Origin of the sequence: Bacillus sp. FJAT-27231, assembly GCF_001183975.1 — a bacterium.
In the GTDB taxonomy this organism is placed as follows: Bacteria; Bacillota; Bacilli; order Bacillales; family Domibacillaceae; genus Pseudobacillus; species Pseudobacillus wudalianchiensis.
Genome location: NZ_LFZU01000001.1, coordinates 3,430,866 through 3,488,536 on the forward strand (window position 1 = coordinate 3,430,866; position 57,671 = coordinate 3,488,536).

General features: G+C 40.8%; 50 protein-coding genes and 2 pseudogenes (1 of these 52 only partly in view). 16 read left to right on the forward strand and 36 right to left on the reverse strand.

Annotated elements, in window-relative coordinates; genetic code table 11:
- Nucleotides 1–869 carry the end of an MMPL family transporter gene (locus tag AC623_RS16580; RefSeq protein WP_049664557.1) on the forward strand. The gene continues 1,288 nt to the left of window position 1, outside the view, so only the last 869 of its 2,157 coding nucleotides appear in the window; its start codon lies off the left edge, out of view; its stop codon occupies nucleotides 867–869.
- Between the two features lie 122 nt (nucleotides 870–991).
- Here the strand turns inward: AC623_RS16580 and AC623_RS16585 are convergent, their stop codons facing one another.
- Entirely contained in the window at nucleotides 992–2,221 is a 1,230-nt protein-coding gene (locus AC623_RS16585) for a DEAD/DEAH box helicase (protein ID WP_231603535.1), read from the reverse strand.
- A gap of 59 nt (nucleotides 2,222–2,280) precedes the next feature.
- The gene (locus AC623_RS16590) at nucleotides 2,281–2,910 is read right to left on the reverse strand and encodes a spore coat protein (RefSeq protein WP_082174459.1); all 630 of its coding nucleotides are present in this window, start codon (nucleotides 2,908–2,910) and stop codon (nucleotides 2,281–2,283) included.
- 131 nt (nucleotides 2,911–3,041) lie between these two features.
- Here AC623_RS16590 and AC623_RS16595 point away from each other — a divergent pair, with 131 nt between their 5' ends.
- The 5 genes from AC623_RS16595 (at nucleotide 3,042) to AC623_RS16615 (ending at nucleotide 6,362) form a co-directional block, all read left to right on the forward strand.
- Nucleotides 3,042–3,530, forward strand: a complete 489-nt coding sequence (locus AC623_RS16595) for a spore coat protein (RefSeq protein WP_049664560.1) — start codon at nucleotides 3,042–3,044, stop codon at nucleotides 3,528–3,530.
- A 130-nt stretch (nucleotides 3,531–3,660) separates the two neighbouring features.
- Nucleotides 3,661–4,116, forward strand: a complete 456-nt coding sequence (locus AC623_RS16600; RefSeq protein ID WP_049664562.1) for a YndM family protein — start codon at nucleotides 3,661–3,663, stop codon at nucleotides 4,114–4,116.
- Between the two features lie 252 nt (nucleotides 4,117–4,368).
- Nucleotides 4,369–5,118, forward strand: coding sequence for an SDR family NAD(P)-dependent oxidoreductase (locus AC623_RS16605; RefSeq protein WP_049664566.1), 750 nt, complete (start codon nucleotides 4,369–4,371; stop codon nucleotides 5,116–5,118).
- 14 nt (nucleotides 5,119–5,132) lie between these two features.
- Nucleotides 5,133–5,867 carry an SDR family NAD(P)-dependent oxidoreductase gene (locus AC623_RS16610; RefSeq protein ID WP_049664569.1) on the forward strand — a complete coding sequence of 245 codons (735 nt, stop codon included), beginning with the start codon at nucleotides 5,133–5,135 and terminating at the stop codon, nucleotides 5,865–5,867.
- Between the two features lie 81 nt (nucleotides 5,868–5,948).
- Nucleotides 5,949–6,362 (forward strand): MarR family winged helix-turn-helix transcriptional regulator, encoded by a 414-nt coding sequence (locus AC623_RS16615; protein ID WP_049664571.1) that lies wholly within the window; start codon nucleotides 5,949–5,951, stop codon nucleotides 6,360–6,362.
- Nucleotides 6,363–6,427: 65 nt separating this feature from the next.
- On the opposite strand, the gene AC623_RS16620 is transcribed toward AC623_RS16615, so the two are convergent.
- The 5 genes from AC623_RS16620 to AC623_RS16640 form a co-directional block, all read right to left on the reverse strand.
- A complete protein-coding gene (locus tag AC623_RS16620; RefSeq protein ID WP_049664574.1) occupies nucleotides 6,428–7,135 on the reverse strand; it encodes an ABC transporter ATP-binding protein in 708 nt (235 codons plus the stop codon).
- Nucleotides 7,128–7,916 (reverse strand): ABC transporter ATP-binding protein, encoded by a 789-nt coding sequence (locus AC623_RS16625; protein ID WP_049664577.1) that lies wholly within the window; start codon nucleotides 7,914–7,916, stop codon nucleotides 7,128–7,130. Before AC623_RS16625 ends, AC623_RS16620 begins: the two co-directional genes overlap by 8 nt.
- Nucleotides 7,906–8,856, reverse strand: coding sequence for a branched-chain amino acid ABC transporter permease (locus AC623_RS16630; protein WP_049664580.1), 951 nt, complete (start codon nucleotides 8,854–8,856; stop codon nucleotides 7,906–7,908). Before AC623_RS16630 ends, AC623_RS16625 begins: the two co-directional genes overlap by 11 nt.
- A gap of 13 nt (nucleotides 8,857–8,869) precedes the next feature.
- Nucleotides 8,870–9,745 carry a branched-chain amino acid ABC transporter permease gene (locus AC623_RS16635; RefSeq protein ID WP_049664583.1) on the reverse strand — a complete coding sequence of 292 codons (876 nt, stop codon included), beginning with the start codon at nucleotides 9,743–9,745 and terminating at the stop codon, nucleotides 8,870–8,872.
- A gap of 115 nt (nucleotides 9,746–9,860) precedes the next feature.
- Complete coding sequence (locus tag AC623_RS16640) at nucleotides 9,861–11,057, reverse strand: ABC transporter substrate-binding protein (RefSeq protein ID WP_197091022.1); 1,197 nt, start codon at nucleotides 11,055–11,057, stop codon at nucleotides 9,861–9,863.
- Nucleotides 11,058–11,562: 505 nt separating this feature from the next.
- Between AC623_RS16640 and AC623_RS16645 the strand changes: the two genes are divergently transcribed.
- Nucleotides 11,563–12,168 carry a DedA family protein gene (locus AC623_RS16645; protein ID WP_049664585.1) on the forward strand — a complete coding sequence of 202 codons (606 nt, stop codon included), beginning with the start codon at nucleotides 11,563–11,565 and terminating at the stop codon, nucleotides 12,166–12,168.
- Between the two features lie 118 nt (nucleotides 12,169–12,286).
- Here the strand turns inward: AC623_RS16645 and AC623_RS16650 are convergent, their stop codons facing one another.
- The 9 genes from AC623_RS16650 to AC623_RS16690 all read right to left on the reverse strand — a co-directional run bounded on the left by AC623_RS16650 (nucleotide 12,287) and on the right by AC623_RS16690 (nucleotide 22,055).
- Nucleotides 12,287–14,170, reverse strand: a complete 1,884-nt coding sequence (locus AC623_RS16650) for a XylR N-terminal domain-containing protein (protein ID WP_049664589.1) — start codon at nucleotides 14,168–14,170, stop codon at nucleotides 12,287–12,289.
- A 20-nt stretch (nucleotides 14,171–14,190) separates the two neighbouring features.
- Nucleotides 14,191–15,702 carry a 4-hydroxyphenylacetate 3-hydroxylase family protein gene (locus tag AC623_RS16655; protein ID WP_049664591.1) on the reverse strand — a complete coding sequence of 504 codons (1,512 nt, stop codon included), beginning with the start codon at nucleotides 15,700–15,702 and terminating at the stop codon, nucleotides 14,191–14,193.
- A 242-nt stretch (nucleotides 15,703–15,944) separates the two neighbouring features.
- Nucleotides 15,945–16,637, reverse strand: coding sequence for an ABC transporter ATP-binding protein (locus AC623_RS16660; RefSeq protein WP_049664594.1), 693 nt, complete (start codon nucleotides 16,635–16,637; stop codon nucleotides 15,945–15,947).
- Nucleotides 16,631–17,401, reverse strand: coding sequence for an ABC transporter ATP-binding protein (locus AC623_RS16665; RefSeq protein WP_049664596.1), 771 nt, complete (start codon nucleotides 17,399–17,401; stop codon nucleotides 16,631–16,633). Before AC623_RS16665 ends, AC623_RS16660 begins: the two co-directional genes overlap by 7 nt.
- A 19-nt stretch (nucleotides 17,402–17,420) precedes the next feature.
- Nucleotides 17,421–18,392, reverse strand: a complete 972-nt coding sequence (locus AC623_RS16670) for a branched-chain amino acid ABC transporter permease (RefSeq protein WP_049664599.1) — start codon at nucleotides 18,390–18,392, stop codon at nucleotides 17,421–17,423.
- Nucleotides 18,389–19,261 (reverse strand): branched-chain amino acid ABC transporter permease, encoded by an 873-nt coding sequence (locus AC623_RS16675; RefSeq protein WP_049664602.1) that lies wholly within the window; start codon nucleotides 19,259–19,261, stop codon nucleotides 18,389–18,391. The genes AC623_RS16670 and AC623_RS16675 overlap by 4 nt, the downstream gene beginning before the upstream one ends.
- Nucleotides 19,262–19,284: 23 nt before the next feature.
- Nucleotides 19,285–20,514, reverse strand: a complete 1,230-nt coding sequence (locus AC623_RS16680; RefSeq protein WP_049664605.1) for an ABC transporter substrate-binding protein — start codon at nucleotides 20,512–20,514, stop codon at nucleotides 19,285–19,287.
- A gap of 416 nt (nucleotides 20,515–20,930) precedes the next feature.
- The gene (locus AC623_RS16685) at nucleotides 20,931–21,287 is read right to left on the reverse strand and encodes a GIY-YIG nuclease family protein (protein ID WP_049664608.1); all 357 of its coding nucleotides are present in this window, start codon (nucleotides 21,285–21,287) and stop codon (nucleotides 20,931–20,933) included.
- A 21-nt stretch (nucleotides 21,288–21,308) separates the two neighbouring features.
- Complete coding sequence (locus AC623_RS16690) at nucleotides 21,309–22,055, reverse strand: DUF2087 domain-containing protein (RefSeq protein WP_049664611.1); 747 nt, start codon at nucleotides 22,053–22,055, stop codon at nucleotides 21,309–21,311.
- Between the two features lie 461 nt (nucleotides 22,056–22,516).
- Here AC623_RS16690 and mprF point away from each other — a divergent pair, with 461 nt between their 5' ends.
- Complete coding sequence (gene mprF / locus AC623_RS16695) at nucleotides 22,517–25,054, forward strand: bifunctional lysylphosphatidylglycerol flippase/synthetase MprF (protein WP_049664613.1); 2,538 nt, start codon at nucleotides 22,517–22,519, stop codon at nucleotides 25,052–25,054.
- Nucleotides 25,055–25,082: 28 nt separating this feature from the next.
- On the opposite strand, the gene AC623_RS16700 is transcribed toward mprF, so the two are convergent.
- Genes AC623_RS16700 through AC623_RS16710 form a run of 3 tightly spaced genes read right to left on the reverse strand, consistent with a single transcriptional unit; the run spans nucleotide 25,083 to nucleotide 27,451 of the window.
- Nucleotides 25,083–25,739, reverse strand: coding sequence for a TetR/AcrR family transcriptional regulator (locus AC623_RS16700; protein WP_049664616.1), 657 nt, complete (start codon nucleotides 25,737–25,739; stop codon nucleotides 25,083–25,085).
- 24 nt (nucleotides 25,740–25,763) lie between these two features.
- Nucleotides 25,764–26,561 (reverse strand): ABC transporter permease subunit, encoded by a 798-nt coding sequence (locus AC623_RS16705; protein WP_049664618.1) that lies wholly within the window; start codon nucleotides 26,559–26,561, stop codon nucleotides 25,764–25,766.
- Between the two features lie 14 nt (nucleotides 26,562–26,575).
- Complete coding sequence (locus AC623_RS16710; protein WP_049664620.1) at nucleotides 26,576–27,451, reverse strand: ABC transporter ATP-binding protein; 876 nt, start codon at nucleotides 27,449–27,451, stop codon at nucleotides 26,576–26,578.
- A gap of 223 nt (nucleotides 27,452–27,674) precedes the next feature.
- Here AC623_RS16710 and AC623_RS16715 point away from each other — a divergent pair, with 223 nt between their 5' ends.
- The 4 genes from AC623_RS16715 (at nucleotide 27,675) to AC623_RS16730 (ending at nucleotide 31,256) form a co-directional block, all read left to right on the forward strand.
- A complete protein-coding gene (locus tag AC623_RS16715) occupies nucleotides 27,675–28,337 on the forward strand; it encodes a response regulator transcription factor (RefSeq protein ID WP_197091023.1) in 663 nt (220 codons plus the stop codon).
- Nucleotides 28,337–29,746: a sensor histidine kinase gene (locus AC623_RS16720; protein ID WP_049664625.1), complete on the forward strand. Its 1,410-nt coding sequence runs from the start codon at nucleotides 28,337–28,339 to the stop codon at nucleotides 29,744–29,746. Before AC623_RS16715 ends, AC623_RS16720 begins: the two co-directional genes overlap by 1 nt.
- A 107-nt stretch (nucleotides 29,747–29,853) precedes the next feature.
- A complete protein-coding gene (locus AC623_RS16725; RefSeq protein ID WP_049664628.1) occupies nucleotides 29,854–30,423 on the forward strand; it encodes an SCO family protein in 570 nt (189 codons plus the stop codon).
- A gap of 44 nt (nucleotides 30,424–30,467) precedes the next feature.
- On the forward strand, nucleotides 30,468–31,256 hold the full coding sequence (locus AC623_RS16730; protein ID WP_049664630.1) for a FixH family protein: 789 nt from the start codon (nucleotides 30,468–30,470) through the stop codon (nucleotides 31,254–31,256).
- A gap of 58 nt (nucleotides 31,257–31,314) precedes the next feature.
- Here AC623_RS16730 and AC623_RS16735 read toward each other — a convergent pair whose 3' ends face one another.
- The 4 genes from AC623_RS16735 to AC623_RS16750 all read right to left on the reverse strand — a co-directional run bounded on the left by AC623_RS16735 (nucleotide 31,315) and on the right by AC623_RS16750 (nucleotide 35,538).
- Complete coding sequence (locus tag AC623_RS16735; protein ID WP_049664633.1) at nucleotides 31,315–31,971, reverse strand: ABC transporter ATP-binding protein; 657 nt, start codon at nucleotides 31,969–31,971, stop codon at nucleotides 31,315–31,317.
- Complete coding sequence (locus AC623_RS16740; protein WP_231603537.1) at nucleotides 31,968–33,614, reverse strand: ABC transporter permease; 1,647 nt, start codon at nucleotides 33,612–33,614, stop codon at nucleotides 31,968–31,970. Before AC623_RS16740 ends, AC623_RS16735 begins: the two co-directional genes overlap by 4 nt.
- A gap of 2 nt (nucleotides 33,615–33,616) precedes the next feature.
- A complete protein-coding gene (locus tag AC623_RS16745; RefSeq protein ID WP_049664637.1) occupies nucleotides 33,617–34,699 on the reverse strand; it encodes a Fe(3+) ABC transporter substrate-binding protein in 1,083 nt (360 codons plus the stop codon).
- 224 nt (nucleotides 34,700–34,923) lie between these two features.
- On the reverse strand, nucleotides 34,924–35,538 hold the full coding sequence (locus AC623_RS16750) for a PH domain-containing protein (RefSeq protein ID WP_049664639.1): 615 nt from the start codon (nucleotides 35,536–35,538) through the stop codon (nucleotides 34,924–34,926).
- A gap of 152 nt (nucleotides 35,539–35,690) precedes the next feature.
- Between AC623_RS16750 and AC623_RS22015 the strand changes: the two genes are divergently transcribed.
- Nucleotides 35,691–35,891, forward strand: a complete 201-nt coding sequence (locus AC623_RS22015; RefSeq protein WP_269429940.1) for a monooxygenase family protein — start codon at nucleotides 35,691–35,693, stop codon at nucleotides 35,889–35,891.
- Between the two features lie 143 nt (nucleotides 35,892–36,034).
- Here AC623_RS22015 and AC623_RS16755 read toward each other — a convergent pair whose 3' ends face one another.
- The gene (locus tag AC623_RS16755; RefSeq protein WP_049664642.1) at nucleotides 36,035–36,274 is read right to left on the reverse strand and encodes a hypothetical protein; all 240 of its coding nucleotides are present in this window, start codon (nucleotides 36,272–36,274) and stop codon (nucleotides 36,035–36,037) included.
- Between the two features lie 240 nt (nucleotides 36,275–36,514).
- Between AC623_RS16755 and AC623_RS16760 the strand changes: the two genes are divergently transcribed.
- On the forward strand, nucleotides 36,515–37,177 hold the full coding sequence (locus AC623_RS16760) for a GntR family transcriptional regulator (RefSeq protein ID WP_049664647.1): 663 nt from the start codon (nucleotides 36,515–36,517) through the stop codon (nucleotides 37,175–37,177).
- A 157-nt stretch (nucleotides 37,178–37,334) separates the two neighbouring features.
- Here the strand turns inward: AC623_RS16760 and brnQ are convergent, their stop codons facing one another.
- Entirely contained in the window at nucleotides 37,335–38,690 is a 1,356-nt protein-coding gene (gene brnQ, locus AC623_RS16765; protein ID WP_049664651.1) for a branched-chain amino acid transport system II carrier protein, read from the reverse strand.
- 383 nt (nucleotides 38,691–39,073) lie between these two features.
- On the reverse strand, nucleotides 39,074–39,562 hold the full coding sequence (locus AC623_RS16770) for a CarD family transcriptional regulator (RefSeq protein ID WP_156187067.1): 489 nt from the start codon (nucleotides 39,560–39,562) through the stop codon (nucleotides 39,074–39,076).
- Nucleotides 39,563–39,895: 333 nt separating this feature from the next.
- Here AC623_RS16770 and AC623_RS16775 point away from each other — a divergent pair, with 333 nt between their 5' ends.
- Nucleotides 39,896–40,453, forward strand: coding sequence for a cysteine hydrolase family protein (locus tag AC623_RS16775; RefSeq protein WP_049664656.1), 558 nt, complete (start codon nucleotides 39,896–39,898; stop codon nucleotides 40,451–40,453).
- Nucleotides 40,454–40,726: 273 nt separating this feature from the next.
- On the opposite strand, the gene AC623_RS16780 is transcribed toward AC623_RS16775, so the two are convergent.
- From AC623_RS16780 to AC623_RS16815, 7 genes and pseudogenes are all read right to left on the reverse strand, one after another.
- Complete coding sequence (locus tag AC623_RS16780; RefSeq protein ID WP_049664659.1) at nucleotides 40,727–41,830, reverse strand: GerAB/ArcD/ProY family transporter; 1,104 nt, start codon at nucleotides 41,828–41,830, stop codon at nucleotides 40,727–40,729.
- A gap of 557 nt (nucleotides 41,831–42,387) precedes the next feature.
- Complete coding sequence (locus AC623_RS16785; RefSeq protein WP_049664661.1) at nucleotides 42,388–42,876, reverse strand: cytosine permease; 489 nt, start codon at nucleotides 42,874–42,876, stop codon at nucleotides 42,388–42,390.
- A 344-nt stretch (nucleotides 42,877–43,220) separates the two neighbouring features.
- Nucleotides 43,221–43,400 (reverse strand): aspartyl-phosphate phosphatase Spo0E family protein, encoded by a 180-nt coding sequence (locus tag AC623_RS16790; protein ID WP_049664664.1) that lies wholly within the window; start codon nucleotides 43,398–43,400, stop codon nucleotides 43,221–43,223.
- A 309-nt stretch (nucleotides 43,401–43,709) separates the two neighbouring features.
- On the reverse strand, nucleotides 43,710–44,006 hold the full coding sequence (locus tag AC623_RS16800; RefSeq protein ID WP_197090986.1) for a hypothetical protein: 297 nt from the start codon (nucleotides 44,004–44,006) through the stop codon (nucleotides 43,710–43,712).
- A gap of 26 nt (nucleotides 44,007–44,032) precedes the next feature.
- Nucleotides 44,033–45,619 carry an amidohydrolase gene (locus tag AC623_RS16805; RefSeq protein ID WP_197090987.1) on the reverse strand — a complete coding sequence of 529 codons (1,587 nt, stop codon included), beginning with the start codon at nucleotides 45,617–45,619 and terminating at the stop codon, nucleotides 44,033–44,035.
- 87 nt (nucleotides 45,620–45,706) lie between these two features.
- Nucleotides 45,707–47,339: pseudogene (locus AC623_RS16810) on the reverse strand (BCCT family transporter).
- 123 nt (nucleotides 47,340–47,462) lie between these two features.
- The gene (locus tag AC623_RS16815; RefSeq protein ID WP_049664676.1) at nucleotides 47,463–49,100 is read right to left on the reverse strand and encodes an amidohydrolase; all 1,638 of its coding nucleotides are present in this window, start codon (nucleotides 49,098–49,100) and stop codon (nucleotides 47,463–47,465) included.
- Between the two features lie 291 nt (nucleotides 49,101–49,391).
- Between AC623_RS16815 and AC623_RS16820 the strand changes: the two genes are divergently transcribed.
- Entirely contained in the window at nucleotides 49,392–50,771 is a 1,380-nt protein-coding gene (locus tag AC623_RS16820) for a sigma-54 interaction domain-containing protein (RefSeq protein WP_049664679.1), read from the forward strand.
- Nucleotides 50,772–51,536: 765 nt separating this feature from the next.
- On the opposite strand, the pseudogene pyc reads toward AC623_RS16820, so the two are convergent.
- The 3 genes and pseudogenes from pyc to lipA all read right to left on the reverse strand — a co-directional run.
- Nucleotides 51,537–54,968, reverse strand: a pseudogene (gene pyc, locus AC623_RS16825) (pyruvate carboxylase); the annotation flags it as partial.
- 183 nt (nucleotides 54,969–55,151) lie between these two features.
- A complete protein-coding gene (gene lpdA / locus AC623_RS16830; RefSeq protein WP_049664683.1) occupies nucleotides 55,152–56,549 on the reverse strand; it encodes a dihydrolipoyl dehydrogenase in 1,398 nt (465 codons plus the stop codon).
- A gap of 28 nt (nucleotides 56,550–56,577) precedes the next feature.
- Complete coding sequence (gene lipA / locus AC623_RS16835; RefSeq protein WP_049664686.1) at nucleotides 56,578–57,456, reverse strand: lipoyl synthase; 879 nt, start codon at nucleotides 57,454–57,456, stop codon at nucleotides 56,578–56,580.
- Nucleotides 57,457–57,671 lie beyond the last annotated feature (215 nt).

The following is a 57,671-nucleotide window of genomic DNA, read 5'->3' on the forward strand; positions in this document are numbered from 1 at the left end:
AAGACTCTTTCCGCTCTGAAAAGCACGTGAACAAGGTCGATACCCTCTTTTCCGTTACTAATATAGCCGATCCTCAACAACTAGCAGCGGCTCTTCAGCAGCCACAAATGAAAAAGCAATTAAAGCCGGCTGTTGATCCGTTTGTTCAAGGAAATAAACTGATGATCCCCATTTACTTAAAAGTAGAGGCTAACTCAGATGCTGCGCAAACGTTAGCTCGCGATTGGAGCGAGAAACATTGGCCGGTTAAGATTCAATTTGGCGGCCACCCGAAGTTCAACCAGGAAATTTATGATGAAATCTTTGATAAAATCGGGATCATTCTTGCAATTATTTTACTATCAACCTTTTTTATTCTCATGCTGGCCTTCCGCTCCATTATTATTCCGTTGAAAGCCATCTTAATGAACGTACTAGGACTCACTTCTACGTTCGGAATTCTCGTATGGCTGTTCCAAGGAGGGCATCTCGGACTGCCTGAAATGGACATTTCCTTAATCCTGCCTGTGCTTGTCTTTAGCCTCGTATTCGGACTGAGCATGGATTATGAAGTGTTCTTAATTTCTCGGATTCGGGAGTATTATTTGGCAACAGGGGATAATACCCATTCCACGGCTGAAGGACTGGCGAATACAAGCAAGGTGATTACAGCGGCGGCGTTAATTATGATTGTCATTACAGGCGCTTTTGCCTTTACCGGCGTTGTTCCCGTGAAGCAAATCGGTATCGGCATTGCTCTCGCCATTGCCATTGACGCGACGATTATTCGCCTGCTGCTCGTACCAAGCTTAATGAAACTCCTCGGCGACTGGAACTGGTGGTATCCATTTCGCTCTAAAGCGGCGAAGAAAGCACAAAATTACCAATAAAACAGAGTTAAAATCCGTTTCTTATACTATTAGGCTGGTGGAAGAGGTTTGCCTTTCCTAACGAAGCAAGCATTCGTCAACAGACTAAAAGGGTGTCCATCTTGTTGGACACCCTTTACTTTTTATTTTCGTCTGCTTTTTTTCCTCTGCTGCTGTCTTGCTGATGGCCGGCCTGTTTTCGGACGTTCACTTGGCTTTCGTCTTTTGTTATGTTCGGTGTCTAGAGGAGCCTCTTCAACCACTTTCCGTTCAAGCGAACGGCCAAGCCCTTTTTCAATCATTTGCAAAAAGTCTTTGTCTTTCAAGGCAGCAAATGTATAGGCTTCTCCCTCTTCCCCGGCTCTGCCTGTACGCCCAATCCGGTGAATATAGCTTTCCATATCATGAGGGATGTCATAGTTAAAGACATGAGTTACCCCTTCGACATCCAGTCCTCTTGCTGCTACATCCGTTGCTACAAGTAAATGCAATTCGGCTTCACGAAACCTTTTCATCACACGCTCTCTTTTAGCCTGCGATAAGTCCCCGTGCAATTCATCGATATTATAGCCCTTTGCCTTCAGTTCATCACACAGCTTGCTGACACGGCGTTTTGTCCGGCAGAAAATAATGCCTAAAAAAGGCTGAACTTCATTTATCACAGTGCACAGCGCCTGTTGTTTGCGGCGATCAGTTGTTTCAATAACGAACTGTTTCGTCTGCTCCACTGTTACTTCTTCGCTCTTTATATGTACAGAGCGCGGATTTCTCATGTATCTTTTGGCAAGCTGGCGGACATCTTTTGGCATAGTTGCTGAAAATAAAGCGGTCTGCCTCGTAAAAGGCGTTTCCCTTATAATAGCTTCCACTTCATCTAAAAAACCAATATGCAGCATTTGATCTGCTTCATCCAGTACGAGCATAGAGACATCGGTCAAGTCCACTGTTCCGCGACGAATATGATCAAGCAGTCTTCCTGGAGTGGCAATCACCACATGCACTTGTTCGTGAAGCCGGCGGATTTGCTGTTCCACATCTTGGCCGCCATAAGCCGCTAATATATGTATGCTGCTCTCCTCCGTCAGTAATCCACGCAATTCTGCTGTTATTTGCAAAGCTAACTCTCTCGTTGGCGTGACGATTAGACCTTGAATTTCATTTTTTTCAATGTTGATCTTTTCAAGCAGCGGCAATAGAAACGCAAATGTCTTGCCTGTTCCTGTTTTAGCCTGAGCGATGACATCTTCTCCGTCTAATAAAAGTGGAATGGCTTCTTTTTGTACAGGAGTAGGAGACTCAATCCCCTTTTCCTTTAGTTTTTCTCCCCACGCGGCGCTAATTCCTAATTCTACAAATTGATTCAAACTGTTCACCTCTTTTTCCATTATACATGAAAGAAGCGCCGTCCTCGTAAAAAGGACGGCGCTCTTTATTAATGAGTGGACATATTGCCCGGTGTACCCGTCGCTGGTGCATATGACTGCATCATTTGCATCATGTCCTGCTCCGCGAATTGCGGCACTTGATAGTAATGATTCTTATTTTGATAAATAGAAAGCTCGTACGCCATCTCAATACAGTTCGGGATCGAATCAGCCAGCACGCGGCGTACAACCGGATTTGTTGATTCAAGAGCGGCCATTGTTTTCATAGAAGCTGCCGACTTCAATGATCCAAGCATAGCACCTGAAATAAATGCGTCATTAATTTCTGATGCAGACTGCATTGGTTTTTTTGGCGCAGTTGATGTTAAACCGTAAACGAAGTCGTTGTCTTGTGTCATGTTATAGACTTGCGTCGGCACAGCCGGATCTTTACCGGACTGGAAACAATCCAATGTTGTGTTATATTCCTGCTGCATGAACTGATATTGACGGTCAAGAATATTGAGCAGCTCCTGATCTTTCACGTGAGAACGAAGCATCATGTATTCATTCATCGTACCTACCGCACCGGATAAGACTTCATGAACATCAAGCACCTCGTGTGCTCCGTGATTCATTTTTGGCGAAACAGCACCTGTATGCATGTTCGTATGAGTCTGTTCATTTTGATTCATCAAAGTAAATCCCTCCTGTAGTTGAGTGGTACGCCGTTAGTATGCGGCTGCCGATTTTTATTTATACAGACAAATTCCAAAATCGATATAGGTGAATATACTAGCAGGACTGCACAAACAGGAGGAGATCTTTTATGAATGAACAACGGCATCTAGCCTGGCATGAAACGATGGAGCTGCATGAATTAACAGCGTTTCAATCAATTGGGCTCATGAAGTTAAAAAAAGCCTTTCCTAGAATTACTGATCCTGAATTAAGAAACATTTATCAACAGAATATTAACAGCCTGACTGGCAATCTTCGCGAATTACTCCAGTTTTACCGAATGACACCGCACGTAGGTCGTGAGGAAGAAATGCGAGAGGATGAAACGCCTTTTTATGCTGGAGATCTTCTTGCTTTTCTAAAAACAGCAGTCCGCAATTTGGCGATCGCTATTACCGAAACGGCTACACCAGCTTTAAGAAACGTACTCGTCAAGCAACTGAACAGTGCGATCCAGGCTCACACCACTATTTTTAATTACATGTATAAAAAAGGCTACTATCCTGCCTACGACTTAAATAGGCTGCTGCAAAACGATGTAGCCCTGGCAAATAGAGCGATCTCTATGAAGATGTAGGTTAGTCTCATCTGGACTGCCCTTTAGAGGTAGTCTTTTTTTTATTTTCACCTTCATAATGAACGGTTTTTTAAGCGGAGAATAATTTTTCGCCTACGAATTAAACTACTTTCATAAGGAGGGTAAGTATATGGAACATGTGAAAGCATTGTTGATCAAATTTGTGATGGTAACAGCAGCCGTATGGGTCATTCTCGGTTTGTTTTACGGCGTTGATTTAGGTGAAATCTTAACGATCAGTACTCTTTTAACTATTGCTGCTTATATTATTGGCGATTTATTTGTCTTGCCGCGTTATGGCAATATGACAGCAGCTGTCGTTGATTTCGGCTTAGCTTATATCGGTATTTGGATGATTGGGAGCGTCGTCATTAATGAAAACATTTCGCTTGGATGGGCAAGCTTCTCTACAGCATTGGTGATTGCCTCTGCGGAAGTGCTCTTTCACTTTTATATGATGCGCCGCGTGCTGACGCAAGACCAAAACAGAAGTCAAATTCAGCAGAATCCCGCTTTTGCGACTGAGATGGCAGAAGAAACAGACATCCATAGAGAAGATCATGACCAACAGCCGCCAAGGCCTTAGCTTTCGCCTTTGGGACTGACCCCTCATGGTTACTTTGCTCCTCGCTAGTCTTCGCCTCTTGCCAGATCTATGTTTTCATTAGCTTGAGGCATGAAAAATAAACTTTACCTACATTCTCAAACCAGGTGGCTGTAACGGGACCTGGTTTTTTCTTTTTTAGAAGCAATTATCTTGCTTCAATTTTCTTTTTGGTCTATTATTTAATCGTAAAACATTTAGACATCTAAATAGTTTATGAAATGAGGGAAAACGATGAGACTCGAAGGAAAAGTAGCGATTGTAACCGGCGGCGCAGGTGGTATAGGCCGTGGAATTGCACTAGCGATGGCTAAAGAAGGCGCTCACGTGGCCATTGTCGATGTGAATGAAGAAAACGGCAAAAAGACTTTCGAAGAGGTAAATCAATTTACTGAAGGAATGCTCTTTATTAAGGATATCTCTGTAAAAGAGAACATTGAAACTATGGTAAGTGACATTGTCAGCCGCTTCGGTAAAATCGATGTGTTGGTAAACAATGCACACGCTTCCAAAAACGTTCCGTTTACTGAAACAACGATGGAACATTTTGATCTTTCTTTCGATACAGGGTTTTATCCAACCTTCCATTTTATGAAAGCCTGCTATCCTGAATTAAAGAAAACAAAAGGTAAAGTCATCAACTTCGCCTCAGGAGCAGGTCTTGAAGGACAAGTTACGCAAGCTTCCTACGCAGCAGCAAAAGAAGCGATCCGCGCTATTTCACGTGTAGCGGCTAATGAGTGGGGACCGGATGGCATTAACGTCAACCTGATCTCGCCCATTGCCTTAACTCCAGGAGTGGAATATTGGCGTGACCACAATAAAGAAGCTTACGATGAGATGGTTCAAAAAATTCCGCTTCGCCGACTCGGTGATCCTGAGCAGGATATTGGCCGGACAGCCGTATTTTTGGCAAGCGATGACGCGAATTATATGACAGGACAAACGATTATGGTGGACGGCGGTACCGTTAAATTACGTTAATGGAGGAATAAACAATGAAAAGATTAGAAAATAAAGTAGCTATTATTACAGGCGGCGCTTCCGGTATGGGAGAACGTATGGCGCATCTTTTTAGCCAAGAAGGCGCAACTGTGATTGCTGCTGATATTAATGAAGCGGCACTAGAGAAAATCAGCCAATTTGACAACATTCACGGCATGAAGCTGAACGTTGCTTCTGAAGAGGATTGGCAGCACTTATTAAAAGAAGTCAAAGAGCGCTTCGGTAAAATTGATATTCTTGTGAACAACGCCGGCATCTCTTCAGAAAAGCCTGTTGAAGAAGTAAACATTGATGATTGGCAAAAAATGCTGACCATTAATGGATTTGGTCCTTTCCTCGGTATTAAGCATGTTGTGCCTTACATGAAGGAACAACAGAAAGGGGCTATTGTGAACATTTCCTCTTTCACGGCACAAATTGGCATGGGCTTTAATCCTTATTCCGCTTCTAAAGGTTCTGTCCGGGCCATGTCAAGAGCGGCAGCTACTCAATATGGCAGAGCAGGCATTCGCGTGAACGCTGTATTCCCAGGAATTATTGAAACACCGATGACGAAGAACTTGGAAGCAACAAAAGGCTATGTTGAGCAAATGGTAGCGGCTACTCCGCTGCAGCGCTTAGGACAGCCTGAAGACATTGCTAATGCTGTTCTATTCCTCGCTTCTGACGAATCTTCTTACATTACTGGAGCAGAACTCGTTATCGATGGCGGCTTTTCCGCTCAATAACCACCTTCGCCCCTTTTTTCAAAGGGGCTTTTTCTTTTAATGTGATATGATAGGAACAGTACGATAGAAAGCAGGGATTTTATGGAGCATGAGACGATTTTTGATCTGTTGCATACGATGGATCAAGTGACAAATAAACTGATTATTCACTGGAATAAAACCTTTAAAGAAAATCTTGGTATCTCTCATATTCTCGTGCTTAGCCACTTGAGTGAGCATGGAAAAAGCCGTCCTTCTGACATAGCCAAAGCGCTCGGCTTAACGCCTCCTTCTTTAACCCATTTATCTGAAAAGCTCATTCAAAAGAAACTAGCCGTCCGGCTCGCTGATGAAAACGACCGCCGTATCCTTTACCTTGATATTACGGATACTGGACGCGCCATTTTAAAGAAAGCTCATCAAGAAGGGCAATACCTGAGAAGAAAGCTATTTGAGAAATTAACAGCTGAAGAGCGAAAACAGCTGCTAGCTATTTATGAAAAGCTGAACAGTTGAATAAGGCACTGATAAGCTGCAAAGAGCCCCTAGCTAAAATAGCCGGGGGCTTAAACGATGCTATTTTAATGACCACCAAGATAGGCCATTTTCACTTCTTCACTTGCTTGTAATTCTTCCGCTGTTCCAGAAATAACGATTTTTCCTGTTTCTACTACGTATGCCCGGTTAGCAATAGATAACGCCATGTGGGCATTTTGCTCAACAAGTAAAATGGTCGTTCCGTCACGATTAATTTCTTCAATAATTCGGAAGATCGTTTGGACGAGCAGTGGAGCAAGTCCCATGGAAGGCTCATCTAATAAGAGAAGCTTCGGACGAGCCATTAGTGCCCGCCCCATAGCGAGCATTTGCTGTTCTCCACCGGAAAGTGTTCCAGATAACTGCTTTTTCCGTTCTTCTAGGCGAGGAAAAAGTTCATATACCTTGGCGAAGTCCTGACGAATCCCAGCAGAATCATTTCTTAAATAAGCACCGAGCTCTAAGTTTTCTTCTACTGTCATATTCGCAAATACACGGCGTCCTTCAGGAACATGAGAAATGCCAGCTTTCACGATAGTTTGCGCAGGCTTTCCGGCAATCGACTTGCCAAGGTACTCAATCGTACCTTCCTTTGGTTTTAGCAAACCGGACAACGTTTTAAGCAGTGTACTCTTTCCTGCTCCGTTGGCGCCGATTAGCGTCACAATTTCTCCTTCGTTTACATCAAGAGAAACTCCTTTTAGCGCTCGGATATTTCCGTAATTCACGTTAATTTCATTAACTTTAAGCATTGGCACTTTCCACCTCCTCACCTAAATAGGCTTCGATCACCTTCGGATGGTTTTGAATGAAATCTGGTTCTCCGTCAGCAATTAACTGGCCATGATCCAATACATAAATCCGTTCACATATCCCCATTACTAGCTTCATATCATGTTCAATCAACAGAATCGTTAAATTAAACTCTTTACGGATAAAGGCAATCAAGTCCATCAGCTCTGCCGTCTCTTGCGGGTTCATACCAGCGGCCGGCTCGTCAAGCAATAACAGCTTCGGTCCAGCTGCGAGCGCTCTCGCAATTTCTAATCTTCTTTGTTGACCATAAGGAAGATTCTTAGCTACTTCGTCTCTTAAATGGTCTAGTTTAAAAATTTTAAGAAACTGAATTGCTTTCTCTTCCATTTCCTCTTCCCCTTTAAAATAAGAAGGAAGCCGCAAAATAGAGCTTAAGATCGAATGCTTAGCCAGCGAATGATAGGCTACTTTAACGTTATCAAGGACAGAAAGTTCATTAAACAGCCGGATATTTTGGAAGGTACGGCTGATTCCCCCACGCGTAATTTGATAAGGAAGCAACCCATTAAGGCGTTTTCCATCGAACCATATATCTCCCTCTGTCGGAACATATACGCCTGTCAGCAAGTTGAAAGTAGTTGTTTTTCCAGCGCCATTTGGTCCAATTAACCCAATCAATTCCCCTTGATGAATTTCAATATTAATGCCTGACACGGCCTTCAAGCCGCCAAATTGAATACCGGCGCCTTGAACATGAAGCAATGGCTTACTTGCCATATGAGTTTCCTCCTTTCGCATTCGTCCATTTGCCGAAATAATCCGTGATTTCTTTTGTTCCCATTAATCCTTGTGGACGGTACAGCATAACAATTACAAGCACAAGGCTGTAAATGATCATACGCGTTTCTGGATAATCCTGAAGGAATGTTGATACAATTGTCAGCAAGATCGCTGAGATCACAGCTCCAGACAAGCTTCCGAGACCACCTAAAACGACAAAGATCAAGATATCAAAAGACTTCAAAAAACCGAAGTTTGTCGGTTGAATGATGTAGAAGTTATGAGCATACAATCCACCGGCAATTCCAGCAAAAAAGGAACCGAGTGCAAAAGCAGCAACCTTATAATAAGTTGTATTGATTCCCATTGCATCCGCCGCGATTTCATTTTCCCTAATAGCAATACAGGCACGTCCATGACGAGAGTTCGTAAAGTTTACAATTACGAGAATCGTAATCAACAGGCAAATAAAAGCATAGGTCCAATCTGTCAAATGCGAAACTTGCATACCTGCAGCGCCGCCAACGTAATCAATATTTAGAAAGACAATCCGGATAATTTCGGCGAATCCCAATGTAGCAATCGCTAAATAATCACCTTTTAAACGCAAGCTCGGAATGCCAACCATTAAGCCAGCCACAGCAGCGACAACTCCCCCTACAATTAAGGCAGCTATAAAAGGAAATTCCAGCTTCATCGTGCAAATAGCCGAAATGTAAGCGCCTACAGCTAAGAAGCCAGCATGACCGATGGAGAACTGACCGGTAATCCCAATAACTAAATGCAGACTAACAGCTAAAATAATATTAATGGCAATGAATATTAACGTATTCGCATAGAACGGATTCAATGATCCGGAATTAATCAGAAATTGAACGACTCCATAAACAACTAACGAGAGAATAATAGATAACCAAAACCCTTTAGCTTTTTTCATCTGTCTGTCCCACCTACACTTTCTCTCTAGTATTTTTGCCAAAGAGGCCAGACGGTTTGAAAATAAGAATTAATATCAAAATGATAAAGGCTGCAGCGTCTCTCCATAAAGAATAACCAAAAGCACTAACCACCGTTTCGACTACTCCCAGTACGAGACCACCAACCATCGCTCCTGGAATAATGCCAATCCCGCCTAATACGGCAGCAACGAAAGCTTTTAAGCCCGGAATAACTCCCATCAATGGGTCAATCTTTGTGTAGTAAGTTCCAAAAATAACTCCTGCTGCCCCCGCTAATGCAGATCCAATCGCAAATGTAAAAGAAATCGTTCGATCTACATTGATCCCCATTAAACGAGCTGCTTCCGCATCGAAAGAAACCGCCCGCATTGCTTTACCCATTTTCGTACGATGAACGATAAATTGTAAGATAATCATAAGAATAATAGAAACAGAAAGAATTAATAAAGACTGGCTGCTAATATTGACGCCAAAAATCTCAAATGTTTTGCTTGGCAATACGTTTGGATAAGCTTCCGGCTGGGCTCCCCGAATGTAAATGACCCCATATTGAATAAAAAGCGATACCCCGATCGCTGTAATTAAAGCAGCAATTCTCGTCGCATTACGGAGCCGCTTATAGGCCACCCGCTCAATGACGACTCCAATGATCGCACAAACTGCCATTGCTAGTAAAAGTGCTGGAACAAAGCTCAATCCCCAGCCTCCAATAGCATAAAATCCGATAAATGCCCCAATCATGAAGACTTCTCCATGGGCAAAGTTGATCAACTTAATGATCCCGTAAACCATCGTATAGCCAAGGGCTATTAATGCATAGATACTGCCGAGTGATATGCCGTTAACCAGCTGCTGTATCCATTCCATGATTCTCACTCCTCTTAAAACTTTTTCACCTGATTATTTTTGCCGATGAAAAAACCGAAATGGGAGGATGCTCCTCCCATTTCTCACATACTAGCATGATGGACAATTGTTCATATTAAGGATTGATTTTTGTTTTAAAGACTTGCTTTCCGCCTTTGTATTCTAAAACAGTTGCACTCTTAATAGGATTGTGGTTTTCATCAATTGTAAAGTTACCTGAAACAAGTGCTAGATTGTTTGTTTCTGCTAAAGCATCTTTAATTTTTGTAGAGTCAGTGCTTTCTGCACGCTTAATTGCATCAGCTAACAAGTAAACAGAGTCATAGCCAAGAGCATTAAACGCATCTGGTGCTTGATCTTTATTCTTCGCTTTAAATGCTGCTACGAATTTTTGGATCTTTTCATCTGGATCTTCAGAAGAGTAATGGTTTGTGATAAACGTATTGTTTAAGGCATCCGCACCCGCTAATTCTACAAGCTTCGGTGAATCCCAGCCATCGCCGCCCATGAATGGTGCAGTGATTCCCATTTCACGCGCTTGTTTGATGATCAAGCCTACTTCTTCATAGTATCCAGGAATGAAAACAAACTCCGGATTTGCTGCTTTAATACGTGTTAATGTAGAACGGAAATCTGTATCCTTCGCTACATATGCTTCTTGAGCAACAACTTTTCCGCCTGCTTTTTCAAATGTTTCTTTAAAGGAAGCTGCTAGTCCTTTTGCGTAATCACTGGCACTATCTGCAAAGATGGCCGCATTTTTCACTTTTAATTCTTTAGCTGCAAAGTTGGCTGCCACTGTGCCTTGGAACGGGTCAATAAAGCATGTACGGAAAATAAACTCATTTACTTTATTATTCGTTCCCACAGTTACGTTCGGGCTTGTGCCAGAAGGAGTAAGAAGAACTGTTTTGTTATCATCAGCTATTTGAACCTGTGCCACGGAGTTACCGCTTGTAGCCGCTCCGATGATAGCTGTCACTTTTTCCTGGCTTGTCAACTTGATAGCCGCGTTCGTTGCCTCAGCTGCGTCGGATTTGTTATCTATTTTAACGACTTCGATCTTTTTACCGTCAATCCCGCCATCTTTATTGATTTCTTCAACTGCAAGGTCTACCCCCTTGCCGATGGATTGTCCATAAGAAGCTACTGGACCTGACAATTCCAAGTTAGCTCCGATTTTTATAACGTCTCCGTCTCCGGAACCGCCATTACCTGATTCGCTGCCGCCTGCACATCCGGACAGTATGCCCGCTACCAAAGTCGCAGACAAAAGCATGTGTGGAAGCTTCTTTTTAAATATCTTTCGCATCATAATCCCCCTATTTTCTGATTTTTCTAACAAATGAGAGCCTAAGCATGTAAACCAGCTACACTACAATTATTAGAAAAAATCAAATATTTAGTATTACACAATAGTATTTTAATTCAAACTTATTATTTAGTCTATACCTAATTTTCTTTTAATTGATATATTTCTGAATGTTTACTAATATAAGATTTTTCTTTTTTCATGCAACGCTATTGTCCTAGTGAAATTCCTTAAAAACCCATAGGCATTCCCCCATAATCCAAAAGTAATCTTCTTACTTCCAGTAATCTATTTTATGAGCATTCATCACATAATAAAACTAGCTATTTTCCACTTGTTATTTTATTTTTTATACTATCCTTTGCTTTACTAAAACATTATTCATTTTTTAATGCTTTTCTGTCGTCCTAAGATGAAATTAATCTTCTAAAGCAGACTTTCCTAACCCGCTCTCTCATATCATAGTAAAACATTAGCAAAAAATTCTATTGGAGTGGGTGCTTATATGCAAAACTGGATGATCGAGATGATGGAACAGTACGGTTATGTTGGAGTTTTTCTTTTAATTGCCTTTGAGAACATTTTTCCACCGATTCCTTCAGAGGTCATCTTGACTTTCGGAGGAACGATGACGACCTTTTCTTCTTTGACAGTAACAGGGGTTGTATTGGCCGCAACGGGAGGATCTCTGAGTGGAGCCATTATTTTATATAAAGTCGGCAACTTGCTTGACGTGGAACGGTTTGAGAAAGTGATTGACCGCTGGGGGCACATTTTGCGTCTGAATAAGAAGGACATTTACAAGGCTGATCGTTGGTTTAACGATTATGGCTACTGGACGGTTCTCGTCTGTCGGGTTATCCCGCTTGTCCGCAGTCTTATTTCGATTCCAGCCGGCATGGCACGAATGAGGTTTTCGCTTTTTCTGCTTTTTACGGGGATTGGCACTTTTATTTGGAATCTTCTTCTCGTCTCGGCTGGAGCGATGTTCGGAGAGTCTTGGGAGCAAATTGTTCTTTTTATGGACATGTACTCTACTATTATTTATTCATTGATCGGCTCCATGTTAACTTTTTCAATCTTTATGTTCATATGGAGAAAAAGAAAATAAAAAAAGTGCCCCCTTTGAGACACTCCCAGGCTGTTGACAAACGTTCGCTTTCAGCCAGCCTGATGGTATATAAAATAGACTTTCTCTACAACTTTAGAATGTCCTCTTTGAAAGAATCCTAGATGGTAATTTCTCCAGCGACAATCAATGCCTTTAATGTTAACAGCAATTCATAGCTTACTTGCGGATCGCGTAAATCTTTACCAAGCAAGGACTCTATTTTTTCCACTCTGTATCGTAAGCCGCTCATGGAGAGAGCTAGATCTTGCATCGTTTTCTCAAGATTGCCGCCATTCATTAGAAAGATATACAGTGTTTTCATCAGCTCATTCTTTTTGGCTCCCTCACTTTCAAAAAGTGGACCTAACAAGTAGCAGGCTTTTTGCTTGATAGCCTCTGTATCTTGTGAGCTTAATAAGATTCCTGTTACGCCAAGCTCTTCAAAAAAGGTAATAGGCTCTTTATAAGCACCGATCTTTAAGGACATGGCAGCTTCATTGTAAAAAGTAGCCGCCTGCTCGATTTGCCGGCCTTTTGTGCTGACGCCTATTCGGAATAAGCAAGCAGGATACAAACCGTTCAGATGATCAATGAGCCGGCTGCACAATTCCTGCAGCTTATTCTCTGCTGTTGAAGCGTCTATTTGAACGAGCAAAATAATATTCCCCCCGCGCTGACCGGTTATAAGCTGGAGCTTTTGGTGTTTAAAATAATGCAAGATGGTTTCCGTCAATTGTTCATAAAAAAACAATTCGCTGGCCATGTCGCTTTGCTTACTCTGATGGGTTAATACCATTATGCGAAAAGGCAAGTTCAAATCCATGTTCATATAACGGCCCCGTTTTAGAACCTCTTGTTTCGATGAGAAATAACCGTTCAAGACTTGTTCAAGAAAATGACCTTTCATTCTCTCCATCGCTTCAAAACTCGTCTTTTCATTTAATAGATAGAGAGAGCAGACGGCAGCTGCCCTCTCTAAAATCATGGAATCAACTTTAGGAAGTTCACTGATGCTGCTTTCATAAATAAATGAACAATAACCAAATACCTTTTTTTGCAGTCTAATAGGTGTAACCAGGCGTTGATGCTGTCCAGCTGTCAGTTTCTTCGTCTTTTTAATCTTCCTTTCAGCCTCACTGTGCTGCAGAATCTCCTTAAAGTCCGCCTCGATTTTCTCGTGTTCTTCCTCTGTTAAACCGGCACAAGCAAGCTTCTCAAATTGAGGATTTTCAATGACGAGGGGGCAGCCTGTTGTTTCATATACTGCTGCTGCGATCGATTGCAAATCTTTACCGTTGATAATTTCTTCTGTCAGCCTTTCATGAATCATCGCCGTCTTTTCTAAGTTATTGCGTTCTTCAAGCAACAGATTATACGTAACTTCCAATTCTTTTACAATCGTTTTATTTTCGTAGTAATGTAATTCCTCATCCACTTCTCCCTGCCAGCGATGAAGAGATTTTCCGATATAACGGCATACCGGATCGCCCATTCCTTTGCAGGCTACTTCTCTAAAAATAACAGTGTGGCCACAAACCGTTGAATAGTACCCGCTTGCATACCCGATCAGCGTATGGCAAACAGGCAGCTTTTCCCTCCCAAACTGGCGGATATTCTCTTCAGCTTCATAGGAGCTGAACCACGTTCCTTCTACGTGGACATCCTTAACCTGTTCATTAGGTTGAAGGTGAATTTGAAACTTCGTTGTCTTTGCTTTTGTGTAGCCTTTTAATGCATGGAAGATGGAGCCTTGTTTTAATACCTCTTGTATAGAAGAAAAATCTTTTTTCAGCGCCCGTTTTGCATCGTTTACCCCAAGATTCCAGCCGTAACGAATGAGGAAACCTTTCATTCGTTCAGTCCCGATATTTTCTGCCAGATCTTTACGAAGCGTGCCAAAAACAGCTGCAGATGTCAATACGATTCTTTCATCATCCAACTGTATAACACCCTCTCGTTCTGACAAATGGAGAGAAGTCTCCGAAAAGATCTGATTACTCATGCATCATCACCTGCTCACTATTATTCTGTAACAACCGGTCTCTTGTGCGCGTTAACCCACGTGTCAGTCGTCCAGCCAGAAAGATCGTATTCACTCATTGCTTGATCAACAAAGGCTTTATATTTTGCCGTTTGACCTGACATCTCTGCATTTCTAAGTGTCTCTAGCCGAATATTTTCATGGTTGCCAGCGTAATTGAGTTCGTACAATTCGTTGCGGCCGCCAAACTCTGTGCCGAGGGCATCCCAAATCAATTTCATCAGCTTTACCCGTTCTAAAGCATCAATCCCTGATCCTTTATAATATTGGTCGAGATACTGGCGGAGCTCTGGATTCTCGAAGTCTTTCGCGCTAGAAGGAAGTTGTATTAATCCACCAGCTACTACTGTTTCAAAAATTTCTTTTACCCTTGGCCATACCATCGGGGCCAGCACCCGATAGGCTGCAGCCGACTGCCCATTCGGCAGAACTACGCCATTCTCTCCCTTTTCTGGATCTGTTGCCATCGCTGTCGAAAGCGCCCAAAACATATTTCTCCAAGCGAGCACTTGACCAATATTCGCTTGAACCCCTCTAAATCCCTTCGTGCCAGAGGCTTCTGTCGCTTTAATTAATAAACCTGCCATGAAGTCCAGCTTCACCGCAAAACGGGTACATCCGTGGAATGTGTAGCGATTCATCCAACCAGTTTTTCCGCGAAAGCCGTTCGCAATTTCAATATTGCGATACGCTAATACGTTTTCCCATGGTACCAATACCCGATCCAGCACAATCACCGCATCATTTTCGTCAAAACGGCTCGAGAGCGGATAGTCAAAAGGGGTTCCTGACTTTGCTGCCATCAGCTCATACGATTGCCGGCTAATGATTTTCAACCCTGGTGCATTCATGTCAATAAAGAAAATTAAAGCGTGATCTAAATCATCCTCAGCCAGGTCAACAGGTGAGTAATTCGCCACAAAGTTATAATTCGTAATCGCCGCAGAGGTTCCCACCATTTTGGCACCGCTTACAATAATCCCGTTATCTCGTTCTTCTATGACACGGACAAATACATCTTTATTTTCGTGAAGCGGCTTGGAACGATCCATTTGCGGATTAATAATCGTATGATTGCAAAACGGCACTTCTTTCGTTGTTTTTTCATACCATCGGCGCGCGTTATCTTCAAATCCTCGATAAAAATTGGCGTATGGCTTTAAATGAGCAGAAAAAGCTGCTTTGTAATCAGGTGTTCTGCCCATGAAACCGTAGCTTAACTTCGACCACTCGGCGATGGCGTCCCGGGCCTCTAGGAGTTCCTGAGCACTTGTAGAAGGTTTAAAAAACTTCTGTGTTGTGTGCCCCTCTTCTGTTTTCGTTGTCAAAATCGGCGCTGTTTCTGGTTGATGAAGAGCATCATATAACCTTGCCATTGATCGCACAGAATTTTGATAGGCAGGATGTGTCGTAACATCCTCGATTTTTTCTCCATTTAAGTAAACAACACGCCCATCTCGCAAGCTCTCTATATACTCTTGGCCATTCATCATAATAAAACCTCCCTGTTATCAGAAAATTCTTTCTGTTCCTTTTATGATAATGAATAGCCGATCACTTTCCTACAACAAAAACTAACTAAAAAACAATCAATGTTAAACATTTTTTGCTTAATTTCTTAGAGCAATAAAAAGCGGATTAGCATCCTAACATCCGTACCGATAAGAATGTCAAAGAAGCTGGTCTTGAAGGGTTCCTTCTTATCCCCTTTCAGTGCCAGCTTCCTTTTCACAAATCAAGAGCTTAACGATAAAAATTGATTTCTTACATTATGATCAAATTCCTCAGCGGGACCTTCAAATATTACGGTTCCCTTATTTAAAATGTAGACATAGTCAGCTAAGTCAGCAGCCATGGCTAAATTTTGTTCAACTAACAGCATAGACAGTCCCTCTTCTTTTAGTTGTTTGATAATCTTGATCACTTCTCTTACCATTAGGGGAGAAAGCCCTTCTGACGGCTCATCCAGCAGCAGAATTTCTGGATTTGTCATTAATGCCCGGCCAATCGATAACATTTGCTGTTCTCCGCCGCTCAAATTCCCTCCCATTGAAGTCTGCCGCTCTTTCAATCTCGGAAACATTTCATAGACCTTCCCAATCGTCCAGCCGCCTCTAACTGGTCTGTGTGTAGTCAATAAATTTTCTTTCACCGTTAGATTAGGAAAAATCCGTCTTCCCTGTGGAACTAATCCGATTCCCGCCTTTGATATTTCATGGCTCGGCTTTTGTTGTATTTCCTTCCCGCTCAACGTGATCGTTCCTTTTTTAGGTGGGACAAATCCAATAATGGAATGGAGAGTCGTTGTTTTTCCCATGCCATTTCGGCCAAGCAGGACGGATACAGATCCTTTTTTCACATGTAAAGATACTCCGTGCAAAACATGACTTTCCCCATAATACGTATGGATGTTTTGAACATCTAACATACTAACTCATCCCCGCTTCCAATATAGATTTCATTCACCCTCTCATCTGCTCTCACCTTCTCCGGCTCTCCTTCAGCCAGCACACCACCGTTATACAATACAACCATTCGGTCTGCTAAACCGAATACGATGTCAAGATCATGCTCGATGATCATTAATGTCAGGTCTCTTGGAAGCTTGTAAAGCAAATTCACAATATAGTCTGTTTCCGATTGAGACATTCCAGCCGTTGGTTCATCCAGTAACAAAATGGAAGGTTCCATCGCTACACCTAACAAAATTTCAATTTGACGCTGTTCCCCGTACGACAAATTTTTAATGACGGCATTCCGCTGATGAAACAATCCCCATTTTTTAAGCAATTCATCGGCTTCCTCATATAAGCGGGGATATTTCTTTATGCTGCGCAACTTATACCATACTTTTCCAAATCCTTGTTTTCTTTGTAAGACGAGCAATAAATTTTCTAGTACAGTAAGCTCGTTTAATAAATTATTTTTCTGGAATGTACGGACAATTCCATTTCGGGCCCGCTTATAATTTGGCTGTTTCGTTATATTATGGCCATAATGATAGATTTCTCCGACGGACGGTTCCAGGTCACCCGTTAGCAAATTGAAGAACGTCGTTTTCCCTGCCCCATTGGGTCCGATAATACCGATGCGCTCCCCCTTCTTTACTTCAAGAGAAATATCCTTTAAAATATGCAATCCTCCAAAGCTTTTACCTACTCTGCTAATGGTTAAAATATGATCTGTCTGCATCCTCTCACCTCAACTTTCACTAGGCTGCCCGCGATTTCTTCTCGTTCACAACAGATGGTTTATTCGTGAAACGCCTATACAGGCTTTGTCCGATTCCAACCATTCCTTTTGGAAAAAAGACAACAAAGGCAATCAATACCGCCCCTAGAATCAGCATCCATAGACTCGTATAAGAGCTGACAATTGTTTCTAATATGACGATCAGAGCTGAACCGAGAACAGGGCCGAGCATCGTTCCCGATCCGCCAACTAATACCATGATCAGCACTGTACCAGACATCGTCCAATACACATCTGATGGCGCAATAAACCCATTAAAATACGTATATAGCGTACCAGCGACCCCGCCAAATACACCCGCAATAATGAAGGCCGAGTACTTATAAAGGCTTGTGTTGTAGCCCATTGACTTTACTCGTGTTTCATTTTCACGAATACCAATCAGTACTTGTCCGTAAGGTGACTTTACTGTTATCCTAAGCACTGCATACGAGATCATGAATATGGCAAGTACAAGGTAAAAAACAAGAACAGGATTTGCAAAACTAAATGCGCCAATCTCCGGCTTTGGTATACCTGACAATCCATTCGACCCGCCCGTTAAATTTGTAGACTGATGGATGAAGGAATAGATCATTTGCGAGAATGCCAATGTAAGCATCAAAAAATAAAAGCCATTTACTTTCATACAAAATGCGCCAATAATAGCCGCAAAGAGAAGTGACACGAAAGCGGCAATCCCTAACGTAGCAAGTAAATTAGCAGAGAAGTGTTGAGCGACGAGCGCTGCTGTATAGGCACCAACACCAAAAAAAGCAGCATGGCCTAAAGAAACGAGCCCTGTAAAACCAACTAGAACATTTAAACTTAAAGCAAAGATAGCTAAGATGAGAATTTCAGATAGTAAGTTTAAGTGAAAAAGCGATAAAATAAACGGAGTGGATGCTAAAGCAAGGAAGGAAATGAGAAATTTAACATATGTGTTTTTCATGAGTGCGCCACCTGCTTTCCTAACAGTCCATTCGGCTTAAAAACAAGGATGACCGCCATGAGGCCAAATACTAGGAACATGCTGAGCTCAGGAAGCAGAAACCGGCTGAACGTCTCAACCAATCCGACGAGCAGGCTCGCTGCCAGCGTGCCGCCAATCGTCCCTAACCCGCCAATGACTAGAACGACTAAGGCAAGAATCAATGTTTCAAACTCCATACTTGGATAAATCCCGAGCACAGGCGCCGCCACTACTCCCCCGAGTCCAGCTAAAATTCCGCCGATCACGAAAACTACTGTGAACACGAGCTTAATATTGATCCCAAGTCCGCCGATCATTTCTTTGTCACTCAACCCTGCCCGAATAATCGCTCCCCATTTTGTTTTCTCTTGAACCGCCCATAATAAAACAGCAATGATAAGACCAATGAAGATAACCGCTAACCGATACACCGGAAAAGCCTGTCCGAAGATAGTTGCTGTGCCGGCAAGAGAGGAAGGAACAGCTACTGACAGGACATTTGACCCCCACATCGAGGAGGCTAGATCATGAAAAACATACGCCAATCCAAAAGTTAACAATACTTGTGACAGGTGTCCTAAATGATAGGTGGGGCGGAGCAAAATACGCTCCACCGCCAAAGCAATCAGGGCCACTGCAACTGGGGCCACAACTAACGCGATCCAAAAGCTTTGCGTGTATGTCGCCGTCAATGAGTAGGCAATATAGGCACCAAACATATAAAGTGAGCCGTGTGCGAGATTAAGCACACCTAAAATCCCAAAAATAAGAGAAAGCCCACACGTAATCATAAACAGCAGCAAGCCGTACGATAGACCATTTACTAACTGCGCTCCGAGAATATCCACGATAAGTCTCCCTCCTGTGTATGTTATTTACCTGGATCTTTGACCGTTTCAATCGTGTGGATCACTTCATTTTCTGTTTTTCCATCGACGAGCTTCGTTTCGGTAATATACATATTTTGGATGACATGATGTGTATCTTTATCGAATTCAATCGGGCCTCGTGGGCTTGTGAAAGATACGTTAGATATCGCTTCGATTACTTTTTCAGGATCAGAAACATCTCCACCCAACTTTGTAACCGCTTCCGAAATAATTCTTGCTGCATCGTAACCTTCTAAAGATTCAATTGTTGGACGACGGTTATAAGCTTTTTCGTACGCCTTTACAAATTCTTTATTCTCTTTCGTATTCAAATTATAATCCCAGAACGTAGAGGCGAACGTTCCTGCTGCTGCCGGGTCGATAGTTTGTCGTAAATCTTCAGCCACTAACCAACCGGAACCAACAAGCGGAAATTTATCTTTTAACCCATATTGTTCATATTGCTGAACAAAGCGCACAGCATCACTTCCAGCAAAAAAGGCGTATACACCGTCTGCTTTTACTCCACGCATAGAGGTTAAATAAGAAGCATAGTCGTTATTTCCTAAAGGCGGGTACACTTCACCGACAATCTCTCCGCCGGCTGCTGTATACGCTTCTTTAAACGCTGCTGAAACTTCGCGTCCAAATGCATAATCAGCTGCCGCAACGTACATTTTTTTACCAACATTTTTATAAGCCCACTCACCCATAGAATGTCCAATTTGCCAAGATGAGAAAGAGGACCGCCATATATAGTCACTGCGCTTACTTCTCGTTAAATCATTGCCGCCCGCATGGGAAACGAGGTATGGCAATTTGTTTGAATCAACGTCATTGCGTATAGCATAAGCGACTGCAGTACTGACTGCTCCTGTTAAAATATCAATATTGTCTTGATCCATCAGCTTACGTACACGCCGGAGTGAAACTTGTGGATCCGCTTCTGTATCTTCCTCAATCAACTCAATCTTCTTTCCTTCTGCTTCCCAATTAACACTTTCGAAATACAATTTCATCCCATCTGATAAGTCTTTTCCAAGTGAAGCATACACACCAGAGAAAGGAAGGATGGCTCCAACTTTAATGGTTTCACCGCCGCCTCCTGATTTCTTTTTAGAATTGTTGTCAGCCTCTGCTTCACTGCTAGAATTAATTGCGCTCTCTCCACAAGCTGCCAGCATAGTAAATACGACAATGATACTAATAAGCATAGTCCATTTCTTCTTCATACCCACTCACCCCTTAGTGAATTTTTGGTAAAAATAGATTGCTATCCGACTATGATCCTCCTCCCTATTTATCTGAATATTATAATATATCTGAAAACAGTTTTTTTCAACACTTTTTTAACACTCGTTAAAAAACAATAATGAAAGTTCTCTTTTTTAATACAGGCTATTGATCTTATGATTAACAATCACCAAATCAGAAAAACATTCTTTTTATTAAGGTTATATAGCTTTTTCTTTTTAAAATTTATGTTGAGTTTAATAAAATAACAACACTATTTTCGATATGTTTTTTTTACGATTGTAATTTTTACACTTCCTTCACACAATAAAAAAATGATAGCCATGTAACTGGCTATCATCTCAAAGTGCAGACATCACCTATGGATAGAGTAATCACTATAAAACACGGCCGGCTACTTTGCCTTTTCCCGATTATATCCCCGCTCGCCATAAGGCTTTACTTTCTCAAGCCACTTCTCTTCAAGCTTCTCGAGTTCTTTCTTTTCATCAAAGTAACCTGTTTCTTTCTTTTTTAAAATTTCCAGCACTTCGAACTCAAAGGCGGTGTCACCGAACTCTTTCCACTCCCTTTGCAGCTCTTTATTTGTATTGCTTCCCATATTCAGTTCGAACCGTTTCCCATTGAGTGTCTTTAAATTTCTTGTGCTTCCGATAAACACCTTTCCATTTTTCGTGTTCTTAATTTGATAAATGCCCGCTTCGATTTTTGTTTCTTTGTATTGCTGCTTCAGCTCTTTTTTTCGATCCATTCTATATGCTCCCTCTGTATTTTATTTTTTCAGCCAATATTCGCTGCCATCTGCCCGTCTGTCTAAAAAGCCATATTCAATTAAATAGCGTCTAAGTAACACATAATCCCCGTAAATAGCTTGGAGCCGTTCGTTTACTTCCTTCTCACTATAGTAGTTGCCAGGCTGAAATTGCTTAGCGATTTCTCTTAGGACGATCAGCTTTTGTTTTTCTTTGAGAGAAAAGGTTTGCAGCGAGCCGTCTTGAAAGTACTTATTTAATACGGCTTCCTTTTCTTCTTCTGTCACATTATAACGATCATCTAACATAGCTGCTGTCGGTGGTACTGCTACAAAAGCCGGGGCATGCTGGTCTTTGTCTTTTAATAATTCCATAAGCGTTAAAAAGACTTTTGCCTGTCTTTCTTTTTCCTTTAACGTAAAGCGATGATTGCGAATCGTCGATGCACTGCCAATCTCCATTTCTTTCTGAATGTCTGCATCACTCTTCCCTTGATAAAATAGCTGCAGCAATTTATTCTGGTGTTCCGTTAAACCGGTCATTTTTTTATCAAGGCTAATAAGGTAAGCGAATACAGATTGATGAACTTCTTCAATATGAAGCTGCATATAACGCTCTACTTCATAAAATCTCCCTTCATGCGGATAGATCATGCCTTTTTCGAATCGCTCTCCACAGAGCAAGCACACACTATGCCCTTCTTCGTGAACATAGCCACGCTTTAATTCTTCTAATGAAGCCTGCCAAAACCGTTCCATCCCGCTCATCAATAAACAACCTTTCATTTTGTTTATTATTTAATAAACAAATTATTATAATGTTTATTATTAATTAAATAATCGTTTCCGTCAACTATCGAAAAAGCCCCTTTTCTTTAATCGAGCCAAAAATAAATCCGCCCCCAGTTTGCCGTATACTCGAGACGGATTGATTGATTACTGATTTAAAAATAAGATTTACTCGCCAAATCTGCTAATTTAATGATCTATTAGCTGTATCATGTTCAATCTATGTGCGGGCCATTTGATTTAGATTAACATCCTTTGTTTCTAATTCTTTTTTCGACATGTCATTGTAGATTTCTGTCTCTATATGTAAAATGTAACTGTTATGCCTTGAAGCTTGTCTTTTTAGGGAATCAGTTTGAAGGCACAGAGTTATGGCTAGAATAAGAAATGAAGTCTCTCTCTGAAGTTTTACTATAATCAGCAGAAAATAGGTGTAACTCATGCTGCATTTTAATAAAGAAAAATTCTTTCAATTTATAAAAGTTTTTTTTCCGATCGTTCTATTTATATTGGCTGCAATCGAAATTAAACAATTTGTGAATGGACTAAATATTAACTTGATTCGTTCTGAAATTAAACACTTAAACTACGTAGAAATGACCCTTATTTTGTTTATACCTTTTTGCGGCATTTTTCCGATGTTTTTCTACGACGCGATTTTAGTCAAAATACTGAATATTAAAATTGAAACAAAAAAGCTGATCAAGCAATCTTTCATCACAAACTCATTTTCAAATTTAATTGGTTTTGGCGGTCTTGTAGGCGTTATGCTCAGAACTTATTTTTATAATAAATACGGTACAGACAAACGGAGACTTTTGACGGCTATTACGTCTGTTTCTCTTTTTTACCTTACAGGGATTTCTTTATTCTCCTGGGTTATACCGTCTGCCTACCGGGACTTCCCACTCATTGTTGAGACAAAGTGGTTGTTTTTAGCCGTGTTAGCCGTTGGGCTCTACTTGCCGCTTTTTACTTTTGCTTACTTTTATCAGAATAGAAAAGGGAAAGAGTCGCTCATCCATTTTCGGTCTGCCAGCGCTCTTTTGCTTGTCTCGTTACTAGAGTGGGCTGCTGCTTTTTCAGTGATTTGGCTGTTAAGTGCTATGCTTCACATCCCTTTGTCCTTCCATGAACTCGTCCCTGTCTTTATCGTGGCGTCCTGTGCAGGAATAGCTAGTATGATTCCAGGGGGGCTTGGTTCATTTGATCTGGTTTTTATTTGGGGGACCCAAAATTTAAATATACTAGATGAAAAAGTTCTCGTTATGCTGATCTTTTACCGGGCAGGCTATTTTTTACTGCCGTTTTTGCTGGCAGCTGCTTTATTTGTTAAGGAGTACTGGAAGAAGTGGAATCAATCATGGGATAATTTGCCGAATGCTGTCATTCAAAACATTAGCCACGTGCTGCTAACTGTTCTCGTCTTTATATCAGGACTTATCTTACTTTTATCCGCAGCCGTTCCGGGGATTTTAGAAAGGATTAAAATTGCTCATGAATTTTTATCTTTTCCGATTATGAATCTTTCCCATCAGCTTTCCGTTGCTGCGGGCTTTATGTTGCTCGGTCTATCACGAGGGATTAACTATAACGTCAAGCGGGCCTATCAGCTGACGATGATCGTATTGGGATTTGCTGCGCTATTTTCATTATTCAAGGGAATTGATTATGAGGAAGCGATTTTTATGTTAGCGGTTGCTCTTCTTCTCAAAGCTTCCCAGAACCGCTTTTATAGAGAAAGTTACGTATTGACTTGGGGGAAGGCGCTATTCGATCTGACTCTATTTTTCGTGATTACTTCCATGTATCTATTGATTGGTTACTGGAACCTGCCATCAGCAAAACTTAACGTCCCAAAGGCATTGGCCCCTTATATTATTACCAATTACACCGATTTGTTTTTTAGTGCGGCGATCGGTTTGCTTATTGCCTTTTTGATTTTGGCGATCGGTTATCTCATTCGTAAACCAAAACAGTGGATACCGGAAACATCGGCGGCCCAAGAGGAAGAAATTTTACATCATCTAGATCAACATAAAGGAAATGTACTAGCCCATTTAATTTTTTTACATGATAAATACGTGTATTGGAATGAAGAAAAAACAGTATTGTTCTCTTATCAGAAATACGCTGATAAGCTAGTGATTCTTGGAAATCCCATCGGAAAGAAAACCGAGTTTCCACAGGCAATCGAGGAATTTATGAGCGCTGCAGACCTTTATGGCTACACGCTCGCTTTCTATGAAGTAACGGATGATATGCTCCCTTCTCTTCATGAATACGGCTACGACTTTTTTAAACTAGGCGAAGAAGCAGCTGTAGACTTAGAAAGCTTCACATTGTCGGGGAAAAAAATGAAGGGAGAAAGAGCAGTAAAAAACAAATTCGAACGGGAGCAGTACCGGTTCGAGATGATCGATCCCCCTTTTTCGAAAGAAGTGATCAATGAACTGAACAGCATCTCGCAGCAATGGCTGCAAGGAAGAGAAGAAAAAGGATTTTCTCTCGGCTTCTTTGATGAAGACTATCTCAATAAATCGAAAATAGCGGTTGTTAAAACTGCTGACAATCATATTATGGGCTTTGCAAGCATGATGCCGGTATACGACGAGGGAAAAACCATTTCGATAGACTTAATGAGGTTCAGGCCAGATGCTCCTGCCGGCACGATGGATTTTATCTTTCTTTCCTTGTTTGAATGGTCGAAAGAGCAAGGCTATCGTTTTTTCCACTTAGGAATGGCTCCGCTTTCGAACGTCGGCACTTCACGCTTCTCTTTTTTGAGCGAAAAAATCGCTGCCCAAATCTTTTTGCATGGCCAAATCTTTTATCAATTTCAAGGCCTGAAAAGGTTTAAAGAAAAATACACTGATTTGTGGGAAGCTAAATATCTGGCCTATCGCAAAAAGTCTTCTTTGCCTTTTACGATGGCGCAAATTACTTTTTTAATTAGCAAGAAAAGAAAAGCACAATAAAGGGACTGGCTCTTGCCAGTCCCTTTCGTTATTCCGGCTTATACACACCATGTTTCACGATATCGAGATAAGCATCAAGCTCACTCATTAACAGTTCCGGGTCCTCAAAAAAGTTATATTGCTTGTTTTTTTGAAGCGTCTGGTATTTTGCTGAAAGTTGTTCTACGATAAAGGCTGTCATTTGGATGACCCTTTCCTTAGTCACTCCCGGTCGCAGCCTGCTCTCATCGATCAATTCTTTCGGGTACAAACGGCTCTTAATGAAAGCAATTCCGTATGCTTCGTGCTTTCTTCTCAATAAATCCTCCACCTCTAGTTTAACCGTTTTCGGTGGTTGCAACAGAACATCCGTAATAAACTGCATCTCTTGTTTATAAGGGGCTGTCACTTCTTGTTTCAACCAGACAGCTTCTTTAATCCGTTCAAAGAAATCATTAGACCGGACATCATCAAGCGACTCTATGGTTTTTTTCGTTATCAGATCTATCACGTAGGATGCGAGATAGACATATAGATTTTTTTTACTTTTAAAATAATGAAACAGAATTCCTTTAGAAATACCCGCCCGGCTAGTAATGATATCAGTGGATGTTTTTTCGTAGCCATTCTTCACAAACTCTTCGATAGCCACTTGCAAAATCAAATCTTTTTTTGCCTGGGGCTGCTTTTCAAACGCTTCATACAATGCCAAACACCTCGAACTTTCTTTTCAAGCGGAAAGATCTTTCTTTTTATATACGATAAATGCTCCTAATAGACTTAGCAGAATGACAGCGGCCATAACCGTAATATGCCAAGGCGCTAACTGGTGATGCTGGATAATCGTCACTGCGTCCGCATAATAAAACGGGCTCACATATTTTAAAGCATCCAGGCTTTCTGACAGTCCTGACATCATATTTAAGAGATACGCCACTACAACGATCCCGATAGATACAACAAGCGTATTTCTCGTTTTCTTCATACAGGCCGACAACAGGAAAGAAAGCGCAGCGAAGGTCAAATGCAGCAGCACCGCTCCAGCCACAAGAGACATAAAGGTTCCATAAGGCACCTTATGACCTTCTGCAAATTGAAAGCCAGCTATACTTGCGATGGCAGCCACTCCATTTAAGATGAGAACGTTCAGAATAACGATCGCAATCTTTTGTCCGACGACCTCACTTCTTGTGACGGGCTTAGAGAGCAAAAACTCAACGGTCTTTTCATTTTCCTCTTTCGCCAGGATGTTGGAAGCAAAGATCGCCGCGTAAATGCTGCCAAGCAACGTGATCATCATATATACTTCCAGCCCGTAAAACCCCATCAAGGTTCCAAGATTTAGTTCATTCATTTTGAACATTTCCTTCATGGAATCAGGATACGCCTGAAACAGCTTCTCTAATCCTTCCTGCTGCTTCGCAAACTGAGGAAAGATGCTGAGCAGCCAAATAATTAAACCGGCTAAAATCAAACTCCATATGATTAAAGACTTAGAACCGCGTTTCCATTCTCTTTGAAAAATCATGCCTGCTCTCCCCTTTAGCTCTCATAGTAATGCATAAAGACTTCTTCTAACGATGGCTCCTCTATCAAAACGTCCTGTACGGGCAGAGTGCTCAATTTTTTAAGAAGCGCCTGAATGTCTCCGCTATACAGCAGCTTTATTTCTTGATTCTTAGCTTCCTGGCTCACAATGCCTTCTAGTTCGATAGAAAGCGGAGCTGCGCTTCCAAAGAGAAGCGTTACATTTTTTACTTTGTTTTTCGTTAAACTCTCAATAGACTCTACCTTTAGAAGCCTGCCTTCTTTTATGATCGCTACACGATTACACATTCGCTGCACTTCACTTAAAACATGGGACGAAAAGAAAATCGTTGCTCCCCGCTTCTGTTCCTCATGAAGTAAATCAAAAAAGTGATGCTGCATAAGCGGATCAAGCCCACTCGTCGGTTCATCTAAAATGATAAGCCGCGGTTCATGTAACAGCGCCTGGACGATTCCCACCTTTTTGCGGTTGCCAAAAGACAAATCTTCAATCTTTCGGCTTACATCCAGTTCAAGACTAGCAGCTAATCCTTTCATCCTTTCTTCCTTGAAATTTTTATAAAAACGGCCTGAGTACGTCAACAAATCGATTACTTTCATATCGTCATAGTAATGAACTTCAGAAGGCAAGTAGCCAATGTGTTGTCTGATTCCCTTTGACTGCTTCACAATGTCTTTGCCGAAAATCGTGGCACTGCCGCCCGTCGGATAGATAAAATTCAGCAGCGTACGGATCGTCGTGCTTTTTCCTGCGCCATTTGGGCCAATGAAGCCGAAGATTTCTCCTTCCTCAATTGAAAAGGAAATATCCTCAATCCCCCGGTTAGTCTTATACGATTTTGTTAATTGATGAAGCTCCACAATCGCCACTTTCTCTCCTCCTTTTCATTCATACCTCTCAATTGACTAATGAATCAATCTGATCGTACAACTTTTTGACTGATGAGTCAATTTACTTTTTTAGATTTTTACTACTTTGTTTGTGAACTGTAACTTTTTTATTCGATTGACACACCAAAAGTTCACAAATACTGGCTACAATAAAGAGAAGAGGATTTCAAGGAAGCGAGGAATATAAATGAATGAGTTAACAATCATGATCATAGATGACGAAGCAGCCATGCGACAACTCGTTAGAACCTTTTTAGAAAAAGAGGGCTATACAGTGCTAGAGGCCGCAAATGGAATAGACGCTCTTTCCACTATCGAGAAGCAGCTGCCTGATTTATTAATTGTAGACGTCATGATGCCGTATATGGACGGTTTTGCCTTTACAAAAGAGGTAAAAAGAAATTATGATCTTCCGCTTATTTTTTTATCGGCCAAAGGAGAAGAATGGGATAAGATTCATGGTCTGAAGCTCGGAGGCGACGATTATATAGCAAAGCCTTTTCATCCAGGCGAGCTTCTAGCAAGGATCGAGTCTGTTTTAAGAAGAACCAAGCCTGCGCCTCCCAAAACAGACCGCTATACAATCGGCCCTCTCATCCTTGATGCAAATTCATATAAGGCGACGGTGGACGGACGCACCCTTTCATTAACATTAAAAGAATTCGATCTCCTTTCCCGGCTCGCACAGCATCCCGAAAAGGTCTTTACACGAGAACAGCTTCTACAAGCTGTTTGGGGAGAGGAGTATAACGGCAGTGAAAGAACAGTCGATACACATGTTAAAACACTGCGCCTAAAGTTAAAGGAGCATGCGGCTCTTATTCAAACCGTATGGGGAGTCGGCTACAAATTTGAGGTGTTGTAGTGAAAAAGAATGTTACATTAAGCCAAAAGGTGCTCGTTCTCATTCTGTCCTGCATCGTCTTTACGATTGTTTTTGCCTTTTTCTTTTTGCATTTTCTATATAAAGACTTGTACTTAAACAGCATAAGAGAATCGGTGATTTATCAGGGAGAAAGAACGGCTTCCCACTATCACTATGGAACATTAAGCAAAGAAATTATCGAAAAAATTCATTGGTATAATGTCGTCTCTGAGTACGAAATTATTGTGGTGGATAACCTCGATGATTTATCCACCTATTTCCCTTACAAAGTCAACTATAAAGCGCTTGTAAATAAACAAGACCGGAAGCAGCTTGAACAAGGAAAGTACGTATTAAAAGAAGGCTATGTAAAAGAATTCAAGCGAGAAATTATGGGGGCTGTCTTTCCGATAATGGGCGAAACAGGCCTAATTGGGTTTGTTTATATTTATGTACCATTAGCAGCGATTCAAGAAGTATTTCAGGGCAGTCTGCCGATTTTAACTTTCACAGGCACGTTATTTTTCCTTATTTTGTTCTTTGTCGTAAATCAAATCCGGCAATCGCTGTTTCAACCGCTCACAGAAATCCAGCAGTTTTCACAAGAAGTATCAAAAGGAAATTATTCTAACCGCCTGCCCATTCGAGCGAACGATGAGGTAGGACAATTAGCTAAAGCATTCAATAAAATGAGCTCTTCTCTAGAGGAACAAGACATCCGAAAAAAAGAGTTCCTATCCAATGTTGCACACGAGCTTAGAACTCCATTGACCTATATTAGCGGCTACACACAAGCGTTAAAGCAGCAAATATACACCTCTCCTGAAGAAGCTCAACAATATTTAGAAACGATCGAAAAAGAAACAGAACGACTTAAAAAATTAATTCATGATTTAGTCGACCTTGACCGTCTTCAAGAGAGCATGTATGTGCTCGATAAAGAACCGATCGCTATCGCCCAGTTATTATGGGATACCCTTCACCTGTTCGATATTCATATTAGTGAAAAAAAGATCCGGACAGAGGTACACTTTGAGGAAGATTTAATCATTAATGGCGATCCAAAACGAATCCAGCAAGTGATGTACAACGTGCTGGATAACGCGGTGAAGTATTCTTTTGAAGGAAGCACACTAACCATTCATTTAACAGGAGAAAACGACGAGATGGTACTGCGGGTGGAAAATCAAGGTATTGGCATTCACAAGGAAGATATTCCCCATATCGGCGAACGCTTTTTCCGCACGGACAAAGCAAGAAGCAGGGCGACCGGCGGCACGGGCCTTGGTCTCTCGATCGTGAAAGAAATTATCAGGCTGCACGAAGGTACTTTTTTAATTGAAAGCGGGACAGCACAAGATACAACTGTTACGATTCGTCTGCCGCTGCTTGCTGAGACTATTGTTTAAAATTTGCTAAAGATTACTCACATGAATTTCACAATCATCATTTATGCTTGTCTCAAGTATTCTTTTTCCCCCGATGATGAGTGACTTGACGGAAAGAGGTGTGCAGCATGAGGAAAACCCCGCTGCTTATACTAGGTATCATATTGGTGATTCTTTCAGCTTGCAGCTTGAATGAAACCAAGCCTTACCAAATGAAGCCCTTTACTTTTACGAATCAAAGTGGAAAGCCATTTGGAAGCGAGAACCTGGAAGGAAAAGTGTGGATCGCCAACTTTATTTTTACAAACTGCGATACAGTCTGCCCGCCGATGACAGCCAATATGGCAGCATTGCAAAAACGACTAAAAGCAGAGCACCTTCCTGTAGACCTTGTTTCATTTAGTGTTGATCCAGCCGTAGATACACCAGAAAAATTAAAGAAGTATCTAGCTAATTTCACAGAAGACGAGTCGAATTGGCAAATGCTCACAGGCTATACTCAAGAGCAGATTGAAGCATTTGGCAGAGAGTCCTTTCAAACTCTTGTCCAGAAACCAGCATCATCGGATCAGGTTATTCACAACACTAATTTCTACTTAGTTAATCAAAATGGAGAAATTATCAACGAGTATAGCTTCACCGCGGGAACTCACAGCGATGACATCATGAAGGATGTTAAGAAAGTTCTTGGAAATTAGCGGATGAGCTTTACAGCAGAGAAAGATAAATTGGAGGAATGGACATGCGAAAATTATTGTGGACCATACTATTAGCCTTTGCTATGACAGCACTTGCAGCGTGCACTAGCGGGACAAATAAGGAGACAGAAAAACCGAAAGAGACACAAAAAGTGCCGCAGCCGCTTAAAGCCGTGCTAGAGGTTCCTGAAAAGGCGGCCGTGAAGGAAGAAATCAATATGAAGGTAACGGTGTCACAAGGCGATGAAAAAGTAGCCGATGCCGATAAAGTGGCATTTGAAGTGTGGGAAGATGGAAAGAAAGAAGAAAGTAAAATGATTAAGGCGAAGAACAATGAAGACGGCACATACGAAGCTAAAACTGCCTTTGATCATGACGGCCTCTTTACTGTACAAGTACACGTAGATGCAAGAGCCCTTCATACGATGCCGTTAAAGCCGGTGACTGTCGGAGAAGGAGCAGCTGTCCCAGAAGGCGGGGAACATCATGAACATGGAGAACAAGCAGAACACCACCATCACGGAGATCATTCAGCCGACTTTTCCATGCATTTTATAAAACCTGAAAATGTGAAAGCGAATACCGCTGCTCCCTTAACTGTTCATTTGCAATTAAAAGAAGCTCCTTTAGAAAACGCTCAAGTCCGCTATGAGATTTGGAATAATAGCCATCCTGATAAACACGATTGGGTCGACGTAAAAGAAAACAAGCCTGGCGAATACTCAGGTTCTTATACTTTTGCTGACGCCGGCACGTTCATCGTAAAGGTTCATGTCGAGAATAAAGAAGGCCTGCATGAACATGAAGAGCACCAACTAGAAGTAACAAAATAAATCAATTAAAAAGCGATCTCTCAAACTGAACTGCCATCAGCTAAGAGACCGCTTTTTATTAGCCTATCTTTTCTGTTTGCCCCATTTCAATGCTGCGATCGCAAATCGCTTCTACATCCGCACGATCATGAGTGACGATCATACAGGTAATGTTCGCTTTCTTTAAAATAACACGCAAATCCTCTCGAATTTCTGCTTTCAAATCAGCATCCAAATTACTGAAGGGCTCGTCCATTAACAGGACGTTAGGTTTTGGGGCCAGTGCCCGCGCTAAAGCGATTCGCTGTTGCTGGCCACCGCTTAATTCATGAGGATAGCGCTCAGCAAACTCGCCCATTTTTACTAATTCCAGCATCTCAGCTACCCGAGGTTTCCGTTCTTTACGCGGCAGCCGAGATAATCCGAATAGGATGTTCTCCCCTACTGTCATGTGCGGAAACAGAGCATAATCTTGAAATACCATGCCGACTCCCCTGTTTTCCGGCTGGACAAACAATTTACCGGCAACGACTGGCTTTTCAGCAATGTAAATAGCACCTTGCCAAGGCATCTCCAACCCGGCAATTAAACGTAGCATCGTGCTTTTCCCGCTGCCGCTCGGGCCAAGAACTCCAACGATCTCATCCTTCATAATCGTTATGGAAACACCGTTAATCACTGGTTCTCCTTCAGAAGAAAAAGAAAAAACAAGATCCTGGACATCTACAATTTTCATTCTTTCACCTTCTTATTCACCATTTGCAAAACGACAATAGATAGTGCACTAATCGCAATAATAATTAGCGATGACACCGATGCTTCATGAATTCGCTCATCTTTTGCAAATTGATATGTCTTTGTTGATAATGTTTCGAAGTTGAATGGCCTTAACAACAGAGCAAGCGGCAGTTCTTTGCAAATCTCGACAAATGTTAAGATAAAACCACTAAAGATCGCTCCTTTAATCATCGGCAAATCGACTTTGAAAAAGGTTTTAGTCACACCGCTTCCCAGCATCCGTGACGCTTCCGTATACTTTGTCCCTACCTTTTCAAACCCGACTTCAATGGCGTTATAGCCGGTTGCCATAAAGCGAATCACATAACCGGTTATTAACATCACAATAGATAAACTTAAAATCAATGGGGCATCCGCCATTCCCATCATTTCATAGATTGGCGCAAGCCACTGATCGAGACCAATAAAGATCGCCAGCACTCCGATCGCGATGATAGCCCCTGGGACTGAGTAGCCCGTTGTAATCCACTTCGCTAAAAAGTAGGAAACCGCCGTCTGCTTTCGGCAAACATTTGCTACAATCACAGCTACCACAATAATGATCAGCGTAGAAATCAAAGCTACGTAGAGTGTTTGGTACACCAATGTGAAAAAGGTATCGTTCCATACTTTATCAAACGTTAACATAGCCCACGCAATTAATTGTACGAAAGGAATGAAAAACCCAGCTAAAAACACTAGCGCACAATAAATAAAAGCAGCAGCAGCCCCTATTCCCTTTAACTTCATGGCAGCAAGAGGCCTGGATTTTGCCGGCAAATGATAGCGCTGCCGGCTTCTGAGCAGTCTTTCTATAATAAACATTCCGACGACAATCAGCATCAGCCAAGCCGCAAGCCGCATGGCCGTATTGACATCATACATACCAAACCACGTTTGAAAAATAGCCGTAGTGATCGTATGAATACCAAAATAGCTTGTTACACCATAATCACTGAGCACTTCGTATATAACGAGAACTACGCCCCCGACAACAGCAGGCCGTGAAAGCGGAAGGACCACTTTTAAGAAAATGAAGAATGGCTTTCTTCCAAGCAGCCTGGCATTTTCAAAAAAGGAAGCACTTTGATGCTCTAAAAAAGATCTCGTAATTAAAAATACATACGGATACAAAAACAGCGTAAAAATGAAAACAGCACCACGTAAAGACGAAATATTAAGCCATTCCGGATTCATCTGGTAACCAAATTCATTTCGCAGCGTAGCCTGTATAACTCCCGTATAGCTAAGCATCGACCTGTACGTGTAAGCAGCAATATAAGGAGGAATGGCCAGCGGCAATATAAGCCCCCACCGAAAGAAACGCTTGAGCGGAAAATCGTACATCGTCACGAGCCAAGCAAGCGTTACTCCTAAAACCGCCGTTAGTGCCCCCGTTGAAAGAACAAGAATCAACGTTTCTTTTACATATGTCCCTAACAAATATTCCCGGATATGAAACCAATTTTCATTCGGCTTAAAAAATAAAGAAGAGAAAACAAAGAGAATGGGCAACAGTATCACTGTCGCCCCAATTAGACTGATTGCCCACCAGCCGTTAAATTCTTTTCGAATTAAACGTCCTATCAGCTTTCGTTTCACTTTTATTTCCAGCCTACTTTATTAAAGATCGCGATTGCCTTTTGATTATGCTCGCCAAGCTTTTCAAAGTTCAAATCTTGCATTTTAAATTCGCCCCATGACTTAAGCAATTCAGGCTTCTCTGCTTCCTCATTTACCGGGAACTCATAGTTGTTTGCTGATAAAAACTCTTGTGCTTCTTTGCCCGTAACATATTCGATTAATTTTGTTGCATTTTTAGGGTGCTTGCTGTATTTCGTTAAGCCAATACCGCTAATATTAACGTGTGTTCCATTTGTTTCTTGGTTCGGGAAGAAAACGCCAAGTCCTTCTGCTACTTTTCTTTCTTCCGCATCCTCTGAGTTCGCTAATAATCCAACATAATACGTATTCATAATCGCTACGTCACCGACACCTGCCGCAATAGCCTTCGCTTGATCACGATCCCCGCCATCTGGTTGACGAGCGAAGTTTTTCACGATACCTGCTGCCCATTTTTCCGCTTCTTTTTCACCGTTTAACTCAATGAAAGACGCGAGCAGGGACTGGTTGTACATACTTGTAGAAGAACGTGCAAGCACTTTTCCTTTCCATTTGTCACTTGTTAAATCTTCATATGTTGAAAGATCTTCAGGCTTTACTCTGTCCTTAGAGTAAGCAATGACACGTGCTCTTGTAGCCATGCCTACCCAATTATTGTCTGCGTCACGGAATTTCGCTGGTACATTTTTCTCTACAACCTCTGACTTTACCGGCTGTAAAATATCATTCTTCTTCGCATTAGCTAAAATGCCGCCGTCTACTGTTACAAATAGATCTGCTTCCGTGCTTTTTCCTTCACGCTTCAAACGTTCGATCAACTCTTCCGCTTCAGCTTTAACGACATTTACTTTAATGCCTGTTTCTTCTGTGAATTTTTTGAATACTTCATCGTCTGCTTCGTAATGTCTCGCCGTGTACACATTAACGACTTTCTCCTCTTGTTTCTCTGGCGCTGGAGTTGCTTTTTCTGGATTATCAGCCTTCTCATTGGCTCCGCATCCGGCTAAGCCAAGCGCAAGTACAGCACTTGCTAACATTGGTTTGAAAAGTTTTTTCAGATTCATTATGTATACCTGCCTCTTTCTTTTATTATGTGATAATGATAATTGTTATCATTCGCTGCTTTCTATTCTATTGACTTTTCAATAAAAGGTCAATGGAAATCTCCGAATATTTATTAGTAAATATTGATAAAAAATTAATGACTAGTTAAAATTCCGTCTTCGCCTCCTGTTTTTTCTATTTTTCTTAATAAAAAAGCCCATCTGATAGATGGACTTTTGGTTTATTAATTATTAATGTATTTCTCAAACACTTCCCCAAAGTCTTTAAGATGATATTGCTCACGAACAGACGTCATCCATGTAAAGCCGAAGTCTGTCAGCTCACGATACGTATCACCTAACTGTTTCTCGTCGGTGCGGGAATTTTGCAAGATATTCACTGCTTTATCAAGACTCTGCGAAGCCATGTCTATGTATATACTATTTTCATGTGTAATTTCGGCAATACGCAGCAAAGCTTTATATAAATCTTTTAATTGCTCAATTTGATCTTTTCGTACATCTATATCGAACATTTGGCTGCCTAATTGAAATTTGATTTCCACGTCCATATCAATTTTGCCTGCTGTTTCAAGAACAACATTAGCAATCTTATGCTGGGCATACGGATAGCGCTTTAGCGTTCGCTTAGAAGATATGGCACTTTCTCCATCTACATGAATGACAGCGAGATTTGTGAAGCAATATTCATCCGCTTTTGTTTTAATTAAAAAATAAATCTTTTCATCATCTTCATGCATCACGTAATCATCAGCATCAGTCTTATCATAATCAGCCGGTGAAATAATCGTCCCAATATCGGATAGTCCAAGCGCATCAGCTGCTATTTTTTTAAACATCTGCTCATCCTCCTGTAAAAGGTTTAATTTGAATTGTATTCTCCCTAATTTTAACAAGAGCCTATTATGAAGCAAACTATTTTTTAATAAACAGCGAATGGATAAAAGCAGCTAAGAGCATTGAATATAGAACCATTGTTTACCCCATTCGAATCTTTAATCAAAAAATAGGCAGCGACGGAGCTGCCGGGATTTATCACGAGACTTATATTGTTCCTAAAGGACAATACGAATGTGTCTATGGAAATACGCCGGTCTATGGTTTAGCACGTGCAACAGGACATAAAGCGATCACATCTGACTTACATTCCGCTCTGCAGCGGCTGGAGAACAAGGCGCAAGAAAGATCTTAGAGCACACAAAAAAGAGCGTCTCTTCATGACGCTCCCAGCGTGTAAACAAAATTTAATTTAACATCTTCATTTTTTGAGAACGCTTTCTTTTTAAGTGAGTGCTGAAGAAAGTAAGTGTTTGTCTACAGCCAAGGCAACGTTTCTTACTTTGTTCGATATGGTTCTGCTCCTTTATAAGCCTTCTCTAGCATCTCTTCTGCTGCGACAAAGAAGATTCCAATTAAAAAGACGAAAACTGCTCCTACAACCGCTCCAATGCCCATTGGCGTTAAAACACTAGAATTGGTTGCAAAGAAACCGATTAAGAACGTAATAATCCCAAACGCTAGAATTGTACCGCCAATATATTTCGTTGCATTTAACATTTTTTCCTTATAGTCCATTTTTAACCATCTCCCTTTTCTTTATTATTTCACATTTTCACATTTTCGTCAATTTATTTTTGAAATTTTGACATATTTTATTTATATATTCTATTGACATTTTTATTCGTTTCTAAACAAAAAATTTCATTCCTAATATTTTCTAAAAAAAACACTCAGAAATATATTGCATATTTCTCTCTAGATTATTTTCCTGTATACTTAGAGATAATATAGAATTTTGCAGGATGGTGAATTTCAGTGCCAATACCTACTGATCATTCAAAGCCGGTACGAAAAACAGCAAAAGAAAGCGCATTCAATCAACTGCAGCAATGGATTATTGACGGTACCTTGCAGCCGGGTGAAAAATTGAATGACAAAGAGCTTGCCGAAGCATTGGGAGTCAGCAGAACTCCAATTCGAGAATCTTTACAGCTTCTCGAAGCACAAGGATTTGTAAAAATGTATCCAGGCAAGTCCACTCAGGTAACAGAAGTCGAAGAAGAATCAATGGCCGATCTTCTCCCTCCCTTAGCAGCATTACAAGCATTAGCGGCGGAGCTGGCGATCCCTCATTTAACAGATCAAGTGATTTTACTGCTTGAGCATACAAATGAGCGCTTTGCCCAAGCAGTGCGTTCAAAAAATTACTTTGTTGCTTTGAAGATTGATGAAGAGTTTCATCAAATTATCGTCGACACGGCTAATAATCCCTATCTTCTTAAAATGATTCCGTCCCTGCAGTCGCATGTCAGAAGATTATTTTTCCACAATTCGATTGTTTTAACAGAAGAGTCGATCGAAGAGCATACAGCACTCATTGAATATTTGAAAGAGCGTGATGCGGCAAAGGCTTCTGAAAGCATGAGAAGAAATTGGCTTCGTATCATCAAAGAATTTCATTCACTCGTATGTGAATGAAGATAAAAGCCTGTTCTCCTAACACGGGAGAACAGGCTCTGAAGGTCCATTGTTGTTTGCTGAACATTTATTGATCGTAATGATGAACACCGCAGACAAGCGAGCGTTTATCATTAGCATAAAAACAGGTTTCCTTATTCAAGGAAACCTGTTTTTATTATGCTTCAACTGTATTTAATTTTTGAAAACGAGCAATGATTCCTGTGATAAGAATCACGATTAAAACTGGCAGTAACCAACCAAGTCCCTGGCTGTATAACGGTAATACTTGTTCGTAAAATGCCACTGCGGCTTTCACCCAGTTAAAGTACGCAATCCCAAATGAGTCACAGAATGTTTTGATTCCATCGATTGTGCTAATCATCAATGCCACGATTGTTGCAGAGACATATACAATGCGTGAATGGTGAAATAATGGTGACAAGAATGTTAAAAGCATCAGCGTAACCGCTAGAGGGTAAAGGAACATTAAAACTGGAATTGAATACATAATAATGTTAGATAAGCCGAAGTTCGCGATGACGAACGAAAATACTGAGAAGAAAACAACAAACTTTTTATAGCTTATTTTCGGCATTAAAGTGTTGAAGTACTCACCACAGGCTGTAATTAATCCAATGCTTGTTGTTAAGCATGCCAATATGATGATCACGGCTAACATGACCGATCCGAAACTTCCGAAATAATAAGAAGCTGCGCTGTTCAAGACAGAGCCACCTGTTTCAAAGACACCAAATTTCTCCGTGCTTGTAGCACCTAAATAAGCAATTCCAACATAAATGATAGCAAGGAAAGCAATCGCTACAGTACCTGATTTTATAGTGGCAGACAACACTTCACCTTTAGAAGTGACACCCATGGCACGAATAGCGTTAATCACAATAATTCCAAACACAAGTGAAGCAAGTGCATCCATCGTGTTGTATCCTTCTAAAAAGCCTTTTACAAATGCACCGCTTGCATACATTTCTTGTGGAGCTTCAATGGATCCAATTGGTTTCACAATGGCAGTAATAAGCAATACGAAAAGCAATACAATTAACGCAGGCGAAAGAATTTTCCCAACCCGATCGACGATCTTTGAAGGGTTTAGTGAGAGCCACATCGTAACCGCAAAAAATACTAATGTAAAAATAAACAGACCCATTTGAGCAGAACCTTCACCTACAAACGGTGAAATTCCAATATCATAAGCAACCGTTCCTGTACGTGGAGTAGCAAAGAACGGACCAATTGTTAAATAAAGAAGAGATGTAAAAACAACGGCATAAATCGGATGAATCCGGCTTGCAAGCTCTTGTAAGTTAGAACTTCCTGAGAAGCCCATTGCCAAAATACCGAGGAATGGCAATCCGACTCCTGTAGTTAAGAAGCCAATGACTGCTGGCCATACGTTCGTACCCGCATTTTGACCAAGCTGCGCGGGAAAGATAAGATTGCCCGCTCCGAAGAATAAAGCAAACAGCATAACTCCTATTGCAAGGTAAGCTGAAAATGGTAATTTCGTCTTCATATAATTATTCCTTTCCAAAATACAAAATCTATTTTCGCTCAATAAAGATCTTCGTTTGAAGTATGCAATATATCGCTAGAACTATCTTACTTCTATTGCTCTGTAATTTCAATATATTATTGTAAAATATTTTGAAGATTTAAAAATGATAAAACCTCTTGTTACAAAAAGAGAAATAACTTACCATTTCTTCATAATGCTTTATTCTATTTTATTTTTTCAATATTAAGATAATATTTTTTCTCTCATTAGTTGTCCACTTTGCCTTTACCCGAACTAATGGCAATGTATACCTTTTCGCGTTGATTAATAAATGAATGAAATAAACATCCTAAAAAATTTAGGATGTCCAAATTTAGCCGCTGTTTTCACTGCCGGCTTCATTAGCTAGTGAACTTTAGCAAATTAGCTGCTTCACTTTCACTAATATCTTTAATCAGGGTTAGTTCGCTAATTAAAATTCTTCTAGCACGATCTAACATTTGTTTCTCACTTGAATTAAGCGGTTTTTCTTTTTCATAATTCAATAAGTCCCGAACTACCTCAGCGGTGTCTTGCATTTCACCTGTTTTCATTTTTTCTGTATTTCTTTTTAGCCGCTCTTTCCACGAGAGCGAGCAGTGTGATACCTCATGGTGAAAGTCAAACAATATATCTTTTGCCACTGTTTTGCTAGTAATAGAACGTATTCGTGATTTATCGATCACTTTTACAGGAATCATTACGTTCATTTTACTAAGAGGAATGGTAATGACACAATATTCTTGTATCTTCCCTTGGATCTCTCTTTCTTCTATGGCTTCGATGATGCCCGCCCCATACATTGGATAGAAAACCTTGTCGCCAGTCTGAAACAAATCATCCACCTCCATATTACTTACATCTTCTATGGTATCACACCTTTGTTTTTTTCACAAATAAACAAATATATCACACATCTTTTTTGCCAGTCAATACTTTTCAACTGTTTTTATGCACAAAATCTTTAAATTTTTAAATTGAAAAATTGCTTTTATCTTAACGATAAAATGGCAACCCTCTTAACCTTTATGGAATAATCCCCCTTTTCTTCCTTATTATAATATCTTATTTAAGAAAGCCTAAAAGACGTGTAGAGTTTCTAGGAGATAGAGGGTATTTTTTGTTAACGGCGAATGTATACTTACGTAACGATTAATCGGGTTTATAAGGGAGGAGCAAGTAAGATGGATAAAACAGCATTAATATTGGTTGACATTCAAAATGATTACTTTCCGGGCGGCAAAATGACGCTCTATGAAACAAAAAAAGCTGCACGAAATGCCCGGGCTATCCTAGACCATTTTCGTGAAAATAATCTCCCGCTTTTCCATATTCAACATGTTTTTAACAATAAACAAGCGCCATTTTTCGCTCCCGATACAGAAGGAGTGAACATTCATCAACTTGTGGCACCCTTAGAAAAAGAAACGGTCATTCAAAAGCATTTTCCAAACAGTTTTCTGCACACTTCCCTAGAAGCCGAGTTAAAAAGTAAAGGCATTGAGCATGTCGTCATCGTTGGCATGATGAGCCATATGTGTATAGATGCCACCAGCCGTGCAGCGGTTGATCTCGGTTTTAGCTGTACAGTCATTGAGGATGCGTGTACGTGCCCTGATCTTACTTTTAATGATAAAACGATCAAGGCTGAAGATGTACATTGTGCCTTTATGGCAGCGCTGGGAAGTCTGTACGCCACCATTAAGACGACCAATGATTTCCTTGCTACAGTAACCAATTAAACAACTATTCAGGACACCGTTCATGTAAATGGACGGTGTTTCTATGTTCAAACATTTTTAAGCTTCTACACAAAAAAACACGCTTGAGCTTTCAAGCGTGCAAAACAGGGGGAATTTCATCATTATTGACATCTATTATTCTTCCCTATTTCCCAACATTTATACCGATAAATTAATTTATCATGACTCGATCCATTTATACATGTGTATACAGGTATGGTCAGGTTAACGTTGTGTTTGTAAACAAAGCAAGCAAATGTGTTCCAACTTGCTCTAACATTGATTTTCACTATTCTTGTCTGATCTTTTTTTCATTAATTGACACAAGAAAATGAATGGAATGTAAATATATAAGACAAAAAAGCTGATAGAGCCTGTTAGCGTATTTAACTGATCAATTTGTAAGCGGTCTTTAAAGAAAAGAGCGGCTGTACTGCCAATAAAAAGCAGGAGGATTAAACTGTGTTTCTGTTTAACAGAAAACAATTGTTTCAGCCCCCTTGTTGCAGCCCAAACATACAAGCACAAGTTTGGAATAATAGTAAAAAGCCAAAGGGAAATGCCGACATATTCAAATCTCTCTAAAAACGGGAAATCAACAATTTTCCATAATGTTAACGTAGCCCAAATTGTTTTTTCCAGCTGGCCATGACTAAAATACATAAAGGAAATAAGAGCTGTTATTACATAAACAAAGGTAGTAAAAAGGACTCCATACTGGGCCCATTTTTGAGAGCTCCGAGCATTTTTTATAAAAGGGTAACAAAAGAAAATCACTTCAAATCCAGTGTAATTAATCGACATGATTTTAGAAGCGGCAAGCAGTTCTTTTACGGAACTGTCCAAAATAGGAAATAAATAAGAAAACTGAAGTGACTTGAAAGCAAAACCTTTTAGCAGCAATAAAGGAAGTGAAATAAAAAAACTCAGAACGCATAATCCTACGAGGACTCTAAATCCTCCAACTACGTATAGCCAAATAGTAATAGCCATCACTAGCGCCATATACCATGTCTGCAGTTGAGGAAACATCCAAATTTGTATAATTTCAATATAGGTGCGCAGAACAGTAATAAACATGAGAACCATATATGCCACAAGCAGTAAACTAAGAATCCCTCCAATCCACTTGCCGAACAAATCTTTGTGGGTCACAGTAATGTCGTTATTTCCTTTATTTAGAATATAATAAGTCATCCACAGAATAACGTTTACAGAAAGGCCGGAAGCAATGACAGAAATCCACGCATCATATCCAGCTGGCTTCGCAATGTATCGTTCAAACCCAAGAATCCCTACCCCAATTTGCACGTCGATAATGAGGAAAAAAACCAAATAAGGAGAGATTTTCCGAGTTTCTGGCGGCAATGGCAACATATAATGACCTTCCTTTTTAAGTTGCTCCTCAACTTGTCAAAATAATTCAATTACTGTTTAGCATAGTCAAACTGCAGTAGAATTAAAACGCTTTTCATAAAAATTATAACTATATAGCCCTATTGAATTGTTTAAGCAATAAATTGAAGAACGAACAGATAAAGGTCATGCAGGATATGAGCAGTATTTAAAAAATATAAAAAGAAGCACCAAGCTTATCTTGGTACTTCTTTAGGACTGTAGACAAGTTCTACTTTAAATATTATAGACTGTTTGATCACTAACTAAGAAATAATAATTATGCTAATAAGAAAGAAGCTATCCAGATAAACAGAGAGTTTCCTTTAGGGTTAGCCAGTCGTTATAATGATTATTACTGTTTTTCTTACAGAGTTATCATCAAGAAAATGCTAATTTGCAACACTAAGGAAGTTTCAATATATAAAAAAGTTGATTTCCAGTCTCAAACAATTGGCTTCTTATGGACTCTTGTTCAAATAAAGTCCATACATCAAATAGAGCGTAAGGTTAGGCTAAGTGAGCAAGTTCACGTTAGTTTACGTTATTGTGATATTAGCTTCTGAACTCTCAATAGGATGTACTACTATGTTCTCTTCTATTATGACAGGATATTTTTTAGCGAACGCTTTGGCAGCAAAATAGTAAAGAACAAAAGCTAATGCAGTGGAAACAAAGAAGCTGTACTCTAAGAAAAAGAAGAATCCAATTGCTGTGGCAACTATATAAACTATCAAAGCTGCGGGGTTGTATCCTTTAAAATACTTATACTTTCCATTGGATTTAAATAGATCATCAAGATTTAATTGTCTTCTTCTAAATAAATAATAATCTATTCCAATGATTGCAAGTGCTGGTCCTGCTGTAGTACTAAATAGGGATAAAATTATATCCAGCTTATCTATGTAATTCCAAGGCTGAATGACACAAGAAATAATCGCAACACAGACAGTAGCTACCTTAAAACTAAGTTTTTTAGGCATAAGGCTGCAAAGCACTTTTTCAAGAAAGCTTTGCGGCTTGTTCATGTTTCAGAGCCACGCGTTATTATAGTCGATAAGAATTCTGACTATCCTATAACAATTAAAGAACAAAAAAAGATGCCCGAAAGCATCAAATAAGATAGGTATAGTATCTCCATAAGATAGTAGAACATAATAATTGGTTTATGAAAAAACGAGATCGTTCAATATTGGTTTTCCAATTGTTTTTAAGCAGTCAATGAGCTGCAATGGCGTTAAGTTTGAATGTGCCCCAGCATTTAACTTTTGGAAAAAGGTGCTGTCTGCACTCTAAAGCCAGGAAAATTCTTGGTCTCTCAAAAGGGCAAATCTTTCAATAACAACTTGTCCCACCACAGTTTAATTTAGCCTTAACATTCCACTTGATATCTAAGAATTAGTTGCCATCTAAGAATTAGTTTATCAAGTTCTTGGCTGTATTTTAAAGTTTCCCTATCATTAAGGCCCTTGGACATTCCAGTTGCTATCATTGCTTTACGCAAATTGTTAATTTCAGTTACTACATCACAACAAGATTTTTGCGTTTCCAACTGTACTTCTCTCCCAGTTAATTTATTTATAAATAAAACAGTCGACAGGAAAAAATATACTGGTTTTTGAAATATTTTGGAATGGTTTCGACAATTGTTCTAAAAATATGACAGTTTTTTGTTTAAAGGGATAAAAGCTATAAACTGTCGAAGTCCGTTGAGAATACGCAGTATCTTTAGCGCTATTCTGTTAAAGTATAATGCTTTTGTTGTTATATTTATTTGCAGTATAGTACCCTTAAAACGATGAAAAGGGCCGAAATTGGCCCTGAAAATACCATTTTCTCGGATAAAGTACATGTATAACATTCAGTGTATCTCTAAAATTCTCCGCTCTTCATCTAACGGCTTTTTAGATACGTCCGTTTCCTTCACCACCTCAACAAAATTAGGATTATCTATACTTTTAATTTCCCAATAACCTGAATTGTATTTATGCATTACCGAATAAGTTCTCCCCTGAGCCGTTGATACCCCTCGCTCTTCTATCGTTCCCACTCGGATAGATTTTGCTTTTCCATACTGATCACGTTCCTTTTTTAGAGTAATAGTATCAGTATGTCCAAGATTTAGAGAATACTTGCAGATATTTTGAAGTTTTTGCACCAGAACCAATAGCTCTTTAAATAAATTTACTCTTCACTAGCGGGTATAACCCACTCATTTTTACCTCTCTCTGTTGAAATGTATTCAGGCCAACGAAACTTGATTGGAGGATCATAATCACATAATGGACCAATCCACTTTGTGCCATCTGTACCGCCTGCTGTTCTCTCGCGAAATTCCTCTTTAGCAGCTTCCAGTACTTCCGGTCTTACCAATAAATCAAGAATCGTCATGCCAATCGTTTTAGAAGCGCTCATAATCATTGGATCAATGCATTCTCGAATTCCCCCCAGTGCATTCATCACCCAGTTTGGATATTTGTATATCCCATCGGGAGATTTAAGCGTTGGCCTGCCAATATAGAGACGAACTGTCGGAGCGTGCCAACAGTATTCTGTATAATCATCTGAAGTAAAGTGTTGTTGCCAAGACGGAAGAATAGTGCGCATTTTTCGTTCTGCTTCTTTGGGATCAATTAACTCTTCAATTTCATCCATATAAGGTCGATCCATAGGCTCAATTCCAAGGTTTCTCTGAATTTCTTGAGCAATTTCAATTGCTTTCCCTTCAAACTTAGGTGCTCCAGCAAGTTTTAAGTTTTGATATGTCACGCCTGCCATTACATGATTGGCTAATCCCGCCCGCGATTTGGTCACCCAATCTTTTTCCCAAGTACAATGTGCAGCTTTTGCCGCACTTTCCGCGTTTTGATCGAGAATCTTTACAACAGCTTCTGCCATTTCAATGTCAGGCACACGGATAAAATAGTAAATTTGTGCCATTTGAGCCGGAATATTATCTGCGGTCGCCTGACCGGTATTCAAAATAGTTTCATTCATGGACCATCCCATATTGTTAGATAGCATGTGTTCTCGATACATTTTGGAGAGTGTATACATATTAACTACTGCGTCTGTTGCGCCGGGACAACGTGCTGTGGCATGAGCGACCGGGATTGGCGTATTACCTGCAGCTGAAAGCCATGTTTCTGGATTGTCACAAGTAAATGTGTACATGACCGAATACGCAACAGCACAATGAGTATCCCAACGTGTTGTATTGCAAAGAGGAAGCATGTAAAACGGATGAAAACTTATTGCAGCATCTAAATTATCATAGTATCCCTTAGCAGCATGAATAGGCTTTGAACCCCTCACCTTTTCCGCCGGCTCTCCAAAAAACTTCAGAGTACCTTTTATATTAAACTTTTCCATTGCCTCTTTAGCTGCGAGAAATCCACCGAGTGAGCCAATTCCAAGAGCAGAATGGGGATCGGTATGGCCTCCAGCATATTTACTTAGTCCATCTCTTGGTTTTTCTATTGTATCTGCTGCCTGACAATTCCCCGGTACCGCGTCATATTCTGCATAGCCCCCTATAACGGGACCTCCTTCTCCATTGCTCCAAGTGGCGCAAAACGCTGTCGGCATCCCACCGCTTCCTTCTTCCACTTCAAATCCTTCTTCTCTTAACTTGTCTACATACCATTTAGCTGAACGATATTCTCTCCAAGCGGTTTCCCCATAATTCCATATAACCTGATTCCAATCCGAAAGACTTTTTTCATTCTTTTCAACCCAATCCAAAATATGTTCCTTTTCTTTTCTGTTCACGCCTTTACCCCTTCCTCTTTCCATTCACCTTTTAAAGAATCTCAAGATAAGCATCAATTAGTTCAGCAAGGCTATTCTTAGAAGTCTTTAATTGACTCGCTTAGCTCCCCCACTTGCTGAAACCTCATCCTTCGTAGCTATGCTATCTTTATTAAAGTGATTAGATATAGTGTTTTCTTTATTGCTTTCCGCCCCTATTTCTCTTCTTAAAGATTTAAAGAAAGAAACACACATGAATAATATAATAAGAGTAAATGGCAGCCCTGCAGCAACTGACACGGACTGTAAAGGACTTAAGCCTCCGCTGGGCAATTGCCAAACCTGCGATCACAAGCCCCCATAAGATTTTGCTTTTATTTGAAGGGTCACTGGTTTCCTCACTTAGCATTCCTAAAACAAACACCGTAGAATCAGCTGAAGTGACAAAGAAGATTACTAGTGAAACCAATGTCAGCACTATCAAAATCGAACTATAAGGAAAGTACTGCAAGAAGTAGAAGAAAGCTGTTGTTACGTCATCCATTACTTTGTTAGCTAAATCGATATCTCCTAAATTTTGAATGAAATGCAAAGCACTTCCTCCAAAAACTGAATACCAAATCATCGTTGCTAGAGAAGGTATTATTACTGATCCGATAATAAATTCTTTAATTGTTCTGCCTTTCGAAATTCTAGCTACAAAAAGCCCGACAAATGTAGCGAAGCTAACTGCCCATCCCCAGTAAAAAATCGTCCAGTTTGAAAGCCACGTGTTATCCGGCAAGAAAGGTTCCATACGTAAACTCATGCCTATAATATTTTGTAAATACTCTCCTGTTCCAGATACAAAGATTTGAAGAATCTGTTTGGTAGGACCTAAAATAAAAATGATCGTCATAATAGCTACAGCTAAGACTATATTAAAATTTGATAAATTTTTAATTCCTTTATCCAATCCGTAATAAGCTGATGTGATAAACAAAACAGTCAAAAAGCTAATTAATAAGATTTGATTAAGTGACGTATTCTCGATCCCCCATACGTAATTCAATCCAGCACCAAGTTGCTTTGCCCCTAAACCTAGGGACGTGACAAGTCCAGATAATATAGCAAAAACCGTTAAAATATTTATTAACTTTCCTATTGGTCCGTGAATTTTATTTCCTAATAGAGGATAAAAAGCATAATTCACAAGCGGAGGATAACCTTTACGATGGTGAAAATACGCTATAATGAGGCCGACAATAGCATAAGTGCCCCAACTGTGTAATCCCCAGTGGAAGAACGATGTTTTCATTGCCGCCTTAGCTGCTTCCGGCGTCTGCCCCTCACCCACTGGCGGCGACATGTAATGCATTACAGGCTCTGCTACTCCCCAAAAAAACAGACTAATAGCTAGACCAGCGCTAAACAACATAGCAATCCAGGATCCCGTACTGAATTCAGGTCGGTCTGTATCTTTTCCTAGACGTATTTGTCCATACTTAGAAAAGGCAACATACAGACAAATAACTACAAAGGAAGTGGCAGAAAGGACATAAAACCAACCAAAATAATCATTAGCAAAAAGTAAGAAGTCTGAAGAAAACTCACCTAGTTTCTCAGGGTTTAATATTCCAAACAATACAAAAGCTAAACTAAATAACAAAGAAGTTATCAAAACCGTTTGATTTTTTTTCACTAACGCTCCCCCACTCTTATTAGTTAGAATTTTCTGAAATAAGTGATGATTAATTTGCATACTGACATTTTTAATATTAAAAATGCAGAATGATTTTTAAGAAGCACTCTTAGATAACAGTAATTGTTTATAAAAGAGTGCTTCGAAGTGTAGATACAAAAATGTTCGTTGCAAATACTTTTTCTAATTCAAACTTTTTTCTTTAGCAAAAACTTGCTTTCCAGAAATCCAGGTTTCGACAACTGATATACTTGCCAGTTCTTCTTCCTGCACATCAAACGGATTTCGATCAAGAATGGCAAAGTCAGCCAATTTACCTTGCTCAATAGAACCTATTAAATTCTCTTTATGAACAGCTTTTGCCGCTTCAATTGTGTAACCCTTTAATGCTTCTTCAAGCGTAATTTTATGGTCGGCCCCTACTATATTTCCTTGCGCAGTTTTTCGGGTTACAGCTGCATAAATAGCTTCAAATGCATTAGGAAAAGCTACTGGTGTATCAGAAGATAAAACAACAGGAACATTATACTCTTTAAACCAGCCGTACGGGGAATAATTTTCTCCTTCTTCACCAACAGCTTGTACGACACCGTTACCATAAAGGTATACATGCTGTGGCTGTGGTACCGGCCAAATTTTTAATTTCGCTATCCTCTTAACCTGTTCTTTCACAGGCAAACCACAGTGTTCGATTCTATGACGCATATCTGGTCTTGGGCATTCTTTTTGAGCAGTTTCCACAGCCTGTAAAACTAACTCAATAGCTCCATCTCCCTGAGCGTGCGTAAGGGTTTGCAATCCATATTTATGGGCATCTATCAGCAATTGCTTGAATTCATCTGGTTCATGGAACAAATATCCCTTTGTTCTTTCATGATCCTTATACTCCTTACTTATATAAGCAGTGCCAGAAATTAAAGATCCATCGGCATATAACTTTAATGACCCCATCGTTAACTGCTCATCCCCAAATGTTGAGCAGATCCCCATTTTTTTAATGTCATCCAAATACTTAGATAAGAAAGAAAGTTCAATACGAATTTTTAGCAATCCACTGTCACGTGCAATTAAATAAGACTCCATTTCTTGCTTCGTTACCTGAACATCATTTACAGTTGTAAAGCCAGCAGATAACAATAGTTCCTGGCCTACTTTAATATTTGTCTGTAAGTTGTCCTGTGTATCAGGCATATGAATATTCGGGCCATGGTTCCCTGGTTTCACTCCGAATTTTTGTGCCAAGTAATCATTGGCACTATCAAATAATGGACCATTTGGATAACCGTTTGAATCTCTTCCAAACGAACCTCCAGGTGGATCCAAAGTATCTTTATTCACTCCAATTAAATTGAGCAAGTAATGATTCACAACATTGCAATGCCCACTGCTGTTCATGATTTGAACAGGACGATCCGTTGCCACCCTATCTAGGTCTTGTGCAGTAGGATAACGCTGTTCCACTAATTTACGTTTATCGAACCCAAAACCGCGGATAGGTGCACCTTCAGGAAGATTTTCAGCATACTCCCTTAAAGTGTTAACTAGATCGTCTATGTTCTTCACTTTCGGATAACTGATATCGGCCCATGTATGGCACATACCAAGCATCATTACATGAACATGAGGATCAATAAATCCAGGTACTAAGCTCTGGCCTTGTAGATCAATTTCTTCATAAGAAGAGCCGGCTATTTGTCTGCATTCATCAAGTGATCCTACAAATTCTATTTTGTTCTCTCTTACAACAACCCCTTCTGCATGCATATCTTTTGCCATTGTTAAAATAGGTCCACCTGTAAAAATTATCGTTTTATTCTCCATTTCTCATACTCCATTCTGTAAATTGAATTAATTAGGCGCTGATTAATGTAGAAAAAATACCTTTCTATATAACGTCTGCCTTTATACTCATATACATTGCAATAATTATGCCAATTTAACTACCCGCGTATGATCACGGTTTAATAGGAAAAATGCTTTTTACCTTATTCACTTTGGTATATAATTTATTAAATATTCTAAATTCAATAGTGTGTAAGCGTTTTATATACCTATACACTTTAGAATAGGAATCTATACACTTTAGTATAAGAACTATGGGGTGAGTAAAAAATGAGCTCAATTGTTTCAGAGTTTTGGGAAGAAATTTTAGACGGGATATATAATGATGTCCTTATTACCGATCCCAAAGGCAGAATTGTTTATGCTAATAGCTCCAGTGAATATTGGTTTGGCTTAAAGGAAGAAGAATTATTGGGTAAATCTATTTATGAACTAGAGCAAAAGCGAGTTTTTTATCCTTCTGTAGTACGGCTGGTTCTTGAAAAAAACAAGAGACAAACCATTATACAAAGCACCACTGCTGGAAAAAAACTTCTCGTAAATGGAGATATCATCTTTAACCAAAAAGGGGACATTCAATATGTTGTGACCTATTCTCAAGACATAACGGATTTTGAAAAGCTAAAAACTTATGTAGCAGAAGTAGAATTAGAATTGAAAAAAGTTAAAGATGAACTGGCCTCTTTAAAGAATTCAAAAAAACGGACAAACCAAATGGTTGCAGCTAGCAGACAAATGAAACAAATTTTAAACACCGCCCTGATGGTAGCCGATTCGGATGCCACTATCCTTATTACTGGGGAAACTGGTGTCGGAAAAAATGTACTTGCCAAGTTTATCCACGACAACAGTGAGAGAAAGGGATCATTCGTTGAAGTTAATTGTGGCTCATTACCTGAAAACCTGCTGGAATCAGAGCTATTCGGTTACGCTCCTGGATCCTTTACAGGTGCCAATTCAAAAGGCAAAAAAGGAGTAGTGGAAGAAGCTGAAAACGGCACCTTATTTTTAGATGAGATAGGAGAACTTCCATTAAACCTACAAGTAAAACTTCTAACTCTTATACAGGAAAAGAAATTTTTTAAAATTGGAGAAAGTAAACCTAGACATGTGAACTTCAGATTAATTGCCGCCACCCATGTCAACCTAGAAAAAAAAGTTAAAGAAAAAGAATTTCGTGAAGATTTGTTCTACCGTCTATCTGTCATTCCCTTGTTTATTCCTCCATTAAGAGAAAGGGAAGAGGATCTCTCAGAAATGATTTTGTTATTCAAAAATCAATTTAATCATCTCCATAAAAAAAAGAAGGAGTTTGATCCCCAAACGATTGACCTTTTATTGCGCTATGCCTGGCCCGGCAATACAAGAGAATTGTCGAACATTATGGAAAGGCTAATTTTAACTGTTAACTCTACTGTAATCTTTCCCGACCACTTGCCGGAAAAAGTCTTATTAGCGGACAATTCAAATCCGTTGCACAATATTGGAAAGAAAACAATGTATGAGTTGCTTGATGATCTCGAGTTAAATATATTAAAGAAAGCAAAACAAAAGTGCAGTAGCACAACAGAAATGGCTAAATATTTAGGAGTAAGTCAGCCTACAGTTGTTAGAAAAATGCAGAAGTATAAAGCTCATTTTTATTCTTAAGGTTCTAATGTAGAGATTGCATTTATTTGAAAGAGGTAGATAGAATCCTAATGGAGTGTCGACAAAAGGGGAATATCTAAAAGGGATTCACCCTTTTTCGTATTTTAAAATAGAGAAAGAGCACAAGGGTTTTCTGCCTCTATGGGATCAGATAAAGCATGATAAAACCGTGGGGACATTGCCTCTAAATAAGGGGATATGAAAGGGGTATTTAACAACTTTTCCCAATACCACAGTTTGTTAGACTTTTCCTAGGTTTTTATATAAGCTACACAAGAGACCAAAAGGAGACAAAACGGCTTTTTGAGAATTCTTTGTGGTTTTTTATGTTTCAATGCTTCCAATTATAACAGTCGATAAGAGTCTCACCTATCTCATAGCGATTAAGTAGTAGAAGAACGAAAAGAGACGCCCATAGTCATACAATTAAAGCAGAGCATTGATTCTTAAAATATTTGTATAGATGAGCTCAGGAAAATTGAACCTAGCTTTTTTATGTAGGTCTCCTACTTATAGTATAAGTGCAATCTTTGTGCTACAACCTTTTATGTTTATATCAATAGTTAAGGTATTTCCTCAAAAAGGCACGCTTTTTATCGAGCGTGCCTTTTTGAAGAACATGTTATAACTTTCATCTTGACCTGAACGCTAATCGATCTTATAGACTGACTAACATTATCTATATTGATGAGTTGTCTTTCATACTGTACTGATCGCCTTGCTAGAGGCTCCCTTTTTTGATGACTTTTGCTTTTGGTCTTCTAATTTCAATTCAACCAGCAGATCACCTGTAGAGATGGCTTCTCCATTTTGAACGTGGATATTTGTCACCGTGCCGGAAAACGGCGCCTGAACCGTCGTTTCCATTTTCATCGCTTCGGTGATCATTAAATGATCTCCCTGGACGACTTTTTCCCCTTTTTCAACGAGCACTTTAATGACCGTCCCTGGCATCGTCGCCGCCAGATGGCTTTCATTTTTCGGATCGGCTTTCATTTTCGAGGCCACGGAAGACTTGATGCTTTCGTCTTTAATGACCACTTCACGCGGCTGGCCGTTTAATTCAAAATAGACCACCCGTGTGCCGTCTGTCTGGGCCTGTCCGATCGATACCAGCTTCACAATCAACGTTTTTCCGGTTTCAATCTCGATTTCAATTTCTTCCCCGAGTCTCATCCCGTATAGGAACGTCGGTGTGTCCAGCACGGAAACGTCTCCAAATTGATCAATCGTTTTCACATAGTCCATAAATACTTTTGGATACAACGCATACGCGATGACATCATGATCCGTTACTTTTCCTTCCATCTCTTGCTGAAGCTCTTCCCGCAGCGCGTTGAAATCAACCTCTTTCAATAGCTCGCCTGGACGAACCGTGAGCGGTTCTTTTCCTTTTAGGATGACCTTTTGCAGCTGTTTCGGAAACCCGCCGTACGGCTGGCCCAAATAGCCTTCAAACAGCTCGATAACGGAATCCGGGAAGTCGATTTTAGCGCCTCTTTCCAGCACTTCTTCTTCCGTCAGGTCATTTTGCACCATAAAGAGTGCCATGTCGCCTACGACTTTGGAAGACGGCGTTACTTTGACGATATCCCCGAACATCATGTTCACCCGGCTGTACATGTCTTTCACTTCTTCCCAGCGTTCGCCAAGCCCGACGGCTTTTGCCTGCTGCTGGAGGTTGCTGTACTGGCCGCCCGGCATTTCATGCTCGTAAATTTCTGTATGCGGCGCCTTCATTCCGCTTTCAAAGTCTTGATAATAATGACGGACGCCTTCCCAATAGCGGGACAGCTGTTCAAGCGCTTCTACCCGGACAGATGGCTCGCGCTCCGTGCCTTTTAATGCATAACAAAGGGTGCTGACACTCGGCTGAGACGTCAAGCCCGCCATGGAGCTGACCGCTACATCAACGATATCCACCCCGGCTTCAATCGCTTTCGCATACATGTAAACACCGTTGCCGCTCGTATCGTGAGTATGCAAGTGGATCGGAAGATCGACCGTCGCTTTTAATTCCGAAATTAACCGGTACGCTGCCTGCGGCTTTAACAAGCCGGCCATATCTTTAATGCCAAGAATGTGGGCCCCCTGCTGTTCGAGTTCTTTCGCCATGTCTTTATAATACTGAATGTTGTATTTTGGACGGGCTGGATCATCAATATCCCCGGTGTAACAAATCGTTGCCTCGGCAATCTTGCCCGTTTGGCGAACGGCATCAATCGCCGTTTCCATCCCTTTAATCCAGTTTAAGCTGTCAAAAATCCGGAACACATCAATGCCCGAAGCGGCTGATTGATCTACGAATTCCCGGATCACGTTATCCGGATAGTTGGTATAGCCAACAGCATTCGATGCTCGAAGGAGCATTTGGAACAAAACGTTCGGCACTTTTTCCCGTAAGGCTGCTAACCGCTCCCACGGATCTTCTTTTAAGAAACGGTACGAGACATCAAACGTGGCACCGCCCCACATTTCTAAAGAGAAAGCTTCTGGCAGCAGCTTCGCCGTCGGCTCGGCGATCTGAAGAAGATCGTGAGTCCGCACACGGGTAGCGAGCAGCGACTGATGGGCATCCCGGAAGGTTGTATCCGTTAAGAGGACCTCTGACCGGGATTTCACCCACTCCACCAAACCATCCGCGCCTCTTTCGTCTAAAATTTGTTTCGTGCCGGAGGCAGCTGCCTCTAAACGGTTCACATTCGGAACGGGAGGCGGATCAAAAAGCGGCTTTTTCTTTTTCTCAATGCCCGGGAAGCCATTGATCGTGACATTGCCAATATAATTCAGCATTTTCGTTCCGCGGTCTTTGCTTTTCGGAAAGTCGAATAATTCCGGCGTCGTATCAATAAATGAAGTATCATAATTTCCGGTAATAAAGTTTTCATGCCGCATGACATTTTCAAGGAACGGAATATTCGTCTTAATGCCCCGAATCCGAAATTCCTTTAAATTCCGCAGCATCTTCGAAGCGGCCTGTTCAAAGGTGAGCGCTTGTGTGGAGACTTTCACAAGCAGCGAGTCATAGTAAGGTGTAATGATGGATCCTTGGAAGCCGTTTCCTGCATCCAAGCGGACCCCAAAACCGCCGCCGGAGCGATATGCCATGATTTTGCCCGTATCCGGCATGAAGTCATTCAGCGGGTCCTCCGTTGTCACACGGGACTGGATCGCATAGCCATGAATCGTAATGTCTTTTTGTGCGGGAATGCCGACTGTTTCGCTATGTAACGAGTGGCCTTCTGCAATTAAAATTTGGGATTGGACAATATCAATGCCCGTGATCATTTCCGTAATGGTATGCTCTACCTGGACACGCGGGTTCACTTCAATAAAATAGAATTGATCGCCCGCTACAAGGAATTCGACGGTCCCTGCATTTAAGTAGTCCACGTTTTTCATGAGCTTGACAGCTGCTTCACAAATGTCATTGCGCAAATCTTCAGGCAACGACACGCATGGTGCGACTTCTACGACTTTTTGATGGCGGCGCTGTACAGAACAGTCCCGTTCGTATAAGTGAACAATATCCCCTTGGTGGTCACCAAGAATCTGCACTTCAATATGTTTCGGATTCTGGACAAACTTTTCTACATATACTTCGCTATTGCCAAACGCTGCTTTCGCTTCTGACTTGGCCCGCTCGTATGCTTCTTTTACTTCTTCGACATTATGGACAATCCGCATGCCGCGGCCGCCGCCGCCGAGCGCTGCTTTGATCATGAGCGGAAAGCCGTGCTCCCGGCCAAATGCTACCACTTCTTCTAAGCTGTCAACAGGGCCGTCTGTCCCTGGAATAACCGGAATGTCCGCCCGCTGCGCCTGGATTCTCGCTTTGACTTTATCTCCAAACATATCTAAATGCTGGGAAGTAGGACCGATAAAAATAATGCCTTCTTCCTCACAGCGTTTAGCAAATTCGATATTTTCTGATAAAAAACCATACCCTGGGTGAATCGCATCAACTTCTGCCTGTTTAGCAATCTCGATAATGTTTTCAATATCAAGATAAGCGTCAATCGGCTTCTTGCCTTTCCCCACAAGATAGGCTTCGTCCGCTTTGTAACGGTGATAGGACCCTGAATCTTCCTTAGAGTAAATCGCTACTGTCCGGATATGGAGCTCCGTACAGGCACGAAATACGCGAATGGCAATTTCTCCTCTATTCGCTACGAGCATCTTATTGATTTTCCTCATTTTCACATGCCTCCTAAGAAGTTATCTACAAGGAGTGAGCACCCCTTAGCCGTCTTTATAAAGGCTTACTTTAGTGATAAGAAATCATGACTCAGACTGCCGATACACGTTGCCTATGCCTCTATTATTCATTGTCTCTAGAATCGCAGCTCAAACAGCCTTGTTCCTCCTCAAGTTTCTCTTTTAAGCGTGGATTTCCTTGCCCTCTACCGCTAATGCGGCTTCGCCGATTGCTTCCGTTAAGGCTGGATGAGGATGTATCGTATGAGCAATATCCATAGACGTTGCGTTCAATACTTGAGCAAGACCCGCTTCCGTAATCATATCTGTCACATGCGGTCCAACCATATGCGCTCCTAGGAGTTTATTAGATCCTTCCTCAACGACCAGTTTAACGAAGCCGTCGGTTTCTCCAAAAACAAGCGCTTTTCCGATCGCTCGGAATGAAAATTTTCCGATTTTTACTTGATGTCCTTTTTCCTGTGCCTCTTCTTCTGTTAATCCCACACTGGCAACTTCAGGACTGCTATATACACATTTTGATACGAGCGCCGGATTAAGCGGGGACGGATTTTGATCTGCGATATGCTCAATGGCAATCATTCCTTCATGCGAAGCAACATGGGCAAGTTGTAACCCGCCAATCACATCGCCAATCGCATAAATGCCTGGTTCATCCGTTTGATAATACTCATTGGTTTTAATAAATCCTCTCTCTAATGAGACGGCGGTATTTTCTAGGCCTACTCCTTCAACATTCGGCTGTCTTCCAACCGACACCAACAACTTATCAGCAGAAAATGATTTTTCGCTTCCTTTATGCTCTGCTTTAATGGAAACTCCATCGCCTTTTTCTAATGTTTCTGGCAATACCTTTGCGCTTGTGATAATTTTGACACCTTTTTTCTTCATAAGACGCTGGACTTCTTTTGAAATATCTTTATCTTCTGTCGGCAAGATGCGATCTGCATATTCAATGACGGTTACGTCTAAACCAAAGTCAACGAGCATAGACGCCCATTCAATGCCAATAACGCCGCCGCCGACAACGATAATAGAATTTGGCAGCTCTTCCATTTGCAGCGCCTCGTCGGATGTCATCACATATTGTCCATCCGCTTCTAAACCAGAGAGCATTCTTGGACGAGACCCTGTTGCAATCACTATATTTTCTGCGTTTAGCAATATGCTCTCTTCTCCACTTCTCAACTCAACTGAAACAGCCTTTGGTTGGACGATGTGACCTTTTCCTTCATATATATCGATTTTCCCTTTTTTCATTAAATGCTGGATGCCTTTAAGCAAACGGGCCGTAATTGACTCTTTTCGAGCCTGTACCTTAGAGAAGTCTAAACGTACTTCAGGAGCAATGACCCCAAACTCCTCGCCATTTTTTGCATTTTTGTATATTTCTGCACTTCTCAATAATGCCTTACTCGGGATACAGCCTGCATGAAGGCACGTTCCGCCAAGCTCTCCCTTTTCTACCACTGCCGTTTTTAAACCTAACTGTGAAGCTCGAATGGCTGCAACGTATCCACCCGTTCCGCCTCCAATGATCACAAGATCGTATACTCCCATTTTGTTCTCCCCTTTTTATTTACTCACTTTATCGGTTCGATACAGCAGCACGAACCTGTTCATCTGCATGATAGGAAGAACGAACGAGCGGGCCTGCCTCGCAATGACTGAATCCTTTCGATAAAGCAATCTCCTTTAATTCATTGAATTCTTCTGGACTCCAATATTTCTGCACCTTTAAATGTCGTTTTGTTGGTTGTAAATACTGTCCAATGGTTACGATGTCTACGTTGTTAGCCAATAGGTCATCCATCGTTTCAATAATTTCTTCTTTTGTTTCTCCGAGCCCAATCATAATGCTGGATTTCGTCGGCGTAAGCGGATTTAGTTCTTTTGCTCTTCTTAAAAGTTCAAGAGAACGCTCATAAGTTGCCCGCGCACGGACTCTCGGCGTTAATCTTCTTACCGTTTCAATATTGTGATTTAAAATATCTGGTTTGGCATCCATTAACAGCTTTAAATTTTCATATTTTCCGTTCATATCAGAAGGCAATACTTCAATGCTGCAAAACGGGTTGCGTTCTCTTACGGCTCTTACCGTTTCGGCAAAAACTCCTGCGCCGCCGTCTTTTAAATCATCACGAGCTACAGCCGTAATGACCACATGCTTTAACCCCATTTGCTCGACTGATTCTGCTACACGCTTCGGCTCGTTCCAATCTAGTTCCGTTGGAAGGCCAGTCTGCACAGCACAGAAACGGCAGGCGCGCGTGCAGACACTTCCTAAAATCATAAAGGTTGCCGTTTTACGCACAGCCCAGCATTCGTGGATATTAGGACATTTTGCTTCTTCACAAACCGTGTGCAGCTTTTTTTCACGCATCATTTTCTTTAGTCCTGTATAATCTTCGTTTGTATTTAATTTAATTTTGAGCCATTCCGGTTTGCGGACATACTCATTCGCCATATCATCCACTCCTACCACGCTTGACTTAATTTTGACTTAATTAAAACCACTAGAATGAGCAGGTTAGAAAGTACTTTTTCATGCCCTTCATTCACAGTGGTTTCGCCTTACATTCATACATAATGGAATGTCTTCCGTCTCTTTCTCTTGTATGTCATGCAGTATTGAGCTGTCCTAGCTACCGATTGTGCGAAAGATAGAACGGAAAACTGTGT

What these genes read in the sequence shown, in the direction of transcription:
- AC623_RS16595 (WP_049664560.1), top strand. Translation starts at nt 3,042, where the DNA reads ATGAATGAACAACGGCATCTAGCCTGGCATGAAACGATGGAGCTGCAT.
- AC623_RS16600 (WP_049664562.1), top strand. Translation starts at nt 3,661, where the DNA reads ATGGAACATGTGAAAGCATTGTTGATCAAATTTGTGATGGTAACAGCA.
- AC623_RS16605 (WP_049664566.1), top strand. Translation starts at nt 4,369, where the DNA reads ATGAGACTCGAAGGAAAAGTAGCGATTGTAACCGGCGGCGCAGGTGGT.
- AC623_RS16610 (WP_049664569.1), top strand. Translation starts at nt 5,133, where the DNA reads ATGAAAAGATTAGAAAATAAAGTAGCTATTATTACAGGCGGCGCTTCC.
- AC623_RS16615 (WP_049664571.1), top strand. Translation starts at nt 5,949, where the DNA reads ATGGAGCATGAGACGATTTTTGATCTGTTGCATACGATGGATCAAGTG.
- AC623_RS16620 (WP_049664574.1), bottom strand. Translation starts at nt 7,135, where the DNA reads ATGCTTAAAGTTAATGAAATTAACGTGAATTACGGAAATATCCGAGCG.
- AC623_RS16625 (WP_049664577.1), bottom strand. Translation starts at nt 7,916, where the DNA reads ATGGCAAGTAAGCCATTGCTTCATGTTCAAGGCGCCGGTATTCAATTT.
- AC623_RS16630 (WP_049664580.1), bottom strand. Translation starts at nt 8,856, where the DNA reads ATGAAAAAAGCTAAAGGGTTTTGGTTATCTATTATTCTCTCGTTAGTT.
- AC623_RS16635 (WP_049664583.1), bottom strand. Translation starts at nt 9,745, where the DNA reads ATGGAATGGATACAGCAGCTGGTTAACGGCATATCACTCGGCAGTATC.
- AC623_RS16640 (WP_197091022.1), bottom strand. Translation starts at nt 11,057, where the DNA reads ATGCGAAAGATATTTAAAAAGAAGCTTCCACACATGCTTTTGTCTGCG.
- AC623_RS16645 (WP_049664585.1), top strand. Translation starts at nt 11,563, where the DNA reads ATGCAAAACTGGATGATCGAGATGATGGAACAGTACGGTTATGTTGGA.
- AC623_RS16650 (WP_049664589.1), bottom strand. Translation starts at nt 14,170, where the DNA reads ATGAGTAATCAGATCTTTTCGGAGACTTCTCTCCATTTGTCAGAACGA.
- AC623_RS16655 (WP_049664591.1), bottom strand. Translation starts at nt 15,702, where the DNA reads ATGATGAATGGCCAAGAGTATATAGAGAGCTTGCGAGATGGGCGTGTT.
- AC623_RS16660 (WP_049664594.1), bottom strand. Translation starts at nt 16,637, where the DNA reads ATGTTAGATGTTCAAAACATCCATACGTATTATGGGGAAAGTCATGTT.
- AC623_RS16665 (WP_049664596.1), bottom strand. Translation starts at nt 17,401, where the DNA reads ATGCAGACAGATCATATTTTAACCATTAGCAGAGTAGGTAAAAGCTTT.
- AC623_RS16670 (WP_049664599.1), bottom strand. Translation starts at nt 18,392, where the DNA reads ATGAAAAACACATATGTTAAATTTCTCATTTCCTTCCTTGCTTTAGCA.
- AC623_RS16680 (WP_049664605.1), bottom strand. Translation starts at nt 20,514, where the DNA reads ATGAAGAAGAAATGGACTATGCTTATTAGTATCATTGTCGTATTTACT.
- AC623_RS16685 (WP_049664608.1), bottom strand. Translation starts at nt 21,287, where the DNA reads ATGGATCGAAAAAAAGAGCTGAAGCAGCAATACAAAGAAACAAAAATC.
- AC623_RS16690 (WP_049664611.1), bottom strand. Translation starts at nt 22,055, where the DNA reads ATGAGCGGGATGGAACGGTTTTGGCAGGCTTCATTAGAAGAATTAAAG.
- mprF (WP_049664613.1), top strand. Translation starts at nt 22,517, where the DNA reads ATGCTGCATTTTAATAAAGAAAAATTCTTTCAATTTATAAAAGTTTTT.
- AC623_RS16705 (WP_049664618.1), bottom strand. Translation starts at nt 26,561, where the DNA reads ATGATTTTTCAAAGAGAATGGAAACGCGGTTCTAAGTCTTTAATCATA.
- AC623_RS16725 (WP_049664628.1), top strand. Translation starts at nt 29,854, where the DNA reads ATGAGGAAAACCCCGCTGCTTATACTAGGTATCATATTGGTGATTCTT.
- AC623_RS16730 (WP_049664630.1), top strand. Translation starts at nt 30,468, where the DNA reads ATGCGAAAATTATTGTGGACCATACTATTAGCCTTTGCTATGACAGCA.
- AC623_RS16735 (WP_049664633.1), bottom strand. Translation starts at nt 31,971, where the DNA reads ATGAAAATTGTAGATGTCCAGGATCTTGTTTTTTCTTTTTCTTCTGAA.
- AC623_RS16745 (WP_049664637.1), bottom strand. Translation starts at nt 34,699, where the DNA reads ATGAATCTGAAAAAACTTTTCAAACCAATGTTAGCAAGTGCTGTACTT.
- AC623_RS16750 (WP_049664639.1), bottom strand. Translation starts at nt 35,538, where the DNA reads ATGTTTAAAAAAATAGCAGCTGATGCGCTTGGACTATCCGATATTGGG.
- AC623_RS16755 (WP_049664642.1), bottom strand. Translation starts at nt 36,274, where the DNA reads ATGGACTATAAGGAAAAAATGTTAAATGCAACGAAATATATTGGCGGT.
- brnQ (WP_049664651.1), bottom strand. Translation starts at nt 38,690, where the DNA reads ATGAAGACGAAATTACCATTTTCAGCTTACCTTGCAATAGGAGTTATG.
- AC623_RS16770 (WP_156187067.1), bottom strand. Translation starts at nt 39,562, where the DNA reads ATGGAGGTGGATGATTTGTTTCAGACTGGCGACAAGGTTTTCTATCCA.
- AC623_RS16775 (WP_049664656.1), top strand. Translation starts at nt 39,896, where the DNA reads ATGGATAAAACAGCATTAATATTGGTTGACATTCAAAATGATTACTTT.
- AC623_RS16780 (WP_049664659.1), bottom strand. Translation starts at nt 41,830, where the DNA reads ATGTTGCCATTGCCGCCAGAAACTCGGAAAATCTCTCCTTATTTGGTT.
- AC623_RS16785 (WP_049664661.1), bottom strand. Translation starts at nt 42,876, where the DNA reads ATGAACAAGCCGCAAAGCTTTCTTGAAAAAGTGCTTTGCAGCCTTATG.
- AC623_RS16815 (WP_049664676.1), bottom strand. Translation starts at nt 49,100, where the DNA reads ATGGAGAATAAAACGATAATTTTTACAGGTGGACCTATTTTAACAATG.
- AC623_RS16820 (WP_049664679.1), top strand. Translation starts at nt 49,392, where the DNA reads ATGAGCTCAATTGTTTCAGAGTTTTGGGAAGAAATTTTAGACGGGATA.
- lpdA (WP_049664683.1), bottom strand. Translation starts at nt 56,549, where the DNA reads ATGGGAGTATACGATCTTGTGATCATTGGAGGCGGAACGGGTGGATAC.
- lipA (WP_049664686.1), bottom strand. Translation starts at nt 57,456, where the DNA reads ATGGCGAATGAGTATGTCCGCAAACCGGAATGGCTCAAAATTAAATTA.